Here is a 57,671-nt window from a genome sequence, read left to right on the forward strand (position 1 = left end):
CACCGGGACCGTCGCGGACAACCTGCGCTACGGTGCGGCCGAGGCGACCGACGAGCAGATGTGGGACGCGCTGCGCGTCGCCGCGGCCGAGGACTTCGTGCGACCGCACGGCCTGCAGATGCGGGTTGCGCAGGGTGGCATCAATTTCTCCGGTGGGCAGCGCCAGCGACTCGCGATCGCGCGCGCCGTCATCCGCCGCCCTGCCGTCTACCTTTTTGATGACGCGTTCTCCGCACTCGACGTACACACCGACGCTCGAGTCCGCACCAGCCTGCGCGAGGAAGCCAAAGAAGCGACGATCATCGTTGTCACCCAACGTATTTCGACCGCATCGCAGGCCGACCAGATTATTGTCGTCGACAAGGGCGGCATCGTCGGGGCCGGCACGCACGAATCCCTGCTGGCCGGGTGCCCGACCTACGCCGAGTTCGCGGCGTCGCAAGCGGTGGGGGCGATGCGGTGACCGCACCGATGAACGCGCGTCCCCGCGGCGCCGCCCCCGCCCCGCCTAACATGCGCTCCCGGGACTTCTGGGGATCGGCTGGCCGCCTGATCCGGCGACTGGCCCCGCACCGCGGGCTCAGTGTCGCCGTCATGGTGCTCGGTGTGTCCGGTACCGCCGTCGGAGTTGCCGTGCCGCGAATCCTCGGACACGCCACCGATCTGCTGTTCGACGGCGTGGTCGGACGCCGACTGCCGGCAGGCATCAGCAAAGCACAGGCCGTCGCGGCCGCCCGGGCCCGTGGCGACCACGCCTTCGCCGACTTGTTGTCGGGGATGAATGTGACACCCGGCCGAGGCGTGGACTTCGGTGCGGTCATCCGCACGCTGACGCTGGCATTGCTGCTGTATCTGGTTGCCGCCCTGCTGCTTTGGGGCCAGGCCCGGCTGCTGAACGTCACCGTGCAGAAGACCGTCACCAGACTGCGCAGCGACGTCGAGGACAAGCTGCACCGGCTGCCGCTGTCCTATTTCGACCGGCACCAGCGTGGCGAACTGCTCAGCCGCGTCACCAACGACATCGACAACATGCAGACGTCGTTGTCGATGACGATCAGCCAACTGGTGACGTCGGTGCTGACGGTCGTCGGCGTGTTCGCGATGATGCTGTGGATCTCACCACTGCTGGCGCTCATCACCGTGCTGACGGTACCGCTGTCGCTGCTGGCCACCCGGACGATCACCCGCCGGTCGCGGCGGCTGTTCCTGGCGCATTGGACCAGCACCGGGCGGCTCAACGCGCATATCGAGGAGACCTACAGCGGGTTCACCGTGGTCAAGACGTTCGGTCACCAGGCCAGCGCGCAAGCGCAGTTCCGCCAGCTCAACGACGACGTCTATCACGCCAGTTTCGGCTCGCAGTTCTTCTCCGGCCTGGTAGGGCCCGCAACGGGTTTCATCGGCAACCTCGGCTACGTCGCGGTCGCGGTGATCGGCGGCTTGCAGGTGGCCGCGGGACAGATCACCCTGGGCAGCATTCAGGCGTTCATCCAGTACGTGCGCCAATTCAACACCCCGGTCGGCCAGGTCGCCGCCATGTACAACACCCTGCAGTCGGGGGTGGCCAGCGCCGAGCGGGTGTTCGATCTGCTCGACGAGCCCGAGGACAGCTCGGACCGCCACCCCGGGCTGCCGGTCGCCGCCGACCGGCCCGGCCGGGTCGAGTTCCAGCACGTGAGTTTCGCCTACCTCCCGGGACACCCGGTGATCCACGATCTGTCGCTGATCGCCGAACCGGGCAGCACGGTGGCCATCGTCGGGCCGACCGGCGCCGGCAAGACGACCCTGGTGAATCTGCTGATGCGCTTCTACGAGGTGCAATTCGGCCGAATCCTGATCGACGGGGTGGACATCGCCTCCCTGGACCGGCACGCACTGCGCTCCCGGATCGGCATGGTGCTGCAGGACACCTGGCTGTTCGACGGCACGATCGAGGAGAACATTGCCTACGGCCGGCCGGACGCCAGCCCGGAGGAAGTGGTGGCGGCGGCCAGGGCGGCCTACGTGGACCGGTTCGTGCATACGCTCCCGGCCGGATATCAGACCAGGATCAGCGGCGACGGCGGCAACATCAGCGTCGGCGAGAAGCAACTCATCACGATCGCCCGCGCCTTCCTGGCCCGCCCGCAACTACTGATCCTGGACGAGGCGACCAGTTCGGTGGACACCCGAACCGAACTGCTGATAGCCCGCGCCACCCGCGAACTTCGCCGCGATCGGACCAGCTTCATCATTGCGCATCGCCTCTCGACGATCCGGGATGCCGACCGCATTGTGGTCGTCCAGGAGGGGCGCGCGGTCGAACAAGGCAGCCACGCCGAACTGCTGGCGCGCCGCGGTGCTTATTACGAAATGACCCGGGCATGAATCTGGCTGGGGTCGGACGCGGGCTGTTGACTGTCGTGCGCGCCGATGGTTATGCAGGAAGAGCTGGAGGCCACCGTTAGGAGATGTCGATGAAGCTCCCACCGCGTGCCGACCGCCGGGGTCTGGTCGCCGCCGCGCTGGCCGTGGCGCTGGTGCTCGCCGGCTGCGGCAGCAACGGGTCGACCGGCGCGAGAACATCCACCGGCACCACCGCGGCCACCAGGGCCGAGGCGGCGACGCTGCTCAAATCGGCCGCTGAGGTGATGCGCAAAGTCACTGGCACGCACCTCAAGGTCGCGGTGCAGGGTGAGGTGCCCAACATCGGCGTGCGCAAATTCGACGGCGACGTCTCCAACACACCCCAAACCGCGGCCACCGGCATTGCGACGGTGCCGCTGGGCGGTGACAGTCAAGAGGCCCGATTCGTCTTCGTCGACGGGCATCTCTACTGCGATCTGGGCCAGCCCGGCTCATACACCGATTTCGGCACCGGCGCCTCGATCTACAACGTCTCGGTACTGCTGGATCCGGGCAAGGGATTGGCCAATCTGCTGACCAACCTGAAGAACGGTTCGGTGGCCGGCAGCCAGCAGCTCGACGGGGTCGCCACCACCAAGATCACCGGTGACTCGTCGGCCGACGACATCGCCACGCTGGCTGGCGTCCGTCTGACCGAAGCGAACGTCTCGACCGTGCCGACCACCGTTTGGACCGCGTCGGACGGGTCGTCCCACCTCGTGCAGGTCCAGATCTCCCCCACCGCGAACGCATCGGTAACGCTGAGCATGTCCGACTGGGGCAAACAGGTCACCGTGACCAAACCCGGCTAGAGAGTAGGAATTCTTGATGACGAGCAGCTCCCGGCGGCGGCTGACGGTTACCGTCGCCCGGTTGGTGGGCGGTGCGGCGATCGCGGTCGCCCTGGCGCCCGCCGTCCAGGCCGCCGACTCCTACGGCGCCATCGCGTACGCCCCTAACGGCATGTGGGGACGCTCGCACGGCACTCCCGCCAAGGAGGACGCCGAGGCTGCAGCAGTGAAATCCTGCGGGTCCACCGAATGCAAGGTGATGATCAGCTTCACCGGGTGTGGCGCCGTCGCCACCAAAGGCGGCGGCGGAGATACCGAATATCAGGCCGGGACCGGTCCGGATCTGCGCACTGCGATGAAAGAAGCCCTGGGCAAGCTCCCCGGCGGCTATATCGACACCTGGTCCTGCAACTGACGCCGGTCGCCGACTATCCGGTCAGATAAACATGATTCGCGCAGTCATCGGGTCGGCAGCAGCGCCGGCCGGTCACGCCAAGAAATCGTAGAGATAACCAGAAGACCGACGCCGCAGCCTTTTCTCAAGCACTCCGCACCGCGGACCAACAACCCGGAGAAAAGGCAGCACCGATGACCGGCATCAAGATCACCAGCATCGCAAAGACCGCCAAGTTCGCTCTGGTCGCCACTGCGGCCGCCGGCGCTCTTGCGCTCGGACTCGCCGGACCCGCCCAGGCTTCCGGGAACGGTCCCATGTACGGCGACCCGGTTGCCGCCGAGAAGTACTGGCAGCACCAGAAGTACGACGACTGCGCCATCATGTCCAGCGCCGAGGTGGTCGGCCAGATCACCGGCAAGCTGCCCTCGGAACGTTCCATCGTCAAAGTCGCCCAATCCACCCCGAGCGCCTCGCACTCCGGCTCCGTCTACGTCAAGCCGGCCGACAAGAACGACCCCAACTCCGGTATGGGAACCGACCCGTACGACCTGCCGACGCTGTTGGCGCACTATGGGATTCACGCGGACAACAGCCACGCATCTGGAATCGAGGCCCTCGAACAGAACCTGGGCAGCGGACACGCCGTGATCGTCGTACTCAACGCGGAGATGATCTGGAACAAGCCGATCGAGAAGAAGGGCAGCAACGGCCAGCCCCGCGCCGACCACGCCGTGGCGGTCACCGGCATCGACGCCGCGAACGGCGTCGTCCACCTCAACGACAGCGGCACCGAGAAAGGCAAGAACGAACAGATCCCGATGGCCGTGTTTGTCAAGGCCTGGGCCACCGGCCGCAACTTCATGACGGTCACCCGGGAGACCCACAAGTGACGTGAGGCCCGGGCGTCTGGGCGGGCGGGCAGCCACCGGTGTGACACCGGACCGGCTGCCCGCCTTCGTTGTGTGCGCGGCGCAGTCGAGTGCCCCAAGAATTCGCCCAGATTCCAAGAAGGCCGCTGCCCCAACCTTTTCTCGACGACGACACAGAAGGGGACAGACCATGCGCGGCAGGCTTCTCATCCACGCCAAGAGCATCCTGGTGGTCTTGGCGGTCACGGTCTTTGGCGCCACCGGACTGGGCCTGGCCGCCCCGGCTGGCGCGGCCGCCGGCATCACATACGGCAACCCTGCCGCGGCCGCCAAGTGGTGGCGCTACCAGAAGTACGACGACTGCGTCCTGATGGCCAGCGCTGACGTGGTCGGCCAAATGACCGGTAGCGAACCCGAGGAAGAGGCGATCATCCGCGTCGCGCAATCCACGCCGAGCACCATGCATCCCGGCTCGATCTACATCAAACCCGTCGACGAGAAGAACCCGAACTCGGGCAACGGAACCAGCCGGATGGACATCCCGACGTTACTGGGGCACTACGGCATCGGCGCTCAGATGACCGACGAGAGCAAGGCGGAGAAGACGGGCCTCGCGACCGGAGTGAAGGCCCTGGAACATTACCTGGGCGCCGGACACGCGGTGATAGTCAGCGTCAACGCCGAAATGATCTGGGGTGAGCCGGTCGAGAGCAAAGACGACGACGGTAACCCGGTATCCGACCACGCCGTGGTGGTGACCGGCGTCGACACCGCCCGTGCGGTCGTACACCTCAACGACAGCGGCACCCGAACAGGCCGCGACGAGCAGATCCCGCTGGAGCTGTTCCTCAGGGCGTGGGCCACCAGCCACTATTTCCTGGTTTTCACCGGCGGAACGGTGAGGTGACGCGGCGCAATTTCGCGATCTGTGCCCCAATTCATCGCGAACCCGGCATTGGGCCTCGCTCTGCATGCTCCTGCGTCGTCCGGCCTCGGGTTACGGCAGGGCAATCAGTAGCGCGATGATCCACGAACTTCCTGGTGCGATGCCCCACAATGACAGGACCCGCAGTGAAACGATTCGTAGAGGTCGAGAGACAATAACGAGGTCTCGGTACGGTGCCCGGCCCGGGCATCGATAGCCGCGTAGGACCCGGAATGGCTGGTAGCGCGATGGACGTAAGTCTCGAGTTCGGTGTGCTCGGACCACTTGAAATGAGCATCGGCGGCACGCTGGTGCCATTGGGCACCCCCAAACAACGGGCGGTGCTGGCCATGCTCGTCATCAATCGCAACAGGCCTGTCGGGGTCGACTCGCTGATCACCGCGCTCTGGGAGGAATGGCCGCCGTCGGGGGCGCGGGCCAGCATCCACTCCTACGTGTCCAACCTGCGCAAGCTGGTCAGCGGCGCCGGGGTGGACTCTCGCGTGGTGTTGGCCGCGGCCCCACCCGGTTACCGGCTCACCATTGCCGAGAACACTTGCGATCTGGGCAGGTTCATCGCGGAGAAGACGGCGGGCGTGCACGCCGCCGCCGCGGGCCGGTTCGAACAGGCCAGTCAGCATCTGTCGGCGGCGCTGAAGGAATGGCGCGGGCCGGTCCTCGACGATCTGCGCGACTTTCAATTCGTCGATTCGTTCGCCACCGCGTTGGTGGAGGACAAGATCATCGCCCACACCGCCAAGGCGGAAGCCGAGATCGCCTGTGGCCGGGCCTCGGCGGTGATCTCCGAGCTGGAGGCGCTGACGAACGAGCACCCCTACCGGGAACCGCTGTGGGCGCAGCTGATCACCGCCTATTACCTCACCGACCGTCAGTCCGACGCCCTGAACGCCTATCGCCGGGTGAAGACGACGCTCGCCGACGACTTGGGCATCGACCCGGGGCCGAACCTGCGCGCGCTCAACGAGCGGGTGCTCCGCCAGGAACCACTCGACGCCAAGCAGACCGCGAAGGTCACCGCCGTCGGCACCGTCACGGCGCTCGACCAGCGCACCATGGCTGCCAGCCAGCAGGTCACCGCCTACCTGCATGACCTCGCCACCGGGCGGGACTACCAGCTGCACGGGGCCGCGACCCGGATCGGCCGGCTGAGTGACAACGACATCGTCCTGGACAGCGCGAACGTCAGCCGGCACCACGCCGTCATCGTGGACACCGGAACCAACTTCATCATCAACGACCAACGCTCGTCCAACGGTGTGCATGTGCGCCACCAGCGGATCCGCGTCGCCGCCACCATCAACGACGGCGACCATATCCGGATCTGCGATCACGAATTCACGTTCCGGGTCACCGCGCGCACCGAGGCCTGACGGGGGCGCCGGGACAGCCGTGAATGTAGCTGTCGCACAATACTTTCGTTGCGCTCTAGGGTAATTGCGCCGCGTACTCGAGCCGGCCGATCGGCAATCCGGCATGGCCTTTCAGGGATTGGCCGAGGTGGCTTTCGTTCCAGCACACCGCGACCGCCCTTATTTATCCTGGATCCAAAACCACGTCTACGATATGCGTGTGCCTAGAAAATCTGTGGCGGCCTCCACTCGCGGAACGGCCATCGACGCTGATTCCAAATCCGCCCGCACACGGGCCCGAATCCTCGATGCCGCGGCACACGTCTTGAGTGCGAAAGGTTTTGCCGGTACCAGACTTTCAGATGTCGCCGAGTATGCCGAGCTGCAAGCGCCCGCGATCTACTACTACTTCGGCTCCCGCGAGGAACTCATCGAAGAGGTGATGTATTGCGGCATCGCCGATCTACGCCAACACGTGCAGGAGTCGCTGAACAACCTGCCGCCGGAGACCTCGCCGTTGGATCGGATCATGACTGCCGTCGAGGCCCACTTACGTCATGAACTCGAGATCTCCGACTATGCCACCGCCTCGATCCGCAATTCCGGACAGATCCCCCAGCATCTGCGCGCTCGACAGCTCAAAGAGGAGGCGAGCTACGGACGGGTGTGGCGCCGGCTGTTCGACAACGCCAAAGCCGACGGGCAAATCCGGTCGGATATCGATCTGCGTTTCGCGCAACTGCTGGTGCTCGGGGCTCTCAACTGGGCAGCAGAATGGCGCGATCCTCGACGCGACTCCGTCGACAATATCGTGGCCACTGCCCAATCGTTGATCCGCCACGGACTGAACATGCAGGAAAGTCCGCAGGTGCGCGGGGCCCGCAAGGCACGTACATCGACCGCTAAGCGGTGAGATCACCACCACTGGCGACAGAAGCCCCAGCTTTTTGATTCTATGTTAAATTATGTAGGTGACTGAAGCCTTCATCGTCGATGCGGTTCGGACAGCGGTGGGTAAACGCGGAGGGGGATTCGCCGAAGAGCACCCCGCGGACATGGCCGCCCATGTCATTCGTACCGTCGTCGAGCGACACGACCTGGATCCCGAAGCCATTGACGACGTCATTCTCGGCTGCCTGGACAACATCGGCTCCCAGGCCGGCGATATCGCACGGACAGCCGCCCTGGCCGCAGGCCTGCCCGAATCCGTACCCGGCGTGACGATCGACCGGCAGTGCGGATCGGCGCAACAGGCGGTGCATTTCGCCGCACAGGCCGTGATGAGCGGCACCGCGGACCTGATCGTCGCCGGCGGGGTACAGAAGATGAGCCAGTACCCCATTCTGAGCGCGTTCGCCGCCGGCGAACCGTTCGGCTCGGTCGATCCGTGGACCGGATGTCGCGGCTGGGAGGCCCGGTACGGCAACCAGGAGATCTCGCAGTTCCGCGGCGCAGAATTGATCGCCAGCCAATGGAAACTGAGCCGTGAGGACAACGAAAGATTTGCGCTGACCAGCCACCAGCGCGCCGCTGCCGCGATCGCCGAAGGTCGATTCACCCGCGAGATCACCCCCTATGCCGGCGTCGTGAACGACGAAGGCCCGCGACCCGACACCTCCCTGGCCAAAATGGCCAAGCTGCCCCCGCTGACCGAGGGCGGCGTACTGACCGCGGCGGTGGCCAGCCAGATCTCTGACGGCGCCGCAGCACTGCTGATCGCATCCGGTGAGACCGTCGAGCGCTTCGGACTGACGCCGCGGGCCAGGATTCACCACATGTCGGTGCTCGGCTCCGATCCGGTGATGATGCTGACTGCGCCGATCCCAGCCACCCGCCACGCGCTCAAGCGAACTGGGCTGTCGATCGACGATATCGACCTGGTCGAAATCAACGAGGCGTTCGCACCGGTGGTCCTGGCCTGGCAGGCCGAACTCGAAGCCGACCCCGCTCGGGTCAACGTCAATGGTGGGGCGATCGCCCTCGGGCACCCCATCGGATGCACCGGTGCCCGCCTGATGACCTCACTACTGCATGAACTCGAACGAACCGGTGGCCGCTACGGCCTGCAGACCATGTGCGAAGGCGGGGGGCAAGCCAACGTTACGATCATCGAGAGGATCTAACGGTGCGCCGCGCTCTGTACGGTCCCGACCACGAGGCGTACCGCGAGACTGTCCAAGAGTTCCTAGCTCGAGAAGTGGTTCCCTACCAGACTGATTGGGACCGCAATCACCAGATCGACCGCAACGTGTTCGCCAGTGCGGCGAAGGCGGGCGTCTACGCCCTCGAGGTCGACGAACGCTACGGCGGCGCCGGAGAACACGACTACCGCTACCGGATGGTGGTCTGCGAGGAGATCGCCAAAGTCAACGCTTTGTCGTTCGGCCTGACCGTAAGCCTCCAGGACGACCTGGTGCTGCACTACCTGCTCGACCTCACCACCGAAGAGCAGAAGCAACGTTGGCTGCCCGCTTTCGCCGCCGGCGAACTGATCGGCGCCCTCGCCATGACCGAACCGGGCACCGGAAGCGATCTCAGGGGTATCCGGACCACCGCGCGCCGCGACGGCGAGAATTGGATCCTCAACGGCCAGAAGACGTTTATCTCCAGCGGCATCATGGCCGACCTGGTCGTGGTCGCCGCACGCACCAACCCAGAGGCCGGTTCTCGCGGCTTCAGCTTGTTCGTCGTCGAGCGCGACACACCTGGGTTCCGGCGCGGACGTCAGCTCGAGAAAATCGGACTTCCCGCGCAGGACACCGCCGAACTGTTCTTCGACGACGCGTTGTTGCCCGCCGAGAACCTGCTCGGAGAAGAAGGCCGCGGACTGCAGTACCTGATGAGTCACCTGCCTCGCGAGCGGCTCGGCGTCGTTGCGCAAGCAATTGCGACCACGCGCGCAATCTTCACGCAGACGGTCGAGTACTGCCGACAGCGCAACGCATTCGGCCAGCCACTCACCGCCAATCAACACATCCGCTTCGAACTCGCCGACATGGCCACTGAAATCGACGTCACCGAGGCGTACGTCGACAAGTCGGTCGAGGCCTTCAACGCCGGGGAACTCTCCCCCGTCGACGCCGCGAAGGGCAAATGGTATGTCAGCGAACTCCAACGCCGAGTGCTCGACCGCTGCCTGCAACTACACGGGGGCTACGGCTACATGGTCGAGTACCCGGTCGCCCGAGCCTATCTCGACACCCGTGCCCAAACCATCTACGGCGGGACGACGGAAATCATGAAGGAACTCATCGGCCGCGAGCTCGCCGGCTGACCACGCGACTTTCCGGAAACGACTACTAACGAAATCTTAATATTTAATATATATTAGACTCTGCGCTCGAGTTGTCCGGGCCACGGCGAGTTTGCAGCGGCGGGCTCTAGGCCACGTGTCGCAGAGGCGCATCGACGACGATGCGCCGCCAAGGCGAAAGCTGGCCGCGGCCGTCCTGGTAACCACCCGAACTTGCCGTGGCGGGGTGAATTCATCCCCCGCCACGGCATCGCCCACCCCATCCCGTCGATTGCGTTTAACACCGCATAGAAATCGTGCGACGTTGCCTGCCATCTCCGCGCTTCAGGCGTATATGGAAGCCTTCAAATGCCGCCTAGAAATTTGTTCGGACACGCAGCGGTGCGACGGCGATAACTGGCTAGAATCAGTTGATGACCAGGTCGGCTGAGGTGGCTCCGGGATCAGCCAACAACACCGCGTCCAAGTCAGCGCAGACCCGACGCCGGATCCTCGACGCCGCCGCGCACGTGTTGAGCGCCAAGGGCTACGCAGGATTGCGCCTCAACGACGTCGCCGCACAGGCCGAACTGCAGGCACCGGCGATCTACTACTACTACCCCTCCCGCGATGACCTCATCGAGGAGGTGATGTGGGCCGGCATCGCCGACATGCGAGAGCACGTCGTCACGGTGCTCGACGCCTTGCCCGACGACGTCGGCGCGCTGGATCGTCTGCTCGCCGCCGTCGAAGCGCATCTGCGACATGAACTCGAGATATCGGATTACACCACCGCTGCGATCCGCAACGCAGGCCAAGTGCCGCAGGCGATCCGGAAGCGCCAGATCCTCGAAGAGCAACGCTACGGCGAAGTGTGGCGACGACTGATCAACGACATGGCGCGCTCGGGAGCATTGCGCGCCGATCTCGACTTGTACCTGGCGCAGATGCTGGTCCTGGGTGCCCTCAATTGGGCAGTCGAATGGTGGGATCCGCGGCGCGGTTCGCTGGATATCGTGGTCGCCAACGCCCAGTCATTCGTCCGTCACGGGCTTTCCGAGCCGTCGGTCGACTGAGCGGACGCAGTTTTCGCCCAGCCGATTTCAGCGTGCTACTCAGGGAGCGCCAGGTGAGTGATGCGCAAAGATCTTGTCCGTCACCAGCAGAGCCGTCTCTGCGCACGCCGTCGTGCCGCCGTTGGCGTATTCCTTGACGCCGTCCCCGACATTCCACAGCCCGGCGAACGGGGTGTCGTGCGGCAGGTCGAATCCGGCCACCGCTCGTTGCGGCGGCCAGTCGTCCCGGGTGACGGCGACACTCAGCACCCGCGCACGCTCGTCGAAACCGTCGACGTTATCGCGCAGATCCTCGAAAAGCAGCTCGGTTTCCGCGGTTTCGTCGAAGTCACCGATGGACGGCTTGGGCACCGAGGTCCCGACGTACAGGTGCCACCCCGGCGGCGCCATCTCGGGGCAGATGTCGGTGAAGTTCGCGATATAAGCCAGTCGCCGTGTGGTGGCGAAGCTGAGCATCCCGGGAACATCGACCAGGCGATCGCGGCTGGCGAAGTTCACCGAGATCATTGCTGTCGGGCGATCTCCCTTCTTGACCAGGTCGAGATAGTCGGCTGGAACGTTCTCCTGTCCGAGCAGCTCGACGGTCGCGGCGGGCCCCACATCGCTCACCACGATCGGTGCATCGATGGTGAGGGCCTGGCCGTCGCGGATCACTTCGACGCCGGTCACCCGGCCGTCGCGCAGCACGATCCGGCTGGCCGGTGTCGAAAGCCACACCTCCCCGTTGGACTCCACCACCTCGGCCAGACCGCGCCACAGGCCGATCGTGCCCTGCGGATGAAAGCCGAATCGCTTGAACGCACTCTTGCGGGTGAAGTAGGTGAGAAACACCCGGGCCGGTAGGTCCTCGGAACCGACGGCGAAGATCGATGCGCACATGTTGCGGAAGATCCCATGTACGCGTTCGTTTTTGGTGAAACGTGACACCCACTCGGCGGTGCTGATCTGATCTTCGGGCAGGCCGGTGTCGTTGCGGGCGGCGCCGATTCCGGCCACCAGCTTGGCACCCTGCCGGGTGAGCTTGCCCAGCAGCAGACCCCACCCACCGCCCGTCACGTCGACGTTTTTGCCGCCGATCCGGTACAGGAGTGCGGGTTTGGGTTCACGGATGTCAAACGGTGCACCGACCTCGGCGCAGATCTGCTCGGTGGTGCCCCCCACCTCGATCACGATGGCGCCGGTATTGACCTTGAAGCCGTCGATGTCGTCGGTGGAGGCCCGTCCCCCCACCTTGTCCAGGCGCTCCACCACGAGTGTGCGGTAGCCATGGTGGGCGAGCCGGGCGGCGGTGAACAAACCGCCGGCGCCCGCGCCGATGACCACGGCATCGAATTGTGTTGAATTCATTCCGGTTTCCCTCCTCAGTAGGATCGGGGCAGGCCAAGCGACGTTTGGGCGACGTAGTTGAGCACCATTTCGCGGCTCACCGGCGCGGTGCGCATCAGCCGGGTCACGAACCACAGCTCGGAAAGCCCGTATTCGTGCGACAATCCGTTGCCCCCGTGGGTCTGAATCGACTGGTCGAGCGCCTTCAGCGCGGCTTCGGAGGCAGCGAATTTGGCGATGTTGGCGGCCTCACCGGCAGGCTCGCCGGCGTCGAACAGCTCCGCGCTGCGCTGAGTTGCCATCCGACCCAATTCGACCGCGATATGGCATTCGGCCAGCGGATGAGCGATGCCCTGATGGGCGCCGATCGGTGCCGACCACACGCTGCGCTGCTGGGCGTAGTCCACTGCCTTGCCGATCGCGTATCGTCCGATCCCGCTGGACAGCGCGCCCACCAGGATCCGTTCCGGGTTCAGGCCGTCGAAGACCTGCCGAAGACCGTTGCCGGCCAGACCGATCAGCGCCTCTTCGCCGACCTCGACCTCGTCGAGGTACACGGTGAATTGTTTGTCCGGCGAGACGATCGACGTGTCGATCGGCGCATAAGTCAGCCCCGGGCTGTCAGTCGGAACCACGAACAGCGATAGCCGGTTGCGCTGTGCGGTCGAATGATCCGCGTCCCGGGCCACCAGCAGGATTGCCTCGGACTGGTCCACCGCGGAGATGTAGTACTTCGACCCCGAAATCACCCAGCCGGTATCGGTGCGGCGGGCGGTGGTCTTGACGTTGTGACTGTTGGAGCCGGCGTCGGGTTCGGTGAGGCCGAACGCCATCTTCGTGCTGCCGTCCGCGATCGGCGGTAACCATCGCCGCTTCATGTCCTCCGAAGCGTGGCAGGCCAGGATGCTGCCGCAGATCGCCGGCGATATGACCCAGATCAATAGCGGCATTCCTTGTGCGGCAAGCTCTTCCACCACCACAACCGCTTCGGCCATTCCTCCCCCGCCACCGCCGTAGTCCTCGGGTAGATGCAGGCCGAGCAGTCCGGCGGCGCCGAGGTCGTTCCACAACTCCTCGATTCCCGCGCCGGTGCGCCCGCGCTCCAGAAAGTACTCGGGACCATATCGCTTGGCGATACCGGCAACGCTCTCCCGGATGGCCTTATGCTCAGCTGAATCGTTGATCAGTCCCATGTCCTACCTTCCGGTGAAGCGCGGGGCACGCTTTGATCTGAAGGCCGACAGCGCTGCTGCGGCATCAGTGGTTTCGGCGGTGGCCTGCAGTGCCCCGATCTCGTGCTCGAGTTGGGTGCTCAGGTCGTTGTGCCACGAGTCACGCAGCAGTGCCCGCATCCGGGCGAATGCGCTGGTGGGTCCCTGCGCCAAATCGGTGGCCAGCGCCAGCGCCCGGGTTCTCAGCTCGTCGGCCGGGACGATCTCGTTGATCAGCCCCCACTCGAGCGCCTCGGCGGCTTCGATCGGCGTATTCCGCAAGTAGGCCTGCGCGGCCCGGCGTGCGCCGATCAGTCGCGGCAGGTGCCAGGTTCCACCGCCGTCGCCCGAAAGCCCAAGCGCGGCAAACGCTGTCAGGAACCGGGTGCCCTCAGCCGCCAACACCAGATCGGCGACGTAGACGAAGCCGAGCGCACCGCCGGCGACGCCACCGTGGGCGGCGGTGACGATCGGCACGTCAACGCGGCTGAGCATCCGCAAGGCCTCATGAAAGGGCTTGGTCATTCGCGCCAGCTGTTCGCCGTACGCTGAGCCGTTCGAGTCGAAGCTGTCGATGTCGCCGCCGACCGACAACGACGGCCCGTCGCCACAGATCAGTACCGCGCGAAGGGATCGGTCGTCGGCAATTCGTCGGGCCACGACCAGCGATTCGTCTGCCATGCGCGGGTCGATCGCGTTGCGAACTTCGGGCCGGTTCAGGCGGACGGTCGCCACGGCGTCGGTCACGCGATAGTCGATCGTCGCCAGCGGCTCGCCGAGCGCCTCGACCCACGCGGCGCTGTCGGTCAGTTGTTCCAGCGACGTCATCCGCCCGTCGTCGGCGAAGCCGATCACGTGATGAAAGGCCGCGTCCAGCTTGTTGCCCGACCGCCGCGCCGTTCCCAGGTAGCGACCGACGACAAGCAGGCGGCCGTCGTCGAGCAGATGGAACGCGTCGGCATGGGCCATCACGTCGTAGTGGCGACCGAGCTGCCACCAGAGTTCGCGGCGCATCGCGTCGGGGCCAACGTGCTCGCCCCCCACCCCCAACGGCAGGCCCGCGGTAGCGCGTCCGATGAACTCCGGATGCAGCAGCACCGCGAGTGTTTCGCGGTCGCCGGCGGCCAGCGCGTCGTAGAGCCGCCGAACAGCGCCGACCTTGGCGTCGTAAGGCGGCGATGCATCGGATGCGTCGGCCACTGCTGGGAACCTCCCGTTCCGAACGAGCATCACTCGACAACTTATTTAATATCTGTTAGGCGACTCAGTGACCAGCTTATCGGCCTATCCAACCCAGGCTAGCAGATTTTTCTATTATCTGTTAAATTCTTTTCACCGGCTGGACGCGGCGTGGCCCGAGGAGGCTCTGTGACAACGACAACACGACGGACGACGGCCGCAGGCGGGCGAAACAGGAGCTCGGACTACACAACTCTTCGGCTTGGCCTGTGGTCCGTGTGTCTGTACGCGGGCCTCGGCTTGCTGGGCTTCGCAGTGCTCGCCGGCTTCTGGCCACCGCCGGGACAAGACCTGGACGCCTCGGCCATTTCGCGCTACTTCCACGCCCACCACACCGGCATCCAGCTGGGGATGGTGCTGATGGTTGTCGGCGCTCCCTGTTACTACACCTGGAGCGCTGCGGTCTCGAAGATCATCGGCCGGATGGAAGGTCCGATGGGTGTGCTGTCGACCACGGAACTACTGGGTGGCCTGATGACGGGTGTGGTCACCGCGGTGCCTGCCGTCGTATGGCAGGCGGCGGCATTCCGGGCTGAAGTGCGCTCACCCGAATCCGTGCAGACGCTGTACGACCTCGGCTGGCTGTTCTTCGACCTCACGTTCATGTTCTCGCTGCTGCAGAGCGTGGCGCTGGGTGTCGCCATCCTGCTCGACCGGCGCGCACGTCCCCTATTTCCGCGCTGGGTGGGTTACCTGTGCTTTCTCACCGCGGCGCTCTACGTTCCGCTGAGCCTCGTGCCGTTTGTCCGAACCGGCCCGTTCGCCTGGCATGGGTTGCTGAACTTCTGGGCCGTTTTCGTGATGTTCTTCGTACTGATCGCCGTCGTGACGCCGTACGCGTTGCGCGCGGTGGGCCGGCTCGAACAAGAAGACTCCGCCGCTGCGAAATAGCCTGTGGCTCAACGCCGTCGCGAGGTGGCAGCTTGACCGACGATGCGGTTGGTGGGACTGTCCTTGGTCGCAATCGGGGAATGGCCGTCGGGGCAGTTGTAGGCGCTGCCGGGACCGCAGACCCCGCCGGTGCGCCATTCGCGGTCGACGAATGGCTTGGCCATTACCGCGTGCATACCCCAGTACGAGTACGGGATGTTGTACGTGACCAGCATCGCGAGCTGGCATGCGCCCATGATCGCCAGGAAGCGCGCGAAGGTGCGCAACCGGCCGCTGCGGATGCGCAGCGCGTTCAGGCCTCGTTCGGGCAGACTGCGGCCGTGGTCGTCGCGGAAGAAGTGCAGGCTCGCCAGAGCGGTGTAGGTGCCCGCCCAGCTGATCGTCTCGTAAACCGGGAACTGGTGGTCGGTGCCGGCCCACAGACTCAGCGCCGGCACCACGCTGCCGTAGTTGAACAATTGCGTACGGGTGATGAAGCTCTCCAGCACGATGTCGAAGACGCTAAACGCCAAGTAGGAATACCCGACGAGCCGCAGCCACGACATCGTGGCGTTCTTGCTACGCAACCGGGCCATGAAACGAGAGCCGGCGTAGGCGGGAATGCCGACCAACCAGAAGTAGGCCGACAGCGCCCACAACGACAACGGAACCAGCTCACTGTTCGGACTCGACCAGCCGGGGATATGACTGGTCCAGCTGCCGAAGTTTATCGACGTTGTGCTGTAAAGGAATTGGACGGAGTTCCAGTTGATCCAGGGTTCTTGAAAACACAACGTGACACAAGCCAGGAAGAAGAGGCCGTCGAAGGTGAAGCGGCCAGTCTTGATCTTGGGCCGGATCACGAACCACCACAGGATGGCCACCGAGACAACCAGCGCGAAGATCTCCCAGCCGCGGATCAATACGACGTACCAGTCGGGTTCTGACCCCCGGCCCCTGGTGTTAGTGCGAAAGTCGCCGCTGACTATCCACGCGGTCCACACGTAGAGCATGAGTCCGAGCCAGAGCGCGCCGTTGAGAACCCACAGTCTGGCGGCTGAGCCGCGGTCGGCAGGACGCTCGTCGACGGTCTGCTTGGCCGCTGTGCCGAGTGTCATCGCACGCTTCTCTCAGCCCCGGCGCTACGGACGGGGAATCGAAACACCCGGACCGGGGCACGGATTGAGGCCGCGAGACGCCTCGTCGCCCGGATAGGCGCACATCTGGTTGATCATGTGCGACGGATATCCGTCCGGGAACGGCCCGGAATGCAGTGCCAGGAATTGATTCGGCACGAAATAGAAGATCGCGAACGCCGCATGTACGCCGCCGAAGATGGCCAGGAACTTGACCCATTGGCGCTTCGCCGGACCGGCTCGCAAACCGTCGATTCCGCGTTCGACGATGGTCCGGTTGCGGTCGTCGCGAAAGTAGCTGAGCGCGGCGATCGCGCCCAGCCCGAATCCCGCGAAGAAGATTGGTTCGGTCAAGGGCAGCTGATATGTTTTGCCGGAATACAAACTCAGCCAACGGATTCCGCCAGGATAGGCGTAGATGCCCAGCCGCAGCAGGATCGATTCGATGATCGTGTCGATGACGATCAGTCCGAGGAACAGGATGGCCCACACCGCCCACGCTGACAGCGCCGGACGACGGGCCTTGATCTTGCGGACGATGAAGAGAATCAGCATCACCTGGGAGAACACCAGAGCGGTGTAACCGGGTAGGCACACGAAGATGGGTTCGGGTAGTCGATCGGCGTGCGGGCTCACCCATCCGGGCCAGGATCCGGTGGCCCAGGCGCCGAAGTTGACCAGGCCGGAGTTGTAGAGCAGCGTCACCGATGTGTAGTTCATACACATGTCCCAGAAGAAGATCATCGCGCCCGACAGTGCGAGCATGCCGTCGGTGGTCAGCCGGCCCTCGCGGCGCCAGGGCCGAATTACCCAGGCCCACAGTCCTATTGCCGCTCCGATTGGAATGGCGATCTGCAGCACCAGGAACAGGCCCTGTTGGCCGCCGCTGATCGGATCGACACCGGGGTGGCTGGGCCGGAAGTTCGGGCCGAGGATCCAGCGCGCGAGGACATAGAACTCGAAGGCCAGCAATGCGGCTCCGATGACTGCCCATACCACGACGGCCGGAACGCTCCGCCGCGATTCGGGCGCGGGATCGGCGGCCAGTCCGCGGGCCGGTGCCACATGCGTCGTGATTCGCGTCATTGGCTCGCACTCCTTCGGCGCCGCGGTGGCGATCTCTGGCGAGCCTAGCTTTCGGAGTAACCACTCACAATAGTTGAATGACTATTTACTTTGATTGACTTGGGCGGCTGACCGCAGCCGTTCCAGTTCGATCGCCTGATCCGCGACAATCCGACGCAGTGTCTCGTTCTCGGCCCTCACCTGATCCAAGTGCTCGTCCCGGCGACGCGCGGCAGTAGCTCGCGCCGCCCAGTAGTGGTCCCAGCTCTCTTCGCTGACCACGGATGGCTTGTCCGCGGGTGGCCCGTCGGCAGAGTGCTGCAACACTTCAATGCCGGCCAGGATGTCGAGCAGGTCGTCGGCACCGGCGCCACCCAGCGCTGCGGCGACAAACGACCGCACGACCTCTGCCGTGTGGACCGTGTCCTCGGGAGTGGAGGCCGCGGCCGGTTCTCGGTATGCAGCGTCGAGCGTGATCAAGAAGATGATCCCGATAACCGCACGCGAGAGGAAGGAAGCGCTGACCCCGTGCCCGGGCATTCCGTCGAGCGCGACGCCCACCTTGTTCTCGAACCGGTCGAACAGCGGCACGATCTTGTCGTTGTAAAAACGCCGGCCCTCGCGGGCGTCGCTGAACAGTGCGACGCCCAGCAGCGGCAATACCGCCGCCATTGTCTCGAGGAACGATTCGTAAAAGGCCCGACTGCCCGGCCCCTCCCAGTCCAGTAGTCCGTCGGCCCCGCTGATCACCCCTTCGACGAACTCGGCAACCGGTTCCACGACGGCGACCTCGAAAAGTTCCTGCTTGGAGGTGAAGTGGCGGTAGAGCATGCTCTCGGCCACACCGGCGGCGTCGGCGATGGTCGATGTCCGCGCCCCGGCCAGTCCGCTCGAGGCGAAAACCGACTGCGCCGCGGCGATGATCTCGCGGCGACGTTGCGCGCCGGTGAGTCTGCCCCGCCCGGTTCTTGACCCCGGTGCAGCTGCCCGCGGTGGCGTCTGCCGTGTTGTCACCAGCGCTCCCTTCGGCCAACCGTGTTGGTCAGTGCAAGCCACTCGAGACAATAGACTAGATATTCACATTTTGTGAGTGCGCAATCACTACAGTACGGTTCGGACTGGAAACCTGAGCCGCTCGGCGACCAGCCAGAGAGAGAATAAGCCAGCAACGTCGTGTATGGCGGCCAGGCAGAGGTCTTCAAGATCCTGCTCAGAAATGTTTCGTGGCAAGGGTTTCGACGCTGTGCGTGTGAACTGGGCAGCGCGGGGGAGAAAGTCGCGTCGACCGTTAGCGGAATCGGCGCACGGTGCGCTCGGTTAACCCCCAACCTTCGTCGCCGCCCCAGGTGAAGCGTGTGGTCGCCTCGGCCAGCCAGTGCGACGCGGTCGGCTCGGGGTCACGTCCGATCACCATTTCGCTGGTTCCGGCCATCGAGAGCGTCGCCGCCTGACCCGGCTCGGCCGTGATATCGACGATCCCGCGCTCGGTTTCGAACCGGAGCAGGTACGGGTCCTGCCCCTGCTCGAGCACATCGATGAGCGGTGCGTCGGAAACGATTTGGGCATTGATCCGGCCACGACCGTCGTCGACGGTGACGTGAGACAACACCTGTCCCTGCATCGTGAGCAGATGAAAGATCATAAAGCTGCGACCGTCGGACCACTGGCCGTGGATCCAGCAGTGGTGATCGATCGGGGCGAAATCGCGTGGGCCCCAAGAGTGGTCGCGCAGTCCCGTACCGGCCAAGTCGATGCGTTCGTCTCCAAAGGAGATGAACCCGGACAGGTCGCAGTTCTGCTCGTAGTGGGTGTGTCCCCAGGACTGGCCGCTCATGTCCATGTCGAATGCCGGACCGCGAGCGGTCCAGGTGACCTCCATGTCGACCCCGATGCCAAGCCCATCGGTCAGCGATCCGGCGCGCAGCTGGTCACCGGTCACCAGCCGTGCCAGACCGTGGAAATTCTTGGTCCATTGGGTGAATGGTTCATCGCAGCGATAGGTCAGCGCGGGGCCCTGCGGACCGCGGTCATCCGGTAATCGGGCCGTGCCTTTGGCGCAGAGGTATCGGTCGTCCGGCAGGTAAAAGACGTAGAAGTCCTGCCACGTCCTCGGATCGAATGCGGTACGACCCTGATGCAGCCAATGGGCGCAGCCAACCTCCGGAAACACGGCGTGGCTCAGGTAGTTCTCGGACCACAACGGCTCGTCGACGATCGCGTGTGGCAGGTCGTCTTCGTCCGACAGAAACTCGGGCCGCAGCCTGTCAGAAGTCCGGCGAAGCTCGGATGGTTGCGCAGCGGTCATTGATCGGTCCTCCAAGACCATTCGGTGATTCCATAACCGACTTCACCGTCCCATTCGAATCGGCTCGCGCCCTCGAACAGGTGATGCGAAGCGGTCGCCCCCGGCGCCCCGAGGATCAGTTCGCTGCCATTGTCCAAGGCCAGCGGAACGGCGGTGAGGATTCGGCCGCGCAGCTTCCCGACATCGCCGTCGGTGCGTCTGAACTCGACCTCGTAAGCATCGCTCCAATGCGCGGGCGGTCGTGGGACGGGCAGCTCGCCGACCTTCGTGATCGGCCGCAACTCGCGGTCTAGTTCATGACCGTGCTCGAGCAATCCCCCGCCGGCCGGGGTGACGTGATGGAAATACATGATCCGTCGCCCGCTGGGGAACTCTCCATAGATCCATACGTGATTACCCAGCTGCGTGAGGTCGCGTGGCCCCCACGAGTGGTCGCGGATGCCGAATCCACTCAATTCGAGTTGCTCATCTCCGAAGACCAAATGGCCTCGAACCCGGCAGTGTTGCTGATAGTGAGCCTTGACTTCGGCCCACACTTGCTCACTCATATCCATGTCGAAGGTGGGACCAGCACCTTCCCAGACGAGGTCCATGTCGACCGCGAGATGCGGCCCGTCCGGTAGCGGGCCGCTTCGCAACTGATCGCCCGATACGAGTTGTGCGAGCCCATGAAAGGACTTGCGCCAGCGCTGAAATGGCTCCAGGCACTCATACGTCAGACCGGCGCCGAACACCGATGCCTGCGCGTCGGCGGGGACTGCCCCCTTGGCGACGAGGAAGCGGTCCCCGGGAAGCATGAAGGTGAATATCGATTCCCAGAAGCGTGGGTCGTGCTGCGGGCGGGACTGATGAAACCAGGCTCCCGCCTTCGCCGACGGAAAGCACACGCCGCTGAGATAATTTTCCGACCACATCGCGACGTCGGTGGGCGCCTGATGAAATCCTTCGTCGGCGTCGCGGAGATAGACGGGCCGGTCCGGTGATGCAAGCCGCTGACTCATCCCACTTTCGCTTCCGGTCCGACGGTCCTAGCCTGGCTTGTCACCTGCCCGTTTCCGGACGACTGCGGCGCCCGATTGACAGCCGGGCTTGCAGTGGCGGGCGCCATGGGCCGGCGCCGGTACAGAATCCGGTCGACCAGTTTGCTTACGGGCCCACCGTCGGTGTTGCGCAACACTTCTCGCGCACTATTACGACCTGGCCAGCCGCTCAGGAAGGCCATGGGGAAGGCGCCGGCGGCACTGTGCCACAAGCCTCGGACCGGCGTCCGGTACGCCGATAGCGACGGGACGGGCCGGAACGGACCCATGTTCGCCATCGTGCAGTCGACGTGCTCGTAATTGCCGACGTTGTAGCGGGTGACGAAATCGTCTGGGCTGGTGAGGTCGACGTCGATGATCGCGTCGCGAATGTCGGGGCAGTACCGGGCGAAATTGTCCAGCATCAGGTCCGCGTAGCGCTGGCGCTCCTCGGCCCAGCTGCGCCCGTCCGACAGTCGTACCGGCGTGTTGAACGCGTACATATAGCAGGTGTCCCCGTCGCTTCCGGGCGGTACGAGCGTGCGGTCGTAGATCGAGGACGTGATGTGTTGGATCGGGATGTCGGGGCTGAACTCTCCGCACGTGGCGAGGTTGGCCGAGCGGTTCATGTACTCCATGTCGTCGCAGATCGTGATGGCCGAGAGTGCCTCGTCTTCGCGGCCCGCGCCGTGAAACGGGAACCGGAGCCGGCGGTCCAGCGCGGCGTCGAGTTTGAACGTGTAGATGTTGGCGTGCAGGTCCTGGATGCCGCGCATCTCATCCTTGACCTCGTCCGGCACGATCGCCGGATCCAGTAGGCGGTTGACGAGATGATGAGGCGGGATCGCGGCGATGACCTGAGGCGCGGCAAACTGGCGTCCGTCGGCCAGTCGCACGCCGCGGGCTCGTCCGGCGTGGGTGAGGATCTCCTCGGCGCGGGCGTTGGTGAGGATCTCCCCGCCATGGGCTGTCACGCACCGCGCCAGAGCCTGCGTGAAGGCTCCGGTTCCCCCGACCGGGTGACGCACTCCCCACTCGTGCAAGCCGCAGATCAGCGAAAGGTGCAGCCCTGTCCCCTGCTCCCAGGCGGGGGCGAAGCTGGCCAGCGAGTAGCAAGCAAGAGGGACCTTGATCTCGTCGCGCTCGAAGTATTCCTCGCAGACGGCCTCGATCGAAGAGATCATCGCCCGTGCGCCCCGCGCAATGTGCTTGCGGCCCTTGGCTGCAACCGTCAGCATCTCCCACAGGGCCTGTGGACGCACTCGGAACGGATGGCCCTGGAGATAGGGCAGCGCCGCCTTCAGGGTCACCGTGATTTCATCGACCAGCCGGCCGTAGTTCCTGGCGTCCTTCTTGGAGTAGCGCGCGATCTCCTCCACGAGCCGGGCTCGGTCGCGCCAGATCGGCATCACTTGCCCATGCGGCCCCAACCAGGTCAGCAATGTGTCCGGGTAAACCCAGTTGAGCCCGTACTTGTGCAGCTCGAGCTCCTTGTCCACCGACGGCTGGACACCGGTCAGCAGAAATTCGACCGAACAGGGATTCACGAAATACCCTGGCGCATTGGGCATTTCCATCGTCCATGCCAGGCCACCGACGACATCGCGCGCTTCGAGCACGAGCACCTTCTTGCCCGCTTTCGCCAAGTACGCGGCACTCGTCAACCCATTGTGTCCGGCGCCCACGACGATCACGTCATACATGTGGAACCTCCCGCTCGAAATCTGCCCACCCCATCGCGATGCTTAAGCTACTAGCCATCGAACTCAATGTCTAGATGCGAAGTATTCGGACACGCCGTCGTCCCTCAAGCACGGGCACCGTTCGGCGTGCATTGCGCTCGGATCTGTCGGATCTGGTTCGTCGGAGCGGCAAGATGGTTGCGACGGTGCCGACGCCAGCAACAACCACCAGACCGATGGTCTAGATGTAAAGTTTGGTGGTGGTTTCTGAGCCCGCGACTTCGACTCCAAAGCGCCACCGGTGCGATCGGTGACTGACGAACAGCCTAAACCCCAGGCAGAGCTGCTTGACCGGCTCAGCGATGCCGTGGAGCGGCTGCTGCGCCAAGGCGCCACGTTCGAGGAGATCAAAATCAACGACCTGGTGCGGGAGGGCGGCCTCGCAAAGTCGACTTTCTACGTCTACTTCGCCGACAAGACGGCATTGCTGAGCGCGCTGGCCCAGCGTGTCATGTCGGATCTGGTCGGCTTCGACGCCGCCTGGTGGCACCTGCCGCCATCTGCGAGTAAGCATGAGATCGCGCTCGCCCTGTCGGCCATGTTCGAGGACTACCGCGCGCACGGCCTGCTCCTGGATGCGATCACCGCCGCGACGGTCTACGACCAGGCGTTACGTACTCAGTTCGGCGCACTCATGGGCGTTGCGGTAGAGGCGACGGCCGAGTTCCTACGCACATCGCAAGCCGCCGGCCTCACCCCCGCGGAGCTCGACCCGACCTACATCGCGTTTTCGCTGGTGTGGATGCTCGAGCGAGGATTCAACCGGCTGCTGGTTCGTTCGACGCCCCAGGAGCTGCGGACTCGTCTGGCTTCCCTCACCGAGATCATTTGGTGGACCGTCCGAGGGCACGAGTGATGTCGCGCCGCGCCAGCCGTTCCCCGCGTGACCGACCGAGCCGCCGCGAAGCCGTGGAGTCACGCCTGTTGGCGGTCCTGCAGCGCCGGCTGGAAGAGGGCCAAAGCCTTGCCTCGATCACAGTCGACAGCCTCGTCGCCGAAGCCGGCGTCTCACGCGCCAACTTCTACATCCACTTCCAAGACAAGGTCGACCTGCTGGAAGGGTGGCTGCTCGAAACCCGGCAAGTCTTGTTTGAAGTCAGCAACGCCTGGTATTCCGCAGCGGCATCCCAGCTTTCGCAGCCGCGAATTCACGAGCTACTCGGCGAGATCTTCGGCGTTTATCGGGCTCGGATGACCCTGATGCGGGCCATGTACGAGACCGTCCTGCACGATCCAACCGTGCGCGAGGAGTTCGCCGAGGCTTTCGAGCTGCACTTCGTCGCCTTGACCGAGCACATCCGCAACGGCCAGCGCGATGGGGCGATTCGCCCGGAACTTGATCCACGGGCAACCGCCGAATGGCTCATTTGTTTGGTAGAACGCGTACCCATGCAGATCGACCGTAACGCTGCGCCCCGCGAGCTCGAGGGCCACACCGCCGCGATCGCGCAAATCATTTACCGGACACTCTATGATCTCGGTAATCACTAGGCGGGACAAGGCCTTTCGACGCGGCCGCGCGAACTAGCCTTAGGGCCGCACGGCGAGAAGGTCGAGCGCGCCAGTCGTTTCGATCGCGTCCGAGGTCCGACGCAGCATCTCCACCAGCAACTGCTTGCCGTAGTCATCGGTGTTTTCGTACTGCATGAATGCGAGCCCGGGAAGCATCAAGTTGAAAGCCAGAGCAATCCGGTACTGGCGCCAGGCGCGCTCGTAGTCGTAATCTGTGACGCCGAGCGCGGCGAGCGTGTCGACATAGCGGCGCACCAGCATTTCATCGTTTCCCCGGCGCGCTTCCACCGGAAGGCTTTGCGCCACAAGGTAAGCGACATCCACAATCCCCGCCTGCTGCGCAACGGTCTGGAAGTCGATCATCAAAAGCCCGCCGTCCGGCAGCAGAAAAAGATTGTCGGCCCGCAGCTCACCGTGAACTATCGTGCGTGGCGTCGCCAGCTCGGTGACGAAAGTCGGCAACATCTCACCCCAGCTGTCGCCGAATTGCTTGACATCATCGGCCACGACCGAGAGCTCGCGCGCGGATTGCCAGGATAGGCCGAAGAATTGCGCGAACTGCCCGTAGACGCCGGCTGCCCGCTCGCTGTCGAGCGGCGGAAAGCGCTCGGCCAGTCCTGGCAGCCGCTCGTGGTTCCACGACCAGGCGTGGAATTTCGCCAACTCAACGACGGCCGTCTCGGCCAACTCGAGGGTCAGGCCCTTGAGTTGGTTCGCGGGTTCAAGCCCGGACAGGTCCTCGAGCACGAGGACGAAGTCGGTTGATTCGCAAGCGATCTCGGCAACGTAGCACGTCGGGACGCGGACGGGGACGTCCTTGGCGAGTTCGGAGTAGAACGTGACCTCGCGAACGTAGGCGCCGATGCCCTCGAGCAGCTGCCGTACCGGCCCCCCGACGGGCAGCTTGACGACGACCGAGTCGGGTATCGGACCCGCTCCCGCCAACTCGAGGCGGTACATAGCGGTCGAGTAGCCCAGCGGTACCGGGGCGCACGACGTGATGGTGACCTCTTGGCCTAGTGCGGCCGACAACCAGCCGCTGTCGAGTTCGTCGATTGTCCGCGGGACGTCCATCCGCGAGACCATAGAAGATAGCGCGTCTAGACGTCAAGTTCGACAGGCCTTATGGCTCTGCCTGCGACCGCTAGATAGCTCATGGCCCTGGCTGGGAACTGGCACCAGGCGACCAAGTCATGCGGCGCTTTAACCTGACCCAACGCCGGCCGCGACCTACGAACCTTAGTTCTAGACAGTGAGTATGACAAGCTGTTACCGTGGCTCCCGCCGCGTCGAGAATTCAGACCGCACCGATGTTGACCCCGCCCCGGCCATCGCCGGTGCGATGGCGGCCTATGCACGGGACTGGCCGGCTAAACCAAGGAGACGCAGATGAGCAAGACGGTCGAGACGGCACTACCCTGTGACAACCACCGCGACATGCCCATGCCGCTGGTCGCTGAATTCACCAAGGCCATCGGCGAGACCCAAGTCGTCGACTACCTCTGGCTGTGGGACGAACTATCAGGGTGGTTCCCCGGCAATTTGTGGCGGCCGGAAAACACGCCTGCTGCGTCGTTCATCGACGCGAACTCCACGTACGACCCCTTCGTGCAGGCCGCCTACGCTTTGGCAGCAAACCCCACGATGGGAGTTCGGCTCTCCACAGACGCGATCCGCTCGGCGCCCGCTGAGCTGCTACGCAAGCTCATCAGCTTGGCCAACTGCACCGACGGCAAAGTCGTAATCGCAGTCGGCGCAGGCGAACTCCGCCAGTCCAAGCCGTTCGGCTACAAACGCGTGGAGGGCCTCAAACGCCTGGAAGATCTGCTCAAATTCATGCGGCGCCTCTACGACGAGCCTGAACCGTGGACCGAGGAGGGCAACTTCTGGCATTACAAGAACGCCACGATCGGCACGCAGCGCCCGGTCAAACGACCGGAGTTCTGGGCGCTCGGCGGCGGTCCGACCCTGCTTGACATCGCGGCGCGATATGCGGACGGCTTCGAAGCGGCTACGCCGCAATCCATTACAACTCCCGAGGAGTTCGCCGACACGGTCAAGACAATGCGCGACAAGGTCGCAGGCTACGGCCGCGACCCTGACGCCTTCGGGTTCGGCATCTGGAACATCTGCGTCTGCCACGACGACGAGGACGGCATCAGCGAGGTCCTCTCCAATCCGCTGGTGAAATACTTTGCGGGGCAGTTCGGACGCGTCGACTCCGACAGGTGGGCGGAGGAGGGCGAGTCGTCGGTCATGCCCGCAGGCTGGAACTACGCGATGAAGTGGGCGCCGTTCGAGCAGGGCGACGAAGAGGTCCAGCGAATCGTCGATCAGGTGTCGCCGTCGTTGGTGCGAAAGTCCTTTCACGTCGGCACGCCCGCGCAGCTACGTGAGCTCAACGAGCGCTTCGTGGAAGCCGGCGCGAATTTCGTCGGGATGCTCGACATGACTCCGCTGGCCCTGGGGCCCGAGCAAGCGCAGGAATCCGTGCGCCGCCACGTCGAGATGTTCAAGGGCCTGAAGAACCGGGAATCTTGACGGCGTGGTGCTCGCGGCACGGAAAGGCCAGACCGAGCAAGAAGAACCCGTATCCGCTCCCCGAACCGATCAGCTCATTCTGTGTCGTCGTCTCAAGCGCCATCGGGCGGATATTCGGCGGATGCCGGAAAGCAATTCAGCAACGCGGGGTCCTCGGCGAGGAGCTTGCGCCAGTAGCGGCGATAGTGCCGGAAGGACATGAAGTCCTGATCGTTGCCGTAAACGGTTTGGCCGTCGTATTGCCATCGGACCAGCGACCACCAGTTGAGGATGTCGCTGTTGATGGGCCACTTGAGCCAATTCAGGCTCTGCCCTTCGGCATGCAGCTCCCGGCCGAGCTCGTCGACGGCATCGATCACCTGCGTGAGCACCCGTCCGTCTCGACCACGTTCGGCGCGACGGGTGCCCCCCAGGACGCGGGCCTTCACCCCGTCGCGAATGTAGAAGCCCGTCGTAACCGTCTCGGTGGTACCTGCGATCGGGTCTTCGTCAAAGGACAACTCGGTCTGGGGATCGTAGAGATGCCACGCGCTGTCAGGACTCGCGAAGACATAGGGCCACCCGGCTCGCAGCGGGTCGGCGACGTCAGCGTGCCGGGGCCCCCAGCCACGGTCGCGTAGTGCCCCACAGTCGATCCTGATTCGCTCACCACCAATCTCGAGATATCCGGCGAACCAGCCGGATTGCTCGTAGTGACCAACAGAGAAATCGCCGTCCTTCTTCACCCAGTTCTTGATGCCGGGGTCCTCATCGCCGCTTCTGGCCAGCTTCATGTAGTGCGGCTCGGCCATGGCCGTCCAGGTGAGATCGAACTTGACACCATGGCGGTCGTAGCGAAACCGATATTCCTGTTGAGGCTCTATCATGCTACAGCTCAACGAGTTTGAGAGTTCGAAATCGAACATCTCGGCACCGTTCGGGATGGCCAAGTGTTGATCCCAGCCGTAGTACAGACAGTTGTACACATCCTCGCCGGAGTTGTCCCACACAGCCGGGCCGGCAACCACCAGATTCATGTTGGGACGCCAGTAGAAGTAGATGAAGCCGGACAGATTTCGATCGGGGACGTTGAAGCCGAGCAGGCTGTTCTCGCTCCAATAGGGGTCGTCGCTATGGGGGTGAAATCGCTCGTCGGAGACGTCGATCGTGTCCGTCCAGCCCATGTCGTTCCTCCTCGTCGAGGTCTACGTCTCGCTCCCGTCGAGCGCGCGACGCGATTGACACCATTTTTCGAATCGTACATTATGTTCGAATGATATGTTCGATTAAAGTCCTCGCTGCCGGATGTGGGGCGGCACGACGACTCCAGCCGCGGCGAGGAGGCCGTCGGTGACGGCCGGCTCGCTGTCGCGAAGCCAGACGACACTCACCGAGCGTGAGATCCCGCTCATCACCAATGCCGCAGAGCTTCAAGTGGATTGGTTCAGGCGGGTGTTGTCCGCCGCGAGTGTCTCCGCCGGGGCCGATCTATCGGAAGTGATTCTGGAACCGGTCACCGGCGGCCTGATGGCCCGCATGGTCCGCGCGACGCTGACCTACCCGGGACCCGAATCGACCCCGGGGTCGCTGCTGGTGAAGTTCCCGACCGACGATCCGGGCAGCCTGGGCGTCGCCCACGCCATGAGCATGTACGAATTAGAAACCCGCTTCTATTCGGACATCGCGCCGCTTGTCCCCGATATGGGGCTGCCAGGGTGTTACCTGGCAAAACTGTCGGATGGCGCCAAGAACTTCACTCTGGTCCTGGAGGATCTGAGCAGCGAGTTGCAGGCAGGGGACGTACTCAGGCCGAGCAGCGTCGACGATTGCTCACGCGCCCTCGGTGAACTAGCGAAATTTCAAGCACCGCTGTGGAATTCAGACAAGATTTCCGGACTTAACTGGATCGCCTGCCCGGCGCGCACCATCGCGGTGTTCGATGCGATACCCAGCGGACTGCCGCCGTTTCTCTCCCGATTCGGCGATCACCTCGACGCGGACCACGTCACACTGTTCGAGCGCGTCATTCCACAGGCAGGAGCCTGGGTGCGCAGCTGGAAAGCCCCAACAGTGGTGCAGCACGGGGACTTCCGCAGCGACAACATCATGTTTTCAATCGATCCGAATAGCCAGCGTGTTGCAGTGATCGACTTCCAAACGGTTCGGCTCGGCCCCCCGGGAGTCGATCCGGCCTACTACCTTGGCTCTGCCCTGGCGACCGAGAATCGACGCTCCTCGGAACGCGACCTGATCTCCGAGTACCACGAACAACTCTTGCGTGGTGGGGTAAGGGATTTCGACTTCGATGCCTGCTGGGACAGCTACCGCGAGGGCGCCATGTATGGGGTCCTGCTTTTCGTGGGCATGGCCGGGCAAGTGGCCTCGACCGAACGCGGTGACCAGCTGATCGTTGACCAAATCCGCCGCTACGCCGAGATGGCGCTCGACCTCGACGCGCCCGCAGCAGCTGCCCTGATCTGAAAACGGAAGGCGCACTTCATGACCGAGACTGCGCAGGATCAACCGACGATGATGGACGCGTTTCGCAGTACATGGGACACGTGCGAACTCTTCGCACAGTTGCGCCACCACGCCCCCATCATGCATGTTCCCGAGCTCGACGCGTGGGTCCTGAGTCGATACGACGACATCCTGCCGATCATTCAGGACGTCGACCGCTTCGGCTGCATGCCCGACGACCTCGTCGGCGATGTGCCCGACGAGCTCAAGGACGCCTTGCCGCACGGCTACGCCCCCTGGCAACCGGCACTGGTCAACACCGATCCGCCACAACACACCCGAATCCGAAAATTGGCGACCAAAGCATTGACGCCGAATGCGGTTCGGGCACGCGAGGGCGCGATCAAGGAAGCCTCCGACCGCCTTCTCGATGCCATCCGGCCCGAGGGGCGCGGCGACCTCATGGACCGATTCGCGACCCCGATGCCCGTTCACGTGCTGATCAGCATCCTCGGCGTACCGGCCGAGGACCACCAGAAATTCCACGAGTGGACGCTGGGCATCACCGAGCTGTTCGTCCCGTCCATTTCCGATGCTCGCCGGAGGTATCTGGCCCGCGAGCAAGTCGACTTCAGCGATTACCTGATGGAAGCGATCACACAGCGTCGCAAGTCACCGAACGACGATCTGATCAGCGGTCTGATTCTTGCCCAGGACGGCAGCGAGAAAAGCTTGACCGATCGCGAAATCCTCGGTGTCGTGGGACAACTCGTCATCGCCGGATTCGAGACGAGCGCAGGAGGTATCGGCTTTGCGCTCTATAAACTCTGCGAGGACCGGGATCTGATCAACCGCGTTCGGTCCGACTTGTCATTGGTGCCTAAAGTCGTGGAGGAGTCGCTGCGGCGACTAACCCCCGCACGCGGCATTGTGCGTCGCGTCAAAGAGGACGTCGAGATCCGCGGCCAGCAAATCACCAAGGGCTCCAACCTCTTTCTGCTCGTGCAGTCGGCCAACAACGACGACAGCGAGTTCGAAGATCCCGCGAAATTCGATATCGACCGCGATGCCGCCGAAATGCGCAAGAGCGTGCATTTCGGTCTCGGCCCGCACAACTGCATCGGGAAGTGGGTGGCCAGACTCGACATGCGAGTGGCCATCGAGACCGCGCTTACCCGCCTGCCCAACCTGCGCGTTGCACCCGACCAGGAGATCCGGGTACAGCAGGGCATGATCTTTCATCGCCCCGAGCACCTGCACTTCGAATGGGACTGACACGCACTTCGTTCAGAGGAGATTGCCTGGCATGAGACCGAATTCACGTCTGATCGGGGTATGGAGCGCCGCGGCTTTCTTTGTCATCTGGGCTGTCGGGTACCTGGGATTCGCCCATTGGGTGCCGCCGCTCGCCCCCTCACTGACCGCACCACAGGTTGCCCAGCTGTTTCACGAAAGCTCCGTCCCGATTCGGGTGGGCATGGTGCTCATGAGCCTCGGCGCTGTCTTATACCTGCCGTGGACCGTCACACTCTCCACACTCATCAAGGAGATCGAAGGAAAGTCGTTCTTCTGGGCCGCAACTCAACTGGCAGCGGGAATCGTCTCGATGCTCACATTTATGCTGCCGGCATTCGCGTGGGCGGCCGCAGCCTTCAGACCCGAGAGGAATCCCGAGATCACCCAGGCACTCAGTGATTTGGGCTGGCTGCTCTTCATTACACCCATCGCCCCGTTCATGGTGCAGTACATTATTTTGGGTATCGCAATCCTCAAGGACTCGCGGCCGCGCCCCGCTTTCCCGCGCTGGGCGGCGTATCTTCAGTTCTGGGTCAGCCTTTCGTTCATCCCTGCGGTCATCGCATTCTTCGCCAAGAGCGGTCCGTTCGCCTGGAACGGGCTTCTCGTCTGGTGGATCCCGTTGACCAGCTTCACGGGTTGGTTCGTGTTGATGATCGTTCTGGCGCGACGGGCTGTCCTGATGCCCGAGGCAGCAGCTGCGCAATACGGAGCACCCGCAGGGCTCCGTAGCTGAAGACTGCCGTCGACCCTCAGCGAGTGCCTTCGTACAACGTCTGCCATATCACCGAAGTGGCGCCGTCGAGCGCAGACTCGGTCATGACGCCGTCGCGCCCCGCCAACTGGTTGAAGCCCCTTTCGAACATCCACGCCAGCCACGGAGTCACGGCCACCAGATCGATGTCCCCACGAATGGACCCGTCGCGCTGTTGGGGAATGAAGTTCCGGTTCATGTCGTCACACCGGCGTGCCATGACCGCGGCGTACTCCTCTTGTACCCGAGGGTCGTACGCGGCGGCCTCAATGACCGCCGACATCATGCGACCGTGCTGTCGATACGCCGCGGCCAGGCGAGCGAGCGCTTTGCGCAGATCCGCGCGAGTCGCTCCGGGCGGCAACTGAAACCAGTCGTTGGCCGCATCTCCCACCGCCTTCGTGACGCGCTCCATCAGTTCGATCATGAGCGCGCCCTTGTCCTCGAAATACACGTAGAAAGTCGATCGGGCGATGTCGGCCTCGGTGATCAACTGTTCGACGCTGATCTCGGAAAAAACGGCACCCTCCGCAAGCAAGCGTTCGACGATCGTGAACAACCGGTTGCCGATCGCCTCTCGGCGTTCTGCCCGGCTTTGCTTCGCCCTGCGGGTCACCGTTGGCATATCTGACAGAATCCTCGTCGCTTCGTATCGAAGCGTAAGTCTAGCTCCGGCGACGGCGATTCATCGCGCGCAAACTCGGATTCAGTCGCGAGTCCTGAACAGACTGAGGCGCTTGCCGACTCAGCCGGGCAGCAGGTACGACGGCAGGTGCGCGTGCGAAGCACCCACGATGCCCAGCCAGTTGAACGGCAGATGGTAGATCAATATCGTTGCAGCACAGCAGAAACCGATCACCGCCAGGGTACGCACCATCGGCTGAAGTGAGGGCCTCCAACGCTCGAAGCCGCGTTCCACCGGTGACAGCCCATCAGGGGACGAGACGGCCTGTATCCGCATCCAGGTGTAGAATAATCCCAGCGTGGCCACCAGGAACGACTCGTAGAGCGGGAACTGGAATTGGCTGCCCGCCCACAAGGTAAGCGGCCCGTAGGTTTGCGCGAACGAATAGCCGTGCGTCAACCGGATCGCCAAATTCTCCACCACGAAATCGAACACGAACTCGCCGGCGAAGATGATCGACAGCAGGGCCACATTCGACTGGTGCGGAAAGCGGGACCGCAGCGCGAAATACGCGGGACAGCCGACCACGGCCACGCCGGCGCAGAAGTACACGTACATCGGCGGGCCCCACAACAGCGACTCCGCGTACCGGGAGGATGCCGCCGGGTTGTGGAACGGCAGATACGCCGTCCAGACGCCCATGTTGACGTTGTGCGCATTCCACGCGAACAGGTAGGTGTAGCAGTTCAGGAAGGCGTCGGCGACAAAAGCGGCCATCCCGCCCAGGACGAACTTGCCGTCCAGGCTCAACGCACCGGTCCGGCGCCAGGGGGTCACCACGTAGGCCCATACGAGGTACACCAGCAGCGCCATGCTGAGTCCCTCGAAGATGCGCAACGCCACCACGTTCCACGCCGGCATCTGATCGTGGCCGTCCAGGGGTGCCGGCGCGAAATCGCTCGATGCCATCCATCGCACCAGGGCCTGCACGGCGATCAACAGCCAGACGACAGCGATTGCCGCCCATACCGTCACCCCTCCCGAGCGTGACGGCTCCACGGCAGTCGCACCCCGGCGCGGGCCGCTTCGGTGCAGCGTTGATTCGGACACCACGGCAATCACCACCCTTTCTTTGAATATAAATTAAACACCGTGCTCGCCCGGGGTGGCAATATGCCATAGACACCGCATACGTACTCGCTGTCAGGCAGCCTCAGCTCAACTGGGGGATGACCTCGGCGCCAATGAGTTCCACCATGTCGCGGTATTCGCCGGCCGGCTGGCCGCCCATGTCGACGTAGATCAAGTTCGTGTCACTGGTCAGGACTTCCGACCAGGAGTTGAGCCGATCGGCCACTTCTGCCGCACTGCCGACGATGGCGGGACCGCGGGTGGTGAGGAACTCGAAGTCGAACGGCTTGGTGACGAACGGTGGCGGGTCGGGATTCACCCGCGGGATGACGGTATTCATCAGCTCGAAGTAGGCCCGGTAGCGCGGTTCCCAGCGCTCCCGGGCCGCCTGGCTCGTCCTGGCGACGTTGACGTGCCAGCAGGCGCCGACCCGCGGATCACGGGGATGCCCATAAGAAGCGAACCTCTCCCGATAGTTCTCGACCACGGGTTTGAACATCTGGGGGTTACCGAACGCCGAGGGCAGCATCAGATCCAGTCCCAGGCGCGCCGCCAGTTCGAGCGACGATTCCGAGGCTCCGCCGCCTACCCATAGCGGCATCGTGCCCACCGGCGCAGGCTGCAGCACGAACTCATTGATCGCGGCGCGATGACGCGATCCCGCCCAGCTCACCTCCTTGCCCGCCCACAACTGGGCGAGCAGCTCGACGTTCTGGGCGAACAGCTCGTGGGAGTCCTCCAAACGCTGCCCGAACAGCGTGTAGGTGGAGACGAAGAAATTGCCCCGGCCCACCACGACTTCGCAGCGTCCATCAGAGAGCGCATCGACGGTCGCGTAGTCCTCGGCGACGCGGATCGGGTCGAGGTTCGCCGCCAACGTAACGGCGGTGGACAACCGCAGCCGCGACGTGCGTTCCCCGATCGCGGCGAGGATCACCGGCGGCGCCGATGTCGTGTACTCAAGCCCGTGGTGTTCGCCGATGTGCACGCCCTCGAAGCCTGCTTGGTCGGCGACTGCGGCGGCCTCCACGATGGCTCGGTGCCGCTCGGCAGCCGTGGCGACCTGCCCGGTGACCGGATCGGCTACCACGTCCCCCAGGGTCATCAGGCTCAGCTTCATTTGTCGGGCTCCTTCTTTGGCGGATATCAATCTTTGTTTGGTTATTTGCCGGCGCTGACAGCCAGGCCGTCCTGGCGTCAGGGTTAGTCGAGGTCGAAACCGTGGCGGTGCAGCCAGTCGTGGACGTGATCGGCTGCCTGTGACAGCTGCGATCGCTGATCCTCGCCGGTGAAATAGTGGTTGGCGCCCGGCAGGTCTACCCGCTCCTTCTCCTGGTGACCTATCGCATCGAACACCTGCGCCTGATGGCTGGTCGGCACCGCGTCGTCACAGCCGTTGACGACCATGAGCACCGGCACCGACACCCGCGGCGCCGCGTCGCCGGCGTCCACCTGCGCAGTGTCCAACCCCCACTGCGACAACCAACTCCGCGCAGTGGTGAAGCGCATCAGTGCACCGGGGCTGGTGTTGGCCACCTCGGGGTCGCCCAGATAACTCCACCGCGGCCGGCGGCCGTTGGGTTCGATGGTCGGGTCCAGCCAACGCGGATCGGCCATCGTCCCGTGGACGACGAACGAGTGCTCGGCGTGTGGCCGGCCGGCGTCTCGGAAGTCCTGCAACCTCTGCTGGGCCATGGCGGTGATCCGGCGGTTGCGTTCGCGTTGTCGGTCGCGGTAGGCGGCAAGGAAGTCCGCCGGGTAAGGCGGCTGGTTGGGGTTCGCGGGGTCGTACAGGTCGAATTCGGCAGCCCGGTTGCGCTCGGGCTGCAGTTCGTCGGTGATCGAGGCGTCGAGGAACTCGGTCAGCAACCGGTGACGGCTGCGCGGAGCCGCCAACAACATCACCGCGTCAGCCGGCGGGAGTGCGGTCTCGGCGAGCAACGACGGCTCCCCCGCCGCGGTCTGAGTGATTGTGGGCTTCTCCGCTTCCGCCTGATAACCCATCATCGGCGATCCGCCGCCACTCCAGCCGGCCAGCACCACGCGCTGGTAGCCGAGCCTTTCGCGCGCGTCTCGCACGCAGGCGCCGAGATCGAGCAGATGGTTCTCCATCTGCAGTGCGGAGTCACCAACCGAATATCGGTTGGCGCAACCGATCACATGCAGCCCAGTACGCGCCAGTTCGGAGAACAGCGGCAGGTAGGCCGGCGACCCGATCGGATGAGACGCGACGATGACCGTGTCCGACTCACGATCACCGCGGAGCAACTGCGCGTACCGCACCACGTGATCGGCGACGGTGCCGTAGACATCCTTGCGGACCGAATGCTCTTGGGAAACAACAAGATACGGGGTACGGCGATACTTGCCACGGGTGACGGCCGGTGCGGAATTCATGACCGGCGCACCTCACGCCATGGGATGTCCCGGTCAACCCTGGGTTCACCAGGCAACCCGAGCACTCGCTCACCGAGGATGTTGCGCATCACTTCCGACGTACCACCCTCGATCGAATTCGCCAGCGACCGCAGGTACGACTTACGCACGTCGGCCCCGCCGTAGGCAGCCGACGACGTGGGCGCATGCTCGTCGTAACCGTCGATGAGCAACTGGTCCACGCCGGACATGTCCACGCACAGCTCGTATATCGCCTTGTTCAACTCGGCCATCTGCAGCTTGGCGATCGAGCCTTCCGGCCCCGGCGCCCGGCCCGTCTGGGCGGCCCGGACATTGGTCAGCCGGGCTGCCTCGGCCTGCGTCCACAGCAGCATCAACCGCTCCGTCACCACGGCGTCCACCCGCCCTGAACTCGCTGCCTCGCAGTAGATTTCCACGGCACGACCGATTGGGCCCTCGCCCCGCTGCGCCGGCCGGGCGCCGATCGAGATCCGCTCGTTGGCCAGCGTGGTCATCGCCACTGCCCAACCCTGGCCCACCTCGCCCAGGACGTCGGCCTTCGGGATCCGCACGTCGGTGAGAAAGACTTCGTTGAACTCGGCCTCGCCGGTGAGCTGCCGCAGGGGGCGCACTTCGACGCCGGGGCTGCGCATGTCGAGCAGGAAGTAGGTCAAACCCTTGTGCTTGGGCACGTCGGGGTCGGTGCGGGCCAGCAGCAACCCGAATCGAGCGAGGTGTGCCAGCGACGTCCAGATCTTCTGCCCGTTGACGACGAATGTGTCACCGTCGGCAACGGCACGGGTGGCCAGCGCGGCCAGGTCCGAGCCCGCGCCCGGCTCGGAGAACAGCTGACACCAGATGTCCTCGCCCGAGAAGCACGACCGCAGGTAGCGCCGCTTCTGCTCGCCAGTACCGTGTGCGTGGATCGTCGGCATCGCCATCCCGAGGCCGATCACGTTGCTGGCCATATGATCTCGGCATCCTGCAGCCGCGAACCGGCGCTCGACGACGCCCTGCAGTGACGGGTCCAACCCACGCCCCCCGCATCCCTCGGCGAAATGCACGACGGCCAGTCCAGCGTCGAATCGTGCCTCCCGAAGCGCACGGTCGGCCGCGGCATCGTCGGGCTGGGCAACCGGGTGGTCGCGCAGGAACTGCGCTATCTCAGCCTCGATCGGCTCTCCGCCGGTAGGCTGGTCCTCGGCAGCGCGCCGCGCGGTAACAGGCACCGGTGCCACAGTGGCCACCATCTCGGCCAACCGCGCCCGATGAGCGGTTGCCGAACCGAAAAGCAGGGCAGAGCTTTTCGCCCGCTTGAGATACAAGTGCGCGGGATGTTCCCAGGTGAACCCGATGCCACCATGGATTTGAATGTTGTGCGCCGCCAGCTTGCTGTAGGCATCCGAGCACACCGCACGGGCCAGGCTCGCCGACAGGGCCAGGTTGTCCCGGTCGTGCACGGCGGTCCACAGTCCGTGATAAACCACTGATCGGGCCGACTCGACGTCGACGAGCATATCGGCACAGCGGTGCTTGATGGGCCCGAAAGACCCGATGGGCCTTCCGAATTGGTATCTGGTGCGGGCGTGGGCCACCGCCATTTCCAGCACGCGGGCCGCCCCGCCGAGTTGTTCGGCGGCCAGGTATAAAGCGGCCAGATCGGCGGTGTCGCGCAGCGCGTCGCTGGCGCCGCCGTCCGAACCCAGCAACCGCGCCGGACACCGGTCGAGATTCACAGCGGCAAGCCTGCGCGTGGAATCCATTGCGACCAGCGGTGTGCGGCTGAGCCCGGGTGCACCGCCTTCGACGGCCAGCAGGCAGCAGCCCGCCGGACTGCGAGCGACCACCAGCAGCAGATCGGCAGCGCCGCCGTCGACGACGATGTCGGCGGTGCCCGAGACGGTCCAGCCGTCGCCCTGCTCGCACGCGGTCAGCGTGCTGGCTCCCGGGGACGGCCCCGACCAGACCAGTGCCGCGACGGTATCTCCGGCCACAATGCCGGGTAGGTAGCGTGCCGCGGCATCCTCGTCGCCGAGTTCGACAAGCGCGGTGACTGCCAAGCCCACTGTCGCCAGGAACGGACCGCAGAACAGTGCTGCGCCCATCTCCTCGAACACCACGCCTAGCTCGATCGCACTCGCCTCGGCGCCGCCGTACCGTGCCGGCGCTACCAAACCGGGCAGGCCCAACTCGTCGGCGGCTTGACGCCACACGGTCGGGTCGTAGCCGCGCTCGCTCTCCATCTGGGCGCGTACCGCGGCCTCATCGGAGCGTTTGGCGAGGAATTCGCGCACGACTGCGCGCAGTTGCTCGGCTTCCTCACCCGGTATGAAGCTCACCTGTTCCTCGTCTCAGTCGCGTCGGTCCCGCCGATCCCAGCGCTCGGCTGGTTCAGTTCTGCCGACGATGGCGGAAGCGGGGTTACCGGCATCGTCTGCTCAACCGATCTTGTCGAACAGCAGATCCAGCCGCTCCGGACCGTTGGCAATGCCTGGGGCCCAACGCACTTCGGCGTCGGGATCGGCAAACCGCAACTTCGTCACCCGCTTGAACAGCTCGTCGAAGGCGATCGCAATCTGGATGCGGGCGAAATGCGAACCCAGGCAGCGATGGATTCCCAGTCCGAAGCCGGCGGAGCTGGGGCGCCGCACATCGAACCGCAAGCGTGCGGCATCCTCGAACCGTGCCTCGTCGCGATTCGCCGAATCGAAGCGGATCAGCAACTGCTCGCCCTGCCGAATCTTCACACCGCCGAGTTCGACATCCCGGGTCGCCCTTCTCCCCAGACAGCCCACCGGCGACTCCAGGCGGATGAACTCGTCCATGTCCTGTCGAATCCAGGCCGGATCACGAAGGCGCTGTTCGAGTTCGGGATCCTTGGCCAGGTGATAGGCGATCGAGCCCATCGCACCACGGGTGGTGTCGAGGCCACCCAGGAATAGCACGGTGACGACACCGAGTCGTTCGACGTCGGTCAAGGGCCTGCCGGATTCGAGGACGCCGGTCGCGATCGCGTTCAGCACATCGGTGCGCTCGACCGGGTTCGCCTCCCGCTCGGCGATGTATTGCCCTGCGAGCATGGCGAGTTCGAAGAATGCCTCGTCGGTGGCCTCGACAGCAACCCGGATCACGACGTCGGCCGCCCGGTCCATCTTCTCGGGGTCCTCTTCATTGAAGACGACCCTGGACAAGGCGTTGCCCACGAACGGACCGGCGAACTCCCGAATGAAGTCGCACCGCCCGTTGTCGATGAAGCGCCCGATCAGGTCGACGGCGTTCTTGCGCAGTTCGGGTTCGAACCGGAGCAAAAAGTTACGGGTGAACAGCGGGTTGAGGAGCTTGCGCAGTTCCACCTGATAGGGGGGATCAGCGTCGAGCGGGTTGAGTTGTACCGGCGATGGGCGCGGTGAGACACCGGCAGACGAGAAGGTCTGCGGGTCTTCCAGGACCCGGCGAACGTCTTCGTATCGGGTCACGACGTATTGGCCGCCGCCGTCGGCATCGGTATGGGCCACTGGACAATTCCGCCGCGCGTAGGCGAACACATCCCACTTGGCCTTCTCGTGCCCGGGATCCCACATGTTGTAGTGCGGCAGAATCGCCGCGGCCGCCGTCTCGGATTCGGCCTGCGCCTCGCCCATATCGTCGCACACTAATCCATCATTGTTTGGTTAGTCAATGTCTGCAAGCGGCCGACCAGTGGAATCAGACATCATGTGTTGACGGGATGTCGGATCCTTCCCGGGTTCTAGCTGGATAAACTCTTCCAATGGCGCAGCGGACCCGCAACACGGCAGCGCTACGAGCGCGCCGGAAGGCCGCCCTTCGGGAGAAGTTACTCGCCGCAGTCGAGGTGTTGCACAACCAGGGCTTCGCCTACGGCGACATGAGCGTTGAGAGGTTGATCAACGAGGCGGGCGTGACGCGCTCGACTTTCTACTCGTACTTCGACGATAAGGACGCGTTGCTGCGCGACTTGGCGGGCTCCGTCCTCGACGAGCTGCTGCAACCGTGGTTCGCCATTCGGCCAGACGGCTCCAAAGCCGATCTGCGCCGCGGTATCGACGGAATCTTCGCCAGATATCGGGCGCATCGCGTGATTATGGCCGCAATCGACGAGCCGCCGCCGGGCGGCAGCGCGGAACGCGAGTTCGTCGGGCTGATGACACGCGGCGCCAGCGCGGTCGCGTCGTACATCAGGTCAGGCCAGGCGTCTGGCGCCATTGACCGCAGCCTGGACGCCGCCACCACGTCGACCCTGTTGATGTGGATGAGCGAACGTGGTCTGGCGAAGATGGTGGCCGGCGCAGGAGCACACGAACTCGACGCCCTGGCCGAGGGACTCACCGAGATCTTCTGGCGCACGCTCCGTGAAAACTGCGAGCCATGATCGCAAAGGGCCCGGGGCCGGTGGACCGACGTGAGCACGGCCGCCGCCGCCGTAAACGCGATCAAACGCGGGATGATCTACTGCGCGCGATGCAGGAACTACTGGAATCCGGAGAACCCTTCACCAAGATCAGCGTGGAGCGCCTGGCGGCCCAGACCGGCATGTCACGGACCCGGTTCTACATGTACTTCGAGGACCTCGGCGACCTGCTCTTTTCCGCATACGCCCGAATCGTCGCTGACGGCAAGCAGATCGTGGCCAAGTGGTGGGACGAGACCGGCTTCATCGAGCGACACCAGATGAGACTCATCCTCGGCGAATTCGTTCGGTATCGCGCCAAACACATCATGGTTTCCCGCGCTATGCACGCGTGCGCGGTCACCGATCCGATTGCGCGGGGATCAGTCGACGCCCTGCGGAGTCAGTCGATCGACGAACTGGGAGCGGTCATCTCGGCCGCACAGTCCGCGGGTTCGGTGGACGATTCGCTGGACCCTGTGGTGATCTCGGGCTGGCTGGGATGGTTACTGGAGCGGGGGGTCGATCAGCTGGTCCAAGACGCGCGCCCGTCGAATTTGCGAAAGGTCGCGGACTCGCTGACCAACATCGTCTGGAATACGCTTTATCGCCCTAATTGAATTCCACGAGCGTGCGCCGAAGGCGCACCAGCGCATCAGTATCCAACCCGTGCCGTGTGAGATACGCCGCGACCGTGCCGTTGGCGGCCCGCACCTGGTCGAGTACGTCCATCATCAGCTGGGGCGGGCTGCCCATCATGACAGCTAACTGTTGAGCGGGTATTCCAGCCTCGATCGCGCGCTGGAGCACCCTGGCCCTCGCCTCCTCTCCGAGGTTGACTTCGGTGACGGCGTAGTCGTCTGCAACTGCCGAATCGGGTACGCCGATGGCTGCCAGCAGCAGCCCGACGGCCATTCCGGTGCGATCCTTGCCGGCCGTGCAATGGACGAGGGCTGGTAGCGCGTCGGGACGGCTCAAGCATTCGATCACCGCCGCGAATTCTGGTCCGGCGACGCCGATGACGGCGGCGTACAAATCTGCGATGTCCGCGAGGTGGCCGTATGTCAGGCGATCACGCAGAATCGGAATCTGTTCACACCGAACGCCATTGCCCAGATCCGGTGGCGCCTCTCGCCGCTCCCGGGGCTCCCGCAGGTCGATCACGGTTCGAAGGTTGAGGTCTCGCAGCGATCGGCGCCCCGCCTCGCTGATCGCGTCAATCGCGTCGCTGCGGTACAGGAGGTTGCAACGGAGGCGTCCGCCCCCTTGTACCGGCAACCCCCCGACGTCACGCAGATTGAAGGTGCCGTCGATCTCGAGGCGCACCTCACGACTGCCGGTATCCGCGGACTGCGGCCTCACCCGATTAGGCTTCTCAAGCACTCCCGCCAACCTCGACAAGGGTCGGGCTGTGCGCGTCGGGGGCGGGCGGTAAACCCGATGCGCCCTCGTCGCCCACGATTACCGAACCGGTGTTTCCGTCGACGGTGATGGTGGCACCGTCTTCGATCAGCTTCATCGCCTCGGGCAGGTACACAGCAGGAAACCCTATCTCGCGCGCCAGGCACGAGGCGTGCGAGAGCATTCCACCGGTCTCCACCACGACAGCTTTGATCACGGTGAAAACAGGATTCCAGCCGGGATCGGTTGAGTGCGTGACCAATACCTCGCCGGGCCGGACCCGGCCCATCTCGCTGTGGTCGCGCACCACCCTGGCAATTCCGGTGTAGGTGCCTGGGCTCGTTGCGGTGCCCACGTAGACGCCATCTTGGCCCTCGGCCCGCGGATGATCGAGATCGACCGCTCGGTTGCGGATGAGGTATTTCGGTGGGTCCGCCTCTTTGCGCAGTGCCGCGTCGATATGCCGGCGGCGGGCAGCGATCTTGACTTTCAGCAGGTCTGGCCGTTCTTCCAGGCCACGGAAGAACTGGTACAGCTCGATCTCGGACAGGCAGTTGTGGTCTCGGGGATCTTCGATCATGCCGCGTTCGAAGAGTCGCCGGCCGATCTCGTCGAAGCCGCGCTTCCAGGCGTACATCAGCACATCGGTCGGACGACAACGCTCGTTATCGCGGATGATCAGATACTCGTGACACAGCGGGAGCACGGCCTTGAGTATCTCGACCTTGAATTGGCCGTCCGGCTTGGTGGCAACGTTGGTGATGACCTGCTGGAATGTTTCCTCGCGCTGTCGCGCCAGCGCTCGCTCCGCGGCTTGGGGATCGTGGTCGGCGTCGGCGTTGAGCATGAGCTTGAACGCGCGGTAATCCAGGGTTGGGTCATCGGCTCGACGCGGGTGCAGGAAGTCCCGATCCGCCTGTCCGCGGAAACCCCAGTTGGCGATCCACCGGTCGTAGTGCTCGAGGAAATGCCGCCCCTCGAGAAAGGTGTGGCAGTGCTCGAAAAATGCACGGTCTTCGTTCTCCTGCAAGGCTTTTGATAGTGCTGGCGACCGACGGATCATCGTGACGAGTTCCAGCAATTCGGAGTTCTCGCGCTGCGTGTCGGTCCGGCGGGTGGCTCCCGCGACCAGCGTGGCGAACGTCGCCATGGGATCGGCGCCGTCGTACCAGGTGCTGAGCATCCACGCCAGGCCCGCCATTGCGAAACGCAGGGTGAAGAAGTACGGCAGGAAGATGCAGTCGCCCCACTCACCTTCGAGAGCGGTGATGTGCTGACAGTACGAGACGAGTTCTTCGTCGTTGAGCGTGCGGAGTTCCTCGGTCGTCTTGCCTTCGTAATCGGTGCGGGCTCGCCATGCTTCGAACGTCCGGGGGAACTGGCCGGGTGTGGTGTCCGGGTCCAGCATGTGCCAGCGCATGAGCGCGCGTGCCAGGGTGGCCTTGTCGAACGGCGCGTTGAGCACCTGCTCGTGCATCGTCGGCGGGATGAAGTCCAGGAACATCGGTCGAAGCGCGGGGGGCACTAGTCGCTCGATCGGCAGGCGTTCGGTGTCAACGTTGAAGTACCACTGGCCCTTCCAGTACTTGAATGCTCGCATCTCGGCGAGATCCGGAAAACCAAAGATCTCCCACATGCGGCGCATGTGCCGGTTGGAGAACTGTGGGGTCCGGCAGGCGTACTGCAGCGCACCGGGCGACCCGGTCATGATCGCGTCCGCGTAGGCGCGGGTCCAGACGGTGTCGACAGCCGCAGCCTGCAGATGGCCCCGATCGACATCCGCATCCCAGGTGAAGTCGACTCCGGTGACGGGTCGGGACTGCAGTAGGTACAAGGTGCCGCCTTCGATGGCCCATTCGATGTCCTGCGGGTAGCCGCCGTAGTACTCCTGCACCGTCTGGCCGAGACGCGCGAGGTCGACGATCTGCCGAGAGTTCAGACTGGCGCGAGCCCGCTCCTGCGCGGGCACGTCCTGCTCGATCACGCCGCGACCCTGGCTGCGGTCGCGTACGATCCGGGATTCCTTGGCTCCGAGCAACTCTTCGACCACGGTGTATTGCGGTACCTGCACGACGAACTGGTCCGGTGTGATGATGCCTTGCACCAACGCCTCGCCCAGCCCCCATGTCGCGTTGATGACCGTCTCGTCCGTCGCTGTGGTCAACGGGTTGCCGGTGAACATCACCCCCGAGACCTCGGAGGTGACCATCTTCTGGACCACAACCGCGATCGCCACCGCGGCATGGTCGAAGTCGTGGTGCTTGCGATACCCGGTTGCGCGCGTGGTCCACAGCGATGCCCAACACCGGCGCACCGCATCGATGACCTCCTCGGCGCCCACTACGTCGAGATACGTGTCGTGCTGTCCGGCGAACGACGCGTCGGCCAGATCCTCCGCGGTCCCCGAGGAGCGCACCGCTACGAATGCTCCGTCCCCCAAACCCGCGTAGGCCGTTGCGATTTGCGTCGAAATCTCAGCGGGCATCGGAGCGGCCACAATGAACTGCCTGATCGCGGCGGTTTGGCGATCAAGGGCGTCCGGATCGTCGTAGCAAAGCTCTGCGACCAGCTCGACGATCCGCTCGGTCAGACCGTCGGCGGCCATGAAGCAGCGGTAGGCATCCGCGGTGACACAGAAGCCTGGTGGCACCGGAAAGCCTGCTTGAAACAGCCGACTCAGGTTGACTCCTTTGCCGCCCGTCTGCTCTTGGAACAACGCGGCGTGATCGGAGAAATCGAGGATGTGGCTCATGACTTCGTTCCTTGTCTGAGTAGTGCGGCGTCTAGCTGGTGCGCCCGGATTCCTTCTTGAATACGCGCAGCATGGTGTTGGCGGCGTTCCTGCCGGGCAGGCCGCTGATGCCCGCGACCGGATGAGTCCCCGAGCCGGTGAGGAACAGGCCTGGCACCGGGGTGGAATAGCCGGCGAACCCAGGTGCCGGCTTCCGCGGCCCGAATCGGGTGATCACCGGACGACGTGATAGACACTGCCGTCGATTGCGTGGAAGCGGTCTTCGATATCGGGCAAAACCAAAGTGCGAACACCGATCCGGAGTTCGTCGACGCCGACGTAGAACTTGTCGACGTGTTTGATCGCGGCGTTCTGCAGTTGTGCCCGCACGGTGTCCCAATCAGCGTCGGGGTCAGCTGGTGTGAGCCCGCACCACATCCAGAACGTGTCGTGTCCCTTCGGCGCCAGTTCGGGAGCCATCGCAGTGGTGACCTGCCCCAGACCGCACACGTGTTCTGGAATGTCTCCTCGCCGGCAGGCCCGCTCGGCACCCAGCACCTCTTGCCACGTATTGAATGAATTTGCGCCCAGCCGCAAATCGACTCCGTCCCCCCGCCAACGCTCGTGTCGAGAGGTGTCCAGGCGACCTTTCACCGCCACGTCCATCTTGAAGTCCGCGATACCCCGAACTCGGGTGGGGATGTTGTCCGCACGCGCCTGCATTTTCCACGGCAGCACACCCCGGGGCAGCAACCGCGTCAAAGTGGTCTTGGGGCTGCATGCGGTCAACACGCCACGTCGCGCGTAGACCTCCTCACCATCCACGAGGCGCACGCCCGTCACTCGACCGCCATGCACGATCAGTTCATCCACCTCCGCCGAACACCGCACCCGGCCTCGAAAGTCGTTGAGGCACTCGATCAGCGCTCGGGGGAAGTTGCCGGTGCCGCCCTCGAACATGGCGGTACCGTATTTGCTCATGATGCCGAGGTAGATCATTCCCCAGCCGCCGCCGTCTGTGGCGAATGGTGTGAAAGGCAGATTGATCGCCAGCTGCGCCTTGATGATGTCGGATTCGAATGTCTCGTCGAGAGTCTCACTGAAAGAGCCTGCGGCCCAACGGCCGATCGCGGCGAGTCGGCGTCGGTGGACGCCGGTCGCCTTCAGCATTTTGAGGATCGTCTGGATTCCGGGTCGCAACGGGTTTGCCATCATGAAAGGCAAGCCGATATCGACTGCGGCACGGATGGTTTCGAACATCTCGAGGTACTCCGCGGCGTCGCGCGGTGAAAAGTAGCTGAGCTCATCGGCGGTCTTGCGGGGATCACGCCAGAGAGCCAACGAGCTACCGTCCTCTTGCATGTGCACGTGCGGCGGGTCGATCACTCTCATGCGCAGCCCGTATTTACTCTCCAAGCCCAGCTCGCGCGAGATCGGCGTCGTGCGGAAGAGCGACGGCTGGATGGACGCGTCGTTGGCGAAGTGCTCCGGCGCCTCGGGCATCGGATTGGTGGCCGTCATGCCGCCGGGAGTGTGGTGCGCCTCCAGTACGAGCACGTCCAGTCCCGCCTTGGCCAGATAACAGGCGGCCACCAATCCGTTGTGTCCTGACCCGACGACGACCACGTCGGCATTGCGTTCGGTCATGTCACTCCTCTCGTTCGTGCGACTTTATATCAAACACTCTGTCACTACAATAAGTCTGCAAATTCGAGCAGCTCCGACAGCGAACTCGGCATCGGCCAGTGAGTTGTGCGGTTCTGACAGGATGTGCAGACGACGTCGACCGGAGTTCCATCAGGCGTTAAAGCTTTGCAGCACAACATAAGCAAGTCGCGGCGATGCCGCGGCACGGCGGCTGTCTTCACGCGTGCCGCGGCATGGCGCACACAGCCCGGCTCACCGGGCCAACTCTTGCAACAACCGAGCACTCAGCGATCTCGATGGCTGCGCGGTGCGCATCGGACGCCAGGACGGCGCCACCGGTTGAACCCTCGGCCGGCCGGGACCCGGATAGGCATCGCGCAGCACCGGGCGGTACCACCACGAGATAACCGTTTGCAGTCTGCGAAAAGTTGTTTACAAGGCCTCGGGGCGGCACTACGTTATCTAACAATGATCGGTTAATGCGCATGCGTCGCGTCGAACAGGAGATCCAAATGGGAGCGTTGGACGGCAAAGTTGCCTTCATCAGCGGTGGAGCACGAGGCCAGGGGCGCTCACACTCCGTGCGATTGGCCAAGGAGGGTGCCGACATCGTCACGTTCGACATCTGCGAACAGCTGGACTCGGTCCCCTACCCGCTGGGCACCGAGGAAGAACTCGCCCAAACCGTCGAACTGGTCCGAGGGCTCGGTCGTCGAATCGTGGCCGCCAAAGCCGACGTTCGCGACGAGGCGGCGGTCAACAAAGTCTTCGACGAGGGATTGGCGGAGTTCGGCCGGGTGGACATCGTGATCGCCAACGCAGGCATCATGCCGGTACTCGGCCCCACCTCAAAGGTGATCCAAGCCTGGCACGACTGCATCGACGTCATGCTCACCGGGGTGGTCCACACCATCGAAGCGGCCATCCCGACGCTGGTCGACCAGAACCAGGGTGGCGCCGTGGTCATCACCAGCTCGGCGGCGGGCCTGAAGGGGACCACACGTAGCCTGCGGTCCAAGACGTACGGGATGCTGGGCTACACCGCGGCCAAGCACGGCGTCGTAGGGTTGATGCGCGCCTACGCGAACGCGTTGGGCAGCTACAACATCCGGGTGAACTCCTTGCACCCCACCGGGGCCGACACTCCCATGGTGAACAACGAAGCGTTCCTGGGTGCCGCACCCGAGGTGCCCGAGCTGTTCGAGGCGATGACCAATATCCTTCCCGTGCAACTCATCCAGGCCGAAGACATCTCCAACGCGGTCGCCTGGTTGGTCTCTGACGAAGCCCGGTACATCACCGGCGCGGCCATCCCCGTCGACGCCGGTGCAACCGCCCGCTGATACCTGAGTCAGTGCCGAATTCCGCCGACGCCGTACCTTGGTGGCCAACGGTTTTCGCCCTGCAGGAGGCCGCGGCCGATAGCTATCACGCCGCACCGGTCTGTTCGGGTCTGCCGCGTCTCTACGGCGGCCAGGTTGGGGCGCAGAGCCTGCTCGCCGCAGCCGCAACGGTCGACAACACTCGAGTGCCGCATTCGTCGCAGACCTCGTTCCTGCACGCCGGCGACGACACGCGTGCCATCAGCTACGACGTCGACCGGGTCCGTGATTCCCGTTCGATGTCCACCCGGGTGGTCACCGCGCGGCAGGACGGACGAATGCTGGCCACCACCGTCGTCTCGTTTCACACCGCGGCCTCGAGCGACAGCCAGGCATCGATCGAACATGAATGGGCGGCGGACCACGGTGACCATGTCGACCCGGCGCCCGACCCCGATACGCTGCCCTCGCGCCGGGCAGCACTGGCGGACCGATACGGGACCGACATTCCCGTTCAAGCCGGCCCGCAGTGGCCGGTCGACCTGCGATACGTCGACCACGTGCCGTGGAGCGATTCGGTTGCTCCACCGCGAAACCGCATCTGGCTGAAGGCTATTGACTATCCGCGGCAGCTTCCCGGGGCCGACGTCGCGGCCGTGGTATTCGCCACGGATCTGCCCATGTTCGAGCCGGTATACTTTCCGACCGGGATAGCGTGGCTCGACATGGTCAGCCACACGACCCTGCTGGGAGCGACGCTCAATCATTCGGTCTGGTTCCACCGTCCAGCCCGCCTGGACGATTGGCTGCTGCTCGAGCAGTTCGCGCCCATCGCGCACGGCTACCGCGCGTACTGCCGCGGCGAATTACGCTCCCGGGCAAGTCGGCTCGTGGCGAGCGTCGCCCAGGAGATGGTATTCGTGACGCCGCGCAAGGCCGAGAACGCTCAACTGTCCCAATGATCCTGTTTGAGCTGCTCGCGGGATAACTTGCCGGTGACATTACGAGGAAGTTCCTCGACCAGTACCAGCCGCTTGGGCAGCTTGTAGCGCGCCAGACGTTGTGCCGCAAAGGCATTCAAATCCGTCAGGGTAACCACCACCCCGGCTTCGGGCACCACCACGGCCAGGCCCACCTCACCCCACTGGTCGTCGGCCACCCCCACAACACCGACATCACGGACATCGGGATGCAGCGCGAGCACCTGTTCGACTTCGGCCGGGTAGATGTTCTCCCCGCCGGACTTGAACATCTCCTTCACACGCCCAACCGGGTAGTAGAAGCCGTCGCCGTCTCGGTATGCCGAATCTCCGGTCCGAAACCAGCCGTCGTCGGTGAAGTAATCGGCGTTGTCGCGATCCCAATATCCGACGGTGACACTTGGACCCCGCAACCAGATTTCGCCCGTAACACCGTCCTCGACGTCCTTGCCTGCCGAGTCGACCAGCCTTATCCGCGTATGCAGCGCGGCACGCCCGGTTGAACCATTCTTCGCATAGGCAAGATTGTTCGCTTCGTCGTCCAGAGCTGTTGCCATCGGACCCATTTCGGTTCCACCGTACTGAGGCTGAAGCGGGAAACCACGGTCTGCCCACAGCTGCAACAACTCTGGCGATGCGATTGCGCCGGCGATGATCCCATGGCGCATCCGCGACAGGTCCGCCGCCGCAAAGTCGGCCGTTTCGGCGATGCGCTGATAGAACATCGGGATGGCGGCGAAGTGGGTGATCGGCGGGTCCTGGTTCACCATCTGGTGCAGAACGGCATCGGGATCGAAGCGGGCCATGGTGGTGACCGCGCCGCCGAAGTACAGGATCGAATTGGCCATCACGTTCAGGCCGCCCGCGTGAAACAACGGCATCGGATTGAGTTGATGGCATCCGGGCTGTGAGTACCCGGTGGTGTGGGCGGTGTTGAGAGCCTGCCACACCAGCGTCGCATTGGTCGACAAAGCACCTTTGGGCCGCCCGGTCGTCCCCGACGTGTACAGAATGTGCGTGGGCTGGTCCATCGGGATCGCGCCGCCGGCACGCAGCGGGTTCACCGTCGAAATGGCCGACTCGTAATCGGTCCGATTGTGCTCCCGGCCGAACGACAGCCGCTGGGCGATACCGGTTTTCACGGCAGCGGCGTCCGCGACCTCTGCCCAGCGTTCGTCGTGCACGATGACACCCGGCCGGGCGTCGAGGCAGATGTCCTGAATTTCGCTGACGTGCAGTCGCCAGTTGAGCGGCACGAAGAGCGCGCCGAGGCGCATGCAGGCGAACTGGACCTCGAACACGCGCGGGTCGTTCTCGCTCACCAATGCCACCCGGTCGCCGGGCCCGACGCCGAGTTCGCGCAAGGTAGCGGCCGCGCCGGCGACCCGATCCTCCAGCTGTGCCCACGTTGTTCGCCGGCCGTCCTCCGCGCATCCGAGTGCAAGGGACCCACCACGGTGCCGCGCGTGGTAGGCCACCCAGTCAGTTGCGGCAAACACCAATCTGCACTCCGATCTCCGCCTTAACCGTGATTAAAGTTGCGGGCCCTGCTCTGTCAGCTAGGGATGCGGCAGACGCCGTAGCGGCGCCGTGAAGCCCGGGGTACCCGGGCATGGACCGTAGGCGCTGCCTTGTACCGGGCCAATGTCGCACTGCCCGTTGAGGATATGGGCTGGGTAGGTCGGCGAGTTGTTGGCGTACAGCCCCACCGGGGCGATGGTGAGCAGAATGGTCACCGCCACCATCAACTGCATGTAGCCAACCAAGGACAGAAACGACAGGGCTTTGCGGCTGCGCGGCCGCAGGTGATCGAGCCCGCGCTCGAAGATCGTTCTCCCTCGGTCGTCACGCAAGTATCGAGCCAGGGTCGGGGCCCCGAAAAACAGTATCGCCGACAGCGGCAGGGTCGCCGGGAAGGGACGCACGGCATTGGCGATATTGAGGCCGGCGGGGATGAACTGATTCCACAGATTCAACTGGCTCGAGACACCATCGATCAACAGGTCGGCGACGATGGCGAAAACCGCAAGCGCAATCAAGCCCCGCGCCATCGAGGCGCCCGGATACCGGTTTTTGACCGCCCGCAGCAGCCGACACCCCAACATTGCGCAGACCAGAAACCCCACCAGGTAGATACTGCCGATGACCAGGATCGGCTCGGGCGAGCCGCCACACGCCTTGTTGAGCACGAATGGCGCATGACTGCACCAGCTGCCCACGTTCACGAAGTTCGAGCTGTACAGGTTCATCGGAACGAAGAAGTTGTAGAACGGATCGAGCCAGTACGCCAACAGCCCGGCAATGCAGAGCTGCGCGTCGAAGGTGAAGCGCCGTTGTCGCAGACACCCGCGAACGACATAAGTACCCACGCCCAGAACCAGCAGCACGGCGACAATTTCGTAGGCCTTCGCGATCGTGTAGGTGGACGCCGTGGGATCTCGATAGGCGGTCACCGGCCGAGGGCCCGCCGCCAACCAGGCCCCGATCGTCCACCCACCCCAGACCAGGAATAACCCCGCGATCACGGCCAGGTAATGCTGCCAGCGCCAACCCGCTCTGGTCGCGGGCACTATCTCACGACGAACCGAGTGAGCCGCCGGGTGCATCACATCCAGCTTGTCCAAACCGCTTGACATAGGGCGCCTTCCACGTCGGCAACCATCGCTGTGAGCTCCGCTGCGCTCCAAGGCAAGCGGTTCAATCGGCCGCAGACCCACTCTATTTGAACGACGTTTGGTTAGGAAGGGGGCCCAGAGCGGCGAATTCGCGCCCAGACTGCTCCGAGACGCTTGACCTGGGCCGCCCTGCCTGGCACGGTAACTCACCAAATAACCGAACATCGTTTGGCGGTGCGTGGGATAAGGGTGTGGTTATGACGACGTTCGTCCTCGTCCACGGCGGGCTACACGGCGCCTGGTGCTGGCAGCGGATCGTCGGTCCGCTCAGCGAGCGTCACGCGGTGGTGACGGTCGACCTGCCGGGGCGCCGGCCGGGGAGCCGGCCCGAGCTCAGTGCGTACCTCGACGCCGTCGCCGCCGCTGTAGACCGCGCCGGACCCCCAGTGGTGCTGGTCGGGCACAGTCTGGGCGGAGTGGTCGTCAGCCAGTTCGTGGAGCAGCGACCCGATGCGGTCACGGGACTGATACTGGTCAATGCGTTGCTGGTCGAGGACGGCGAGGCTCCGCTGCCGAAGATGCAGAGCATCGGCGAGGACTGGTTGTTCGCCCGCCCGGGGGCACTCACCTTCGAGCCAGACGGCAGCGCGTTTGCGGTGGCGCCAGAGCTCGTCGTCGAAGGCTTCTACAACCGCTGCACACCCGCGGACGCCGAGTGGGCCGCCGGCCAACTGTGCCCCGAGCCGCTGGGCTTGGTGACCACGCCCTTGCGCATAACCGCCGAGGGTTTCGGATCGGTGCCGAAGGTCTACCTGGGCGGTCGTCACGATCGCGTGTTGCCGTGGTGGTTTCAGCAGAAAATGAGCACCGCGGCCGACGCCCGACTCGTCGACCTGGGCGGGGATCATTCGCCGTTTCTCTCGGTTCCGGACAAGCTGGTCGAACATTTGCTTGCCAGTGGCGTCGACGGCCCGCGCTGATCGCGGTGAGCGAAAGCCCAGCGCCGGCTCGTAGAGTCTTTCCGGTGACCTCTCCCGTCGGCCGCCGCCGGCCAGGCCGACCGTTAGGCGCAGACGGCGCCGAGACACGGCAGAAAATCCTGCACGCTGCCCGGCAGGTGTTCGCCTCCACCGGTTACGAGCGAGCCAGCCTCAAACAGATCGCCGAGGAAGCCGGCATCACCCGCAACGCGGTGGCCAATTACTACTCGGGCAAGATCGAGCTCTACGCCGCCGCGCTGGCATCGGTCCGCGATGTTGTGGCCGACAAGATCCTTGCCGACGCCAACGGTGTGACCGGCTCCGCGCATCGACGCGTCATGGCGGTGTTCGAAAGCGCGGTCGGATTCAGCCAAACCGACGAGACATTCGTCCGGTTCTTCGTCATCTCGACCGCCGACGCCATCACTCACCCGGAGCTCCGCGAAAAAGCGCTGCTGCCAATCGACTCCGTGCGCCGTTACGTCGGCGACCTGCTCGCTGCTGCGGCACGGACCGGTGAGATCGACGCCGAGATGGACACCGAAGCCACCACGCAGGTGTGCATGGATCTGTTGTGGGGCTTGGCCATGGACATCGGCTTCTACTCCGACGAAGAACGAACCCGGCGGACGATGCGGGCCGTCGATCGAATCGTCGCCGCAACGCTGGCTCCCGGCCGACCCTGACCGGACAAGGGCCGCGGCGTTCATCGCATGCCCGATGGTGTCTTGCGGTCGGCCAGTGCGGCGAGTAGCTCGCTCAGCCGTTGCTGTTCAGCGGGTTGGAGTTCGGCGAACCAGGCACGTTCCCGGTCCCCCTGCTCACGCATCGCCTCGCGCAAGGCGGCAGCACCGTGCTCGGTCAACTCGATTCGGACCAGTCGACGGTCGGCGCTGTCACGGCTGCGGAGCACCAGCCCATCGCGTTCAAGTGTGTTCAGCGCGCTGGAGACAGCGGCCCGGGACGCTCCCGAAAGGCGTGCGATATCGCGCAATTCGGCGGGACCCACTGCCCACAACACATTCATGATGCGAAAGCCGGCCCAGGTCCAGCCCCGCCGGCGATGCATTCCCTCGAAATCGCGAGCCAGTCGATGGTGCAGGCGGGTCAGGTTGAACACCAGTTCGGCGTGCTCGGCGGCGTCCACGCCGACGACACCGTCCGCGCGCAGGCGGCTGGCCAACAGTTCCCGATACTGCTCGACGGTGATCGCTCGAGTCGGCGGGTGGTCAGTGGCCATGTCCGATTATGAGCTGCCGCTCGGGCACCCGGGCGCCGCGTCAGCGGGTGTGTCCTGCCCCGCCGCGCGCCACTCGCCCCAATTCGCCCCCCCGACCCGGGCCGGACTCCACGGGGTAACGATCGTTTACGTATCGCCGACGTGGTCCAGCAGTCTTGTGCTATGCCGAACTAGAATGGCGCACGTCGCCAGCATTGAGGCGCGCAGAAGAACTGCAGCTTAATGTATGTCACATCGCACTTCCCCAGCCACTTCCGGCGGCGCCGACCCCACCGCCGACCGCCACCGGCCTGCGCCGTGTAGACTACGTAAGTGCTCGTTTACAAGTTGAGGTTTCGGCGCTAACATCTCCGGTACCGCAGCCCTCGCGTAAGCGCTGCTGCCCAGAACAAGAACCAGGGAGCTGAAAATGGGTTACTCCATTCCCGACACGGTCACCACCAAGGGGCCGTTCCAACCGATGCGCTTCGAGGCCACCGTCGAGGAGTGCATCGTCACCCACGGTGAGATCCCCCGCGATCTCTCCGGTGGGATTTACCGCACCGGGCCATGCTGGAAGCGGCCGACCAGCCAGGGCACAACGCCGCTGCTGGCGATGGACGGCATGGTGCAGGGACTGGTGTTCGAGAACGGCCGCGCCGACTTTCGGAACCGCTGGGTTCGCACGCCGAAATACATGCTCGAAGACAGGTACGGCCGCGGGATGTTCGAGTACTCCGACGGTGGGTTCGGCGATTACCGCGACTATGGCTACGGCGAGGTGTTGCGCACGACCGAAAACGCCCACACCCCGCAGGGCACGGCCAGCATCAACATCTTTCCGTTCGCCGGCGAGCTGATTGTTTCGGGCGAACTGGGCGCCCCACCCCAGATCATCGATCCGATCACGTTGGAGACCAAGGGAATCGTACCGTGGGCACCGGAATTGTCCCGAGGCCCGCACGAGCCGGTGTGCTTCGGCGACGGCACCTTCTGCGCTCACCCGAAATGGGATGAGGACACGGGCATTCTCTACGGGTGGTCATACAGCGACACCGCGCCCTATGTGTCGATGAAATACGTACACCCGAACGGGACGGTGGAATCCCGCGACCTGTGGGATGCCCCGTACAACACGGTGGCACATGATATCTGGCTCACACCCGAGTGGGTGGTCATGCCTTTCCAGCCGTTCATCATCGACTTGAAGCGGAATAGCAAGGGGTACGCGGTCTTCGGCTGGGAGCCGGAATTGCCGATCACCATCGCGCTGATCCCGCGGCACGATCTGCAGGGCGAGATCCGTTGGGTCAAGACCGAACTGCCCGCGCAATACGTCATGCATACGATGACGGCCAACGTCAAGGGAGACCAGCTCGTCCTGGACGCACCCATCTTCAACACGCCGCCGTTCCCGATGGAAAACGAGTTCAAAGAAGGCGACCAGGCTGCGTTGTTCTTCAGCAACGCCGCAAGCTACCTGGGACGCTGGACCGTCAACCTCACCACCGGCGTCACCAAGGCCGAGCAACTCTCCGAGCTGCCGTCCGAAATCTGCAAGGTCGACCAACGCTTCTACGGCAAGGGACACCGCTACGGGTTCCAGATCGGCGGCCAGCCCAAGAAGCGCGGCATGCGCATGGACAGCCTCATCCGCAACGACGTGGACAAGCTCACCGAGGAGATCTACCAGATCCGTGGTCCGGGCGAGCTGGCCGCGGTCCTGGAAGCGTCGTTCGCACCGCGCAGCATCGACGCTCCCGAGGGCGACGGCTACATCATCGTGCCGGTGTCGTGGTGGGCCGATCGGCGTGGCGAATTCCAGATCTTCGATACCGACGACATCACCGCCGGCCCGATCTGCAAGATCGAACTGCCGTTCCACATGGGTTGGACCCCGCACGGACATTGGATGGACTTCCGCTGAGGCAATGATCACCCGTGACGCCGCTACTCGCCGGAAACCCGACGGGTGGCGGCGTCACGCGGGATCGGGGAGCTCGCAGGGGGCGAACTCCATTCGACCCGAACGGTCGTTTCCGTAGGACGGCGTGACAGGTTCAGGCTATGCGGGACGAACCCCTCCTGCCTGGCCCGGACAGCGCCGCCCGGTCGCGGCAGGTTGTCCGAGCGGTGCGGTGGGGCGCGTACTCATCACTGCTGAGCTGCAATTTCTTCGACATTACATTGACAATTTGGTACATGACGTCTCAGTATCGAATTCATGATGTCAACCCGCGCCACAGCCACCAAAGCTCGGCCCTCGGCGGGCTCGGGGAATGTGAACGATCTCTCGCAGGAACCGCACCGTCTGGTTCCGGTGAAGTGGTGGGCCGGCCTCGGAGCGTTGATCGTTGCCTTCATCGCCTACGTGTTGATCGATTGGGTGACCGGCCCGTTCTTTCAACGGGTGCCCACCGGCCCCAACGATCCACCGACCTACATGAAAGTGGCGATGGTCTTCTTCCAGGCCGTGTCGATTCCGGTCGGGCTGATCCTGATTGGGTGGTTCGTGGTGCGCCCAATCGTCCGGCAACGCCGGCTGACCCTGGACGGCATGCTGGTGCTCGCCTTCTCGACGCTATGGTTTCAAGATCCGTTGTCGGCCTACGGCGGCCACTGGTTCACCTACAACTCGTGGACCTTCAACTACGGCTCGTGGGTGCACAGCGTCCCGGGTTGGCTGTCCAACGGAAAGCCCGGCGCCATGGTGGTCGAGCCGATTCTGATCATGCCGGGGTTGTACGTCTACGTTTTCGTCATCACCATGTTCCTGGGTTGCGCGGTGATGCGGCGGGCGAAAGCCAGGTGGCCACAGATCGGCACCCTCGGACTGATCGTCTGCTGCTTCGTCGCCATGGTCGGTTTCGACATCATCCTCGAGGGCGTGATATTCATGCCCCTCGGCATTTGGGAATACCCTGGCGGACGCGGCTTCTCGATCTTCAGCGGGACCTACCATGCCTTCCCGCTCAACGAGGTGGTCACCGTCTCGGCGACCTTCACCGCCGTTGCCTGCCTACGATACTTCCGCAATGACCGTGGCCAGACGCTGGTCGAGCGCGGCGCCGAGAATCTCCGGTTGTCCGACCGCAGCCAGGCGGTGGTTCGCGCACTCGCGGTCCTGGCCGGCGTACACGTGGCGTTGTTCCTCACCTACAACGTGCCGAACTACTGGATCGGGACCCACTCCAAAGAATGGCAGCGCGACCTCCTGGAAAGGTCATACTTCACCGACGGATTGTGCGGCCAGGGCACGGATCGCGCCTGCCCGGGCCCGGGTGTTCCGTTGAGCCGCAACGACAACACCGGCTCAGGTGGGGGGTCGGGCTACCTCACACCTGACGGCAAGGCCGTCATCCCGCCCCACACCCAACTCCCGGCTCAGTTCCCGTTTGCCAATTGAGGCCGATTGGCCTTGCGCAATTGCTGACAGCGCTGACGTCAGCCGGCGGAAACACCCACCTCGTCCCGGCTCGCCGGCCCGAATTGCTTGCAGTGCCAGTCCGGTAGTGACTGCAGCACGGGCATGAACTTCGCGAAAGTCCAGAGGGTCAGCATCGTGATAGCCGCGGAAACGAGCGCTGCGAAGTGTTTCACCGCCGACGACGTGTCGAAGTTGAGAGCGGCATAGACGGGCCAGCCCGCCCATAGCTCCCATGCCCCGAATGCCGCCGGCACGATGAAGATTGCAGCAGCGGCAGCCTTATTGCCGAATCTCTTGATCAGCAGGTACAGCACGACGGCGCCGAGTAGCTCACCAAAATTCGTGAAGACCCACCACAGCGGGAACCCGAACAGCCGGAAGGGCTGATCGCCGTAGTACTGGTAGACCTTGGCATTGATGAGTGGTATCTCGATGAGCCCATTGACGATGACCTGCCACCCTGCCACCATCCAGAACGTCCGGCGGCCGGCGCCGCGTTTGAGCATCAAATAGAAGACCCAACACTGGAATCCGCCGAACTGGATGTAGAGCAGCACCGCCCACAAGGGATAGTCCACCGGGAACGCGGTCTGGGCGAACGCTTGAAAGACAACGGTGTTGCCACGATTGAAGTTCAGGTGGCCCATGACATCCCAGAACGGCTCGATGGCGTTGCAGAAGATGCCACCGATACAGCAGAACAGCAGTACCGCGGTGCGCTTGAGCAAGATTTCCCCGACGGCGGCGATCACGCAGGCAGCCGCGGTGACCACGCAGATCCACGTCACCACAGTGCTCGTGGTAGCACCGAGAGTGATTGAAAAGTCAGGCACGGGAACGGGATTGACCCAGGACGCGCTTGCCGTCATGGCAATCAGCTCCTTTGCGCGGGCAGGCTGGTTGACGAGCGTGGGCGCCGCGTCACGCAACCAAAGTGATACAAGAATATTATCTGCGTATCATTAGGTCAACATGTCGGCGCCGACAGCGGCGAGAACTCTACGGCCGCGACAGCACGGGCGGAACGATGAAATCGGCGAAGAACTCGCGAGCGTCACGGGCTACATGGTCGAGCAACTCGGTGCGGGTGGACAGTTGCACCTGCGACGCCAGGAACCAACGGATTATGCGCTCATCGCTGAGGCGGTCGTTGATTTCGCCGCGCGAACGGCCGTAGCTCAGTACGGGATACCAATAGTCACTCTCCGCGGACATGATCAACTCGTCGCCGGCGACTATCGAGGCGGTGATCTCGACCATCTCCTTCACGACCACCAACTGCGTCATT

Annotated in this window: 53 protein-coding genes (3 of these 53 only partly in view); 26 read left to right on the forward strand and 27 right to left on the reverse strand. The window is 64.1% G+C overall.

Features of this window, described 5'->3' with window-relative positions:
• From MKCMC460_RS21575 to MKCMC460_RS21625, 11 genes are all read left to right on the forward strand, one after another.
• On the forward strand, positions 1-463 hold the 3' portion of the coding sequence (locus MKCMC460_RS21575; protein WP_236976938.1) for an ABC transporter ATP-binding protein. It extends 1,265 nt beyond the left edge of the window; 463 of the gene's 1,728 nt are visible here — the last part of the coding sequence; its start codon lies off the left edge, out of view; its stop codon occupies positions 461-463.
• Positions 460-2,367, forward strand: a complete 1,908-nt coding sequence (locus MKCMC460_RS21580; protein ID WP_238304784.1) for an ABC transporter ATP-binding protein — start codon at positions 460-462, stop codon at positions 2,365-2,367. The genes MKCMC460_RS21575 and MKCMC460_RS21580 overlap by 4 nt, the downstream gene beginning before the upstream one ends.
• Before the next feature lie 89 nt (positions 2,368-2,456).
• Positions 2,457-3,197, forward strand: coding sequence for an LppX_LprAFG lipoprotein (locus MKCMC460_RS21585; protein ID WP_236976940.1), 741 nt, complete (start codon positions 2,457-2,459; stop codon positions 3,195-3,197).
• Positions 3,198-3,213: 16 nt separating this feature from the next.
• Complete coding sequence (locus MKCMC460_RS21590) at positions 3,214-3,591, forward strand: DUF4189 domain-containing protein (protein ID WP_236976941.1); 378 nt, start codon at positions 3,214-3,216, stop codon at positions 3,589-3,591.
• 173 nt (positions 3,592-3,764) lie between these two features.
• Positions 3,765-4,463, forward strand: a complete 699-nt coding sequence (locus MKCMC460_RS21595; protein ID WP_236976942.1) for a C39 family peptidase — start codon at positions 3,765-3,767, stop codon at positions 4,461-4,463.
• A 169-nt stretch (positions 4,464-4,632) separates the two neighbouring features.
• Positions 4,633-5,349: a C39 family peptidase gene (locus tag MKCMC460_RS21600; RefSeq protein ID WP_236976943.1), complete on the forward strand. Its 717-nt coding sequence runs from the start codon at positions 4,633-4,635 to the stop codon at positions 5,347-5,349.
• Positions 5,350-5,600: 251 nt separating this feature from the next.
• Entirely contained in the window at positions 5,601-6,758 is a 1,158-nt protein-coding gene (gene embR / locus MKCMC460_RS21605; RefSeq protein WP_238304785.1) for an ATPase/transcriptional regulator EmbR, read from the forward strand.
• A 193-nt stretch (positions 6,759-6,951) separates the two neighbouring features.
• Positions 6,952-7,650, forward strand: a complete 699-nt coding sequence (locus MKCMC460_RS21610) for a TetR/AcrR family transcriptional regulator (protein ID WP_238306033.1) — start codon at positions 6,952-6,954, stop codon at positions 7,648-7,650.
• 58 nt (positions 7,651-7,708) lie between these two features.
• Positions 7,709-8,860: an acetyl-CoA C-acetyltransferase gene (locus MKCMC460_RS21615; RefSeq protein ID WP_236976946.1), complete on the forward strand. Its 1,152-nt coding sequence runs from the start codon at positions 7,709-7,711 to the stop codon at positions 8,858-8,860.
• A 2-nt stretch (positions 8,861-8,862) separates the two neighbouring features.
• Positions 8,863-10,011: an acyl-CoA dehydrogenase family protein gene (locus MKCMC460_RS21620; protein WP_236976962.1), complete on the forward strand. Its 1,149-nt coding sequence runs from the start codon at positions 8,863-8,865 to the stop codon at positions 10,009-10,011.
• A 392-nt stretch (positions 10,012-10,403) separates the two neighbouring features.
• Positions 10,404-11,045 carry a TetR/AcrR family transcriptional regulator gene (locus MKCMC460_RS21625; protein WP_370652941.1) on the forward strand — a complete coding sequence of 214 codons (642 nt, stop codon included), beginning with the start codon at positions 10,404-10,406 and terminating at the stop codon, positions 11,043-11,045.
• Positions 11,046-11,084: 39 nt separating this feature from the next.
• Here the strand turns inward: MKCMC460_RS21625 and MKCMC460_RS21630 are convergent, their stop codons facing one another.
• Genes MKCMC460_RS21630 through MKCMC460_RS21640 form a run of 3 tightly spaced genes read right to left on the reverse strand, consistent with a single transcriptional unit; the run spans position 11,085 to position 14,782 of the window.
• Positions 11,085-12,392: an NAD(P)/FAD-dependent oxidoreductase gene (locus MKCMC460_RS21630; RefSeq protein WP_238304787.1), complete on the reverse strand. Its 1,308-nt coding sequence runs from the start codon at positions 12,390-12,392 to the stop codon at positions 11,085-11,087.
• 14 nt (positions 12,393-12,406) lie between these two features.
• Positions 12,407-13,564, reverse strand: coding sequence for an acyl-CoA dehydrogenase family protein (locus MKCMC460_RS21635; RefSeq protein ID WP_236976964.1), 1,158 nt, complete (start codon positions 13,562-13,564; stop codon positions 12,407-12,409).
• Between the two features lie 3 nt (positions 13,565-13,567).
• Positions 13,568-14,782 (reverse strand): enoyl-CoA hydratase-related protein, encoded by a 1,215-nt coding sequence (locus tag MKCMC460_RS21640; protein WP_238304788.1) that lies wholly within the window; start codon positions 14,780-14,782, stop codon positions 13,568-13,570.
• Positions 14,783-15,037: 255 nt separating this feature from the next.
• Here MKCMC460_RS21640 and MKCMC460_RS21645 point away from each other — a divergent pair, with 255 nt between their 5' ends.
• Positions 15,038-15,712, forward strand: a complete 675-nt coding sequence (locus MKCMC460_RS21645; RefSeq protein ID WP_238304789.1) for a hypothetical protein — start codon at positions 15,038-15,040, stop codon at positions 15,710-15,712.
• Positions 15,713-15,720: 8 nt separating this feature from the next.
• Here the strand turns inward: MKCMC460_RS21645 and MKCMC460_RS21650 are convergent, their stop codons facing one another.
• The 6 genes from MKCMC460_RS21650 to MKCMC460_RS21675 all read right to left on the reverse strand — a co-directional run bounded on the left by MKCMC460_RS21650 (position 15,721) and on the right by MKCMC460_RS21675 (position 22,919).
• Positions 15,721-16,809 (reverse strand): spirocyclase AveC family protein, encoded by a 1,089-nt coding sequence (locus tag MKCMC460_RS21650; protein ID WP_236976970.1) that lies wholly within the window; start codon positions 16,807-16,809, stop codon positions 15,721-15,723.
• Positions 16,810-16,833: 24 nt separating this feature from the next.
• Complete coding sequence (locus MKCMC460_RS21655) at positions 16,834-17,913, reverse strand: spirocyclase AveC family protein (RefSeq protein ID WP_236976972.1); 1,080 nt, start codon at positions 17,911-17,913, stop codon at positions 16,834-16,836.
• A gap of 81 nt (positions 17,914-17,994) precedes the next feature.
• Positions 17,995-18,906 (reverse strand): TetR/AcrR family transcriptional regulator, encoded by a 912-nt coding sequence (locus MKCMC460_RS21660; protein WP_238304790.1) that lies wholly within the window; start codon positions 18,904-18,906, stop codon positions 17,995-17,997.
• Positions 18,907-19,180: 274 nt separating this feature from the next.
• Positions 19,181-20,197 carry a hypothetical protein gene (locus MKCMC460_RS21665; protein WP_238304791.1) on the reverse strand — a complete coding sequence of 339 codons (1,017 nt, stop codon included), beginning with the start codon at positions 20,195-20,197 and terminating at the stop codon, positions 19,181-19,183.
• Entirely contained in the window at positions 20,194-21,198 is a 1,005-nt protein-coding gene (locus MKCMC460_RS21670; protein WP_238304792.1) for a hypothetical protein, read from the reverse strand. The genes MKCMC460_RS21665 and MKCMC460_RS21670 overlap by 4 nt, the downstream gene beginning before the upstream one ends.
• Positions 21,195-22,919 carry an NAD(P)/FAD-dependent oxidoreductase gene (locus MKCMC460_RS21675; RefSeq protein WP_238304793.1) on the reverse strand — a complete coding sequence of 575 codons (1,725 nt, stop codon included), beginning with the start codon at positions 22,917-22,919 and terminating at the stop codon, positions 21,195-21,197. The genes MKCMC460_RS21670 and MKCMC460_RS21675 overlap by 4 nt, the downstream gene beginning before the upstream one ends.
• A gap of 289 nt (positions 22,920-23,208) precedes the next feature.
• Here MKCMC460_RS21675 and MKCMC460_RS21680 point away from each other — a divergent pair, with 289 nt between their 5' ends.
• Together MKCMC460_RS21680 and MKCMC460_RS21685 are read left to right on the forward strand one after the other, a co-directional pair.
• Positions 23,209-23,814, forward strand: coding sequence for a TetR/AcrR family transcriptional regulator (locus MKCMC460_RS21680; RefSeq protein ID WP_236976982.1), 606 nt, complete (start codon positions 23,209-23,211; stop codon positions 23,812-23,814).
• On the forward strand, positions 23,814-24,449 hold the full coding sequence (locus MKCMC460_RS21685) for a TetR/AcrR family transcriptional regulator (protein ID WP_236976984.1): 636 nt from the start codon (positions 23,814-23,816) through the stop codon (positions 24,447-24,449). Before MKCMC460_RS21680 ends, MKCMC460_RS21685 begins: the two co-directional genes overlap by 1 nt.
• Positions 24,450-24,488: 39 nt before the next feature.
• Here MKCMC460_RS21685 and MKCMC460_RS21690 read toward each other — a convergent pair whose 3' ends face one another.
• The gene (locus MKCMC460_RS21690) at positions 24,489-25,556 is read right to left on the reverse strand and encodes a phosphotransferase (RefSeq protein ID WP_309298749.1); all 1,068 of its coding nucleotides are present in this window, start codon (positions 25,554-25,556) and stop codon (positions 24,489-24,491) included.
• Between the two features lie 303 nt (positions 25,557-25,859).
• Here MKCMC460_RS21690 and MKCMC460_RS21695 point away from each other — a divergent pair, with 303 nt between their 5' ends.
• The gene (locus MKCMC460_RS21695) at positions 25,860-27,011 is read left to right on the forward strand and encodes an LLM class flavin-dependent oxidoreductase (RefSeq protein WP_236976988.1); all 1,152 of its coding nucleotides are present in this window, start codon (positions 25,860-25,862) and stop codon (positions 27,009-27,011) included.
• Between the two features lie 92 nt (positions 27,012-27,103).
• Here the strand turns inward: MKCMC460_RS21695 and MKCMC460_RS21700 are convergent, their stop codons facing one another.
• Entirely contained in the window at positions 27,104-28,174 is a 1,071-nt protein-coding gene (locus tag MKCMC460_RS21700; RefSeq protein WP_238304797.1) for a hypothetical protein, read from the reverse strand.
• A gap of 166 nt (positions 28,175-28,340) precedes the next feature.
• Here MKCMC460_RS21700 and MKCMC460_RS21705 point away from each other — a divergent pair, with 166 nt between their 5' ends.
• From MKCMC460_RS21705 to MKCMC460_RS21715, 3 genes are read left to right on the forward strand one after another with little or no spacing between them, the layout of a single operon-like run.
• Positions 28,341-29,471: an ecdysteroid 22-kinase family protein gene (locus MKCMC460_RS21705; RefSeq protein ID WP_236976991.1), complete on the forward strand. Its 1,131-nt coding sequence runs from the start codon at positions 28,341-28,343 to the stop codon at positions 29,469-29,471.
• Between the two features lie 51 nt (positions 29,472-29,522).
• Positions 29,523-30,725, forward strand: a complete 1,203-nt coding sequence (locus tag MKCMC460_RS21710; protein ID WP_238304798.1) for a cytochrome P450 — start codon at positions 29,523-29,525, stop codon at positions 30,723-30,725.
• 31 nt (positions 30,726-30,756) lie between these two features.
• Positions 30,757-31,482, forward strand: a complete 726-nt coding sequence (locus MKCMC460_RS21715) for a hypothetical protein (protein WP_238304799.1) — start codon at positions 30,757-30,759, stop codon at positions 31,480-31,482.
• Positions 31,483-31,498: 16 nt separating this feature from the next.
• On the opposite strand, the gene MKCMC460_RS21720 is transcribed toward MKCMC460_RS21715, so the two are convergent.
• The 6 genes from MKCMC460_RS21720 to MKCMC460_RS21745 form a co-directional block, all read right to left on the reverse strand.
• Entirely contained in the window at positions 31,499-32,059 is a 561-nt protein-coding gene (locus tag MKCMC460_RS21720) for a TetR/AcrR family transcriptional regulator (protein WP_236976997.1), read from the reverse strand.
• A gap of 186 nt (positions 32,060-32,245) precedes the next feature.
• Complete coding sequence (locus MKCMC460_RS21725) at positions 32,246-33,160, reverse strand: spirocyclase AveC family protein (RefSeq protein WP_238304800.1); 915 nt, start codon at positions 33,158-33,160, stop codon at positions 32,246-32,248.
• Between the two features lie 178 nt (positions 33,161-33,338).
• The gene (locus MKCMC460_RS21730; protein WP_238304801.1) at positions 33,339-34,376 is read right to left on the reverse strand and encodes an LLM class flavin-dependent oxidoreductase; all 1,038 of its coding nucleotides are present in this window, start codon (positions 34,374-34,376) and stop codon (positions 33,339-33,341) included.
• Positions 34,377-34,459: 83 nt separating this feature from the next.
• Positions 34,460-35,653, reverse strand: coding sequence for an alpha/beta hydrolase (locus tag MKCMC460_RS21735; RefSeq protein ID WP_236977002.1), 1,194 nt, complete (start codon positions 35,651-35,653; stop codon positions 34,460-34,462).
• Complete coding sequence (locus tag MKCMC460_RS21740) at positions 35,650-37,992, reverse strand: acyl-CoA dehydrogenase (RefSeq protein ID WP_238304802.1); 2,343 nt, start codon at positions 37,990-37,992, stop codon at positions 35,650-35,652. The genes MKCMC460_RS21735 and MKCMC460_RS21740 overlap by 4 nt, the downstream gene beginning before the upstream one ends.
• Before the next feature lie 99 nt (positions 37,993-38,091).
• Entirely contained in the window at positions 38,092-39,294 is a 1,203-nt protein-coding gene (locus MKCMC460_RS21745) for a cytochrome P450 (protein ID WP_238304803.1), read from the reverse strand.
• Between the two features lie 128 nt (positions 39,295-39,422).
• Here MKCMC460_RS21745 and MKCMC460_RS21750 point away from each other — a divergent pair, with 128 nt between their 5' ends.
• Together MKCMC460_RS21750 and MKCMC460_RS21755 are read left to right on the forward strand one after the other, a co-directional pair.
• Positions 39,423-40,043 carry a TetR/AcrR family transcriptional regulator gene (locus tag MKCMC460_RS21750; protein WP_238304805.1) on the forward strand — a complete coding sequence of 207 codons (621 nt, stop codon included), beginning with the start codon at positions 39,423-39,425 and terminating at the stop codon, positions 40,041-40,043.
• An 89-nt stretch (positions 40,044-40,132) separates the two neighbouring features.
• Complete coding sequence (locus MKCMC460_RS21755; RefSeq protein WP_238304807.1) at positions 40,133-40,681, forward strand: TetR/AcrR family transcriptional regulator; 549 nt, start codon at positions 40,133-40,135, stop codon at positions 40,679-40,681.
• Here the strand turns inward: MKCMC460_RS21755 and MKCMC460_RS21760 are convergent.
• Genes MKCMC460_RS21760 through MKCMC460_RS21775 form a run of 4 tightly spaced genes read right to left on the reverse strand, consistent with a single transcriptional unit; the run spans position 40,674 to position 45,840 of the window.
• Positions 40,674-41,387: a tyrosine-protein phosphatase gene (locus tag MKCMC460_RS21760; RefSeq protein ID WP_236977011.1), complete on the reverse strand. Its 714-nt coding sequence runs from the start codon at positions 41,385-41,387 to the stop codon at positions 40,674-40,676. The genes MKCMC460_RS21755 and MKCMC460_RS21760 overlap by 8 nt on opposite strands.
• Positions 41,388-41,436: 49 nt before the next feature.
• A complete protein-coding gene (locus tag MKCMC460_RS21765) occupies positions 41,437-44,214 on the reverse strand; it encodes a PEP/pyruvate-binding domain-containing protein (RefSeq protein ID WP_236977012.1) in 2,778 nt (925 codons plus the stop codon).
• Between the two features lie 31 nt (positions 44,215-44,245).
• On the reverse strand, positions 44,246-44,431 hold the full coding sequence (locus tag MKCMC460_RS21770; RefSeq protein ID WP_236977013.1) for a hypothetical protein: 186 nt from the start codon (positions 44,429-44,431) through the stop codon (positions 44,246-44,248).
• On the reverse strand, positions 44,428-45,840 hold the full coding sequence (locus tag MKCMC460_RS21775; protein ID WP_238304809.1) for an NAD(P)/FAD-dependent oxidoreductase: 1,413 nt from the start codon (positions 45,838-45,840) through the stop codon (positions 44,428-44,430). Before MKCMC460_RS21775 ends, MKCMC460_RS21770 begins: the two co-directional genes overlap by 4 nt.
• A 512-nt stretch (positions 45,841-46,352) precedes the next feature.
• Between MKCMC460_RS21775 and MKCMC460_RS21780 the strand changes: the two genes are divergently transcribed.
• Both MKCMC460_RS21780 and MKCMC460_RS21785 read left to right on the forward strand, forming a co-directional pair.
• On the forward strand, positions 46,353-47,183 hold the full coding sequence (locus tag MKCMC460_RS21780) for a mycofactocin-coupled SDR family oxidoreductase (protein WP_236977018.1): 831 nt from the start codon (positions 46,353-46,355) through the stop codon (positions 47,181-47,183).
• Positions 47,184-47,194: 11 nt separating this feature from the next.
• Positions 47,195-48,124, forward strand: coding sequence for an acyl-CoA thioesterase II (locus MKCMC460_RS21785; RefSeq protein WP_236977019.1), 930 nt, complete (start codon positions 47,195-47,197; stop codon positions 48,122-48,124).
• Here MKCMC460_RS21785 and MKCMC460_RS21790 read toward each other — a convergent pair.
• Both MKCMC460_RS21790 and MKCMC460_RS21795 read right to left on the reverse strand, forming a co-directional pair.
• Entirely contained in the window at positions 48,109-49,641 is a 1,533-nt protein-coding gene (locus tag MKCMC460_RS21790) for an AMP-binding protein (protein WP_236977020.1), read from the reverse strand. The two genes, MKCMC460_RS21785 and MKCMC460_RS21790, sit on opposite strands and share 16 nt — an antisense overlap.
• Before the next feature lie 60 nt (positions 49,642-49,701).
• Entirely contained in the window at positions 49,702-50,766 is a 1,065-nt protein-coding gene (locus tag MKCMC460_RS21795) for a spirocyclase AveC family protein (protein WP_236977021.1), read from the reverse strand.
• Positions 50,767-51,014: 248 nt separating this feature from the next.
• Between MKCMC460_RS21795 and MKCMC460_RS21800 the strand changes: the two genes are divergently transcribed.
• Together MKCMC460_RS21800 and MKCMC460_RS21805 are read left to right on the forward strand one after the other, a co-directional pair.
• A complete protein-coding gene (locus MKCMC460_RS21800; RefSeq protein WP_236977022.1) occupies positions 51,015-51,737 on the forward strand; it encodes an alpha/beta fold hydrolase in 723 nt (240 codons plus the stop codon).
• Between the two features lie 44 nt (positions 51,738-51,781).
• A complete protein-coding gene (locus MKCMC460_RS21805) occupies positions 51,782-52,423 on the forward strand; it encodes a TetR/AcrR family transcriptional regulator (protein ID WP_236977023.1) in 642 nt (213 codons plus the stop codon).
• A gap of 20 nt (positions 52,424-52,443) precedes the next feature.
• Here MKCMC460_RS21805 and MKCMC460_RS21810 read toward each other — a convergent pair whose 3' ends face one another.
• The gene (locus MKCMC460_RS21810; RefSeq protein WP_236977024.1) at positions 52,444-52,977 is read right to left on the reverse strand and encodes a MarR family winged helix-turn-helix transcriptional regulator; all 534 of its coding nucleotides are present in this window, start codon (positions 52,975-52,977) and stop codon (positions 52,444-52,446) included.
• Positions 52,978-53,386: 409 nt separating this feature from the next.
• Between MKCMC460_RS21810 and MKCMC460_RS21815 the strand changes: the two genes are divergently transcribed.
• Together MKCMC460_RS21815 and MKCMC460_RS21820 are read left to right on the forward strand one after the other, a co-directional pair.
• Positions 53,387-54,883 (forward strand): carotenoid oxygenase family protein, encoded by a 1,497-nt coding sequence (locus MKCMC460_RS21815; RefSeq protein ID WP_236977025.1) that lies wholly within the window; start codon positions 53,387-53,389, stop codon positions 54,881-54,883.
• Positions 54,884-55,180: 297 nt separating this feature from the next.
• Positions 55,181-56,362, forward strand: a complete 1,182-nt coding sequence (locus tag MKCMC460_RS21820; RefSeq protein WP_238304810.1) for a spirocyclase AveC family protein — start codon at positions 55,181-55,183, stop codon at positions 56,360-56,362.
• 38 nt (positions 56,363-56,400) lie between these two features.
• Here the strand turns inward: MKCMC460_RS21820 and MKCMC460_RS21825 are convergent, their stop codons facing one another.
• On the reverse strand, positions 56,401-57,312 hold the full coding sequence (locus tag MKCMC460_RS21825; protein ID WP_238304811.1) for a hypothetical protein: 912 nt from the start codon (positions 57,310-57,312) through the stop codon (positions 56,401-56,403).
• A gap of 70 nt (positions 57,313-57,382) precedes the next feature.
• On the reverse strand, positions 57,383-57,671 hold the 3' portion of the coding sequence (locus MKCMC460_RS21830; protein WP_238304812.1) for a hypothetical protein. The gene runs 44 nt beyond the window's last position; only the last 289 of its 333 coding nucleotides appear in the window; its start codon lies beyond the right edge, outside the window; it ends in the stop codon at positions 57,383-57,385.
• Positions 57,667-57,671, reverse strand: partial view of a TetR/AcrR family transcriptional regulator gene (locus tag MKCMC460_RS21835; RefSeq protein ID WP_238304813.1) — the 3' end only. Its footprint extends 316 nt past the window's final position; the window shows 5 of its 321 coding nt (coding positions 317-321); the start codon falls outside the window, past its right edge; the stop codon is at positions 57,667-57,669. The genes MKCMC460_RS21830 and MKCMC460_RS21835 overlap by 49 nt, the downstream gene beginning before the upstream one ends.

The sequence above is a fragment of the Mycobacterium sp. 20KCMC460 genome (genome assembly GCF_022179425.1).
In the GTDB taxonomy this organism is placed as follows: domain Bacteria; phylum Actinomycetota; class Actinomycetes; order Mycobacteriales; family Mycobacteriaceae; genus Mycobacterium; species Mycobacterium kiyosense.

What these genes read in the sequence shown, in the direction of transcription:
- MKCMC460_RS21665 (WP_238304791.1), bottom strand. Translation starts at nt 20,197, where the DNA reads ATGACCGCTGCGCAACCATCCGAGCTTCGCCGGACTTCTGACAGGCTG.
- MKCMC460_RS21655 (WP_236976972.1), bottom strand. Translation starts at nt 17,913, where the DNA reads ATGACGCGAATCACGACGCATGTGGCACCGGCCCGCGGACTGGCCGCC.
- MKCMC460_RS21750 (WP_238304805.1), top strand. Translation starts at nt 39,423, where the DNA reads ATGGCGCAGCGGACCCGCAACACGGCAGCGCTACGAGCGCGCCGGAAG.
- MKCMC460_RS21700 (WP_238304797.1), bottom strand. Translation starts at nt 28,174, where the DNA reads ATGGGCTGGACGGACACGATCGACGTCTCCGACGAGCGATTTCACCCC.
- MKCMC460_RS21800 (WP_236977022.1), top strand. Translation starts at nt 51,015, where the DNA reads ATGACGACGTTCGTCCTCGTCCACGGCGGGCTACACGGCGCCTGGTGC.
- MKCMC460_RS21695 (WP_236976988.1), top strand. Translation starts at nt 25,860, where the DNA reads ATGAGCAAGACGGTCGAGACGGCACTACCCTGTGACAACCACCGCGAC.
- MKCMC460_RS21635 (WP_236976964.1), bottom strand. Translation starts at nt 13,564, where the DNA reads ATGGGACTGATCAACGATTCAGCTGAGCATAAGGCCATCCGGGAGAGC.
- MKCMC460_RS21715 (WP_238304799.1), top strand. Translation starts at nt 30,757, where the DNA reads ATGAGACCGAATTCACGTCTGATCGGGGTATGGAGCGCCGCGGCTTTC.
- MKCMC460_RS21745 (WP_238304803.1), bottom strand. Translation starts at nt 39,294, where the DNA reads ATGGGCGAGGCGCAGGCCGAATCCGAGACGGCGGCCGCGGCGATTCTG.
- MKCMC460_RS21765 (WP_236977012.1), bottom strand. Translation starts at nt 44,214, where the DNA reads ATGAGCCACATCCTCGATTTCTCCGATCACGCCGCGTTGTTCCAAGAG.
- MKCMC460_RS21775 (WP_238304809.1), bottom strand. Translation starts at nt 45,840, where the DNA reads ATGACCGAACGCAATGCCGACGTGGTCGTCGTCGGGTCAGGACACAAC.
- MKCMC460_RS21600 (WP_236976943.1), top strand. Translation starts at nt 4,633, where the DNA reads ATGCGCGGCAGGCTTCTCATCCACGCCAAGAGCATCCTGGTGGTCTTG.
- MKCMC460_RS21710 (WP_238304798.1), top strand. Translation starts at nt 29,523, where the DNA reads ATGGACGCGTTTCGCAGTACATGGGACACGTGCGAACTCTTCGCACAG.
- MKCMC460_RS21820 (WP_238304810.1), top strand. Translation starts at nt 55,181, where the DNA reads ATGATGTCAACCCGCGCCACAGCCACCAAAGCTCGGCCCTCGGCGGGC.
- MKCMC460_RS21755 (WP_238304807.1), top strand. Translation starts at nt 40,133, where the DNA reads ATGCAGGAACTACTGGAATCCGGAGAACCCTTCACCAAGATCAGCGTG.
- MKCMC460_RS21670 (WP_238304792.1), bottom strand. Translation starts at nt 21,198, where the DNA reads ATGAGTCAGCGGCTTGCATCACCGGACCGGCCCGTCTATCTCCGCGAC.
- MKCMC460_RS21585 (WP_236976940.1), top strand. Translation starts at nt 2,457, where the DNA reads ATGAAGCTCCCACCGCGTGCCGACCGCCGGGGTCTGGTCGCCGCCGCG.
- MKCMC460_RS21730 (WP_238304801.1), bottom strand. Translation starts at nt 34,376, where the DNA reads ATGAAGCTGAGCCTGATGACCCTGGGGGACGTGGTAGCCGATCCGGTC.
- MKCMC460_RS21630 (WP_238304787.1), bottom strand. Translation starts at nt 12,392, where the DNA reads ATGAATTCAACACAATTCGATGCCGTGGTCATCGGCGCGGGCGCCGGC.
- MKCMC460_RS21685 (WP_236976984.1), top strand. Translation starts at nt 23,814, where the DNA reads ATGTCGCGCCGCGCCAGCCGTTCCCCGCGTGACCGACCGAGCCGCCGC.
- MKCMC460_RS21675 (WP_238304793.1), bottom strand. Translation starts at nt 22,919, where the DNA reads ATGTATGACGTGATCGTCGTGGGCGCCGGACACAATGGGTTGACGAGT.
- MKCMC460_RS21690 (WP_309298749.1), bottom strand. Translation starts at nt 25,556, where the DNA reads ATGGTCTCGCGGATGGACGTCCCGCGGACAATCGACGAACTCGACAGC.
- embR (WP_238304785.1), top strand. Translation starts at nt 5,601, where the DNA reads ATGGCTGGTAGCGCGATGGACGTAAGTCTCGAGTTCGGTGTGCTCGGA.
- MKCMC460_RS21780 (WP_236977018.1), top strand. Translation starts at nt 46,353, where the DNA reads ATGGGAGCGTTGGACGGCAAAGTTGCCTTCATCAGCGGTGGAGCACGA.
- MKCMC460_RS21810 (WP_236977024.1), bottom strand. Translation starts at nt 52,977, where the DNA reads ATGGCCACTGACCACCCGCCGACTCGAGCGATCACCGTCGAGCAGTAT.
- MKCMC460_RS21815 (WP_236977025.1), top strand. Translation starts at nt 53,387, where the DNA reads ATGGGTTACTCCATTCCCGACACGGTCACCACCAAGGGGCCGTTCCAA.
- MKCMC460_RS21735 (WP_236977002.1), bottom strand. Translation starts at nt 35,653, where the DNA reads ATGAATTCCGCACCGGCCGTCACCCGTGGCAAGTATCGCCGTACCCCG.
- MKCMC460_RS21650 (WP_236976970.1), bottom strand. Translation starts at nt 16,809, where the DNA reads ATGACACTCGGCACAGCGGCCAAGCAGACCGTCGACGAGCGTCCTGCC.
- MKCMC460_RS21590 (WP_236976941.1), top strand. Translation starts at nt 3,214, where the DNA reads ATGACGAGCAGCTCCCGGCGGCGGCTGACGGTTACCGTCGCCCGGTTG.
- MKCMC460_RS21625 (WP_370652941.1), top strand. Translation starts at nt 10,404, where the DNA reads ATGACCAGGTCGGCTGAGGTGGCTCCGGGATCAGCCAACAACACCGCG.
- MKCMC460_RS21610 (WP_238306033.1), top strand. Translation starts at nt 6,952, where the DNA reads ATGCGTGTGCCTAGAAAATCTGTGGCGGCCTCCACTCGCGGAACGGCC.
- MKCMC460_RS21595 (WP_236976942.1), top strand. Translation starts at nt 3,765, where the DNA reads ATGACCGGCATCAAGATCACCAGCATCGCAAAGACCGCCAAGTTCGCT.